The 57671-nt window shown below is 60.0% G+C and carries 44 protein-coding genes (2 of these 44 only partly in view); 20 read left to right on the top strand and 24 right to left on the bottom strand.

The features are described from left to right. Together NQ559_RS12345 and NQ559_RS12340 are read right to left on the bottom strand one after the other, a co-directional pair. Positions 1-214, bottom strand: partial view of a sigma-54 interaction domain-containing protein gene (locus tag NQ559_RS12345; RefSeq protein WP_018696930.1) — the beginning only. 995 nt of this gene lie to the left of the window's left edge; the window shows 214 of its 1209 coding nt (coding positions 1-214); its start codon is at positions 212-214; its stop codon lies off the left edge, out of view. Next, positions 215-925, bottom strand: a complete 711-nt coding sequence (locus tag NQ559_RS12340; RefSeq protein ID WP_018696931.1) for a hypothetical protein — start codon at positions 923-925, stop codon at positions 215-217. 223 nt (positions 926-1148) lie between these two features. On the opposite strand from NQ559_RS12340, the gene NQ559_RS12335 reads away from it, so the two are divergent. The 3 genes from NQ559_RS12335 (at position 1149) to rbp (ending at position 4097) form a co-directional block, all read left to right on the top strand. Continuing rightward, positions 1149-2543, top strand: coding sequence for a type III PLP-dependent enzyme domain-containing protein (locus tag NQ559_RS12335; protein ID WP_018696932.1), 1395 nt, complete (start codon positions 1149-1151; stop codon positions 2541-2543). Between the two features lie 767 nt (positions 2544-3310). Next, entirely contained in the window at positions 3311-3757 is a 447-nt protein-coding gene (locus NQ559_RS12330; RefSeq protein ID WP_018696933.1) for a cold-shock protein, read from the top strand. Positions 3758-3773: 16 nt separating this feature from the next. Continuing rightward, a complete protein-coding gene (gene rbp, locus NQ559_RS12325) occupies positions 3774-4097 on the top strand; it encodes an RNA-binding regulator (RefSeq protein ID WP_018696934.1) in 324 nt (107 codons plus the stop codon). A gap of 320 nt (positions 4098-4417) precedes the next feature. Here the strand turns inward: rbp and susR are convergent, their stop codons facing one another. Both susR and NQ559_RS12315 read right to left on the bottom strand, forming a co-directional pair. Beyond that, positions 4418-6058, bottom strand: coding sequence for a SusR family glycan utilization regulator (susR, locus tag NQ559_RS12320; RefSeq protein ID WP_018696935.1), 1641 nt, complete (start codon positions 6056-6058; stop codon positions 4418-4420). Between the two features lie 190 nt (positions 6059-6248). Then, positions 6249-7844 carry an ABC-F family ATP-binding cassette domain-containing protein gene (locus NQ559_RS12315; RefSeq protein WP_018696936.1) on the bottom strand — a complete coding sequence of 532 codons (1596 nt, stop codon included), beginning with the start codon at positions 7842-7844 and terminating at the stop codon, positions 6249-6251. Positions 7845-8226: 382 nt separating this feature from the next. Here NQ559_RS12315 and NQ559_RS12310 point away from each other — a divergent pair, with 382 nt between their 5' ends. Continuing rightward, on the top strand, positions 8227-9816 hold the full coding sequence (locus NQ559_RS12310; RefSeq protein WP_018696937.1) for an acyloxyacyl hydrolase: 1590 nt from the start codon (positions 8227-8229) through the stop codon (positions 9814-9816). An 86-nt stretch (positions 9817-9902) separates the two neighbouring features. On the opposite strand, the gene NQ559_RS12305 is transcribed toward NQ559_RS12310, so the two are convergent. The 3 genes from NQ559_RS12305 to bsh all read right to left on the bottom strand — a co-directional run bounded on the left by NQ559_RS12305 (position 9903) and on the right by bsh (position 11993). Beyond that, complete coding sequence (locus tag NQ559_RS12305) at positions 9903-10391, bottom strand: glycosyltransferase (protein WP_018696938.1); 489 nt, start codon at positions 10389-10391, stop codon at positions 9903-9905. An 11-nt stretch (positions 10392-10402) separates the two neighbouring features. Next, a complete protein-coding gene (locus tag NQ559_RS12300; RefSeq protein ID WP_018696939.1) occupies positions 10403-10771 on the bottom strand; it encodes a glycosyltransferase in 369 nt (122 codons plus the stop codon). A 172-nt stretch (positions 10772-10943) separates the two neighbouring features. Further along, entirely contained in the window at positions 10944-11993 is a 1050-nt protein-coding gene (bsh, locus tag NQ559_RS12295; protein ID WP_026318583.1) for a bile salt hydrolase, read from the bottom strand. A 199-nt stretch (positions 11994-12192) separates the two neighbouring features. Here bsh and NQ559_RS12290 point away from each other — a divergent pair, with 199 nt between their 5' ends. From NQ559_RS12290 to NQ559_RS12280, 3 genes are all read left to right on the top strand, one after another. Next, on the top strand, positions 12193-12966 hold the full coding sequence (locus tag NQ559_RS12290; RefSeq protein ID WP_018696941.1) for an endonuclease/exonuclease/phosphatase family protein: 774 nt from the start codon (positions 12193-12195) through the stop codon (positions 12964-12966). A 115-nt stretch (positions 12967-13081) separates the two neighbouring features. Beyond that, the gene (gene yihA, locus NQ559_RS12285) at positions 13082-13675 is read left to right on the top strand and encodes a ribosome biogenesis GTP-binding protein YihA/YsxC (RefSeq protein ID WP_018696942.1); all 594 of its coding nucleotides are present in this window, start codon (positions 13082-13084) and stop codon (positions 13673-13675) included. 85 nt (positions 13676-13760) lie between these two features. Next, entirely contained in the window at positions 13761-14702 is a 942-nt protein-coding gene (locus tag NQ559_RS12280) for a ribose-phosphate diphosphokinase (protein WP_018696943.1), read from the top strand. Positions 14703-14789: 87 nt separating this feature from the next. Here NQ559_RS12280 and NQ559_RS12275 read toward each other — a convergent pair whose 3' ends face one another. Further along, positions 14790-16313 (bottom strand): leucine-rich repeat protein, encoded by a 1524-nt coding sequence (locus tag NQ559_RS12275; RefSeq protein ID WP_083923887.1) that lies wholly within the window; start codon positions 16311-16313, stop codon positions 14790-14792. A gap of 148 nt (positions 16314-16461) precedes the next feature. Between NQ559_RS12275 and NQ559_RS12270 the strand changes: the two genes are divergently transcribed. Together NQ559_RS12270 and tatA are read left to right on the top strand one after the other, a co-directional pair. Further along, positions 16462-18201, top strand: a complete 1740-nt coding sequence (locus tag NQ559_RS12270; protein ID WP_018696945.1) for a MalT transcriptional regulator family protein — start codon at positions 16462-16464, stop codon at positions 18199-18201. A gap of 149 nt (positions 18202-18350) precedes the next feature. Then, positions 18351-18551: a twin-arginine translocase TatA/TatE family subunit gene (gene tatA / locus NQ559_RS12265; RefSeq protein WP_018696946.1), complete on the top strand. Its 201-nt coding sequence runs from the start codon at positions 18351-18353 to the stop codon at positions 18549-18551. Between the two features lie 235 nt (positions 18552-18786). Here tatA and NQ559_RS12260 read toward each other — a convergent pair whose 3' ends face one another. The 9 genes from NQ559_RS12260 to NQ559_RS12220 all read right to left on the bottom strand — a co-directional run bounded on the left by NQ559_RS12260 (position 18787) and on the right by NQ559_RS12220 (position 29492). Next, entirely contained in the window at positions 18787-19041 is a 255-nt protein-coding gene (locus NQ559_RS12260) for a hypothetical protein (RefSeq protein ID WP_018696947.1), read from the bottom strand. A gap of 54 nt (positions 19042-19095) precedes the next feature. Continuing rightward, a complete protein-coding gene (locus tag NQ559_RS12255; protein WP_018696948.1) occupies positions 19096-19911 on the bottom strand; it encodes an SDR family oxidoreductase in 816 nt (271 codons plus the stop codon). Position 19912: 1 nt separating this feature from the next. Continuing rightward, a complete protein-coding gene (locus NQ559_RS12250) occupies positions 19913-20698 on the bottom strand; it encodes an MBL fold metallo-hydrolase (protein WP_018696949.1) in 786 nt (261 codons plus the stop codon). Positions 20699-20987: 289 nt separating this feature from the next. Beyond that, a complete protein-coding gene (locus NQ559_RS12245) occupies positions 20988-21281 on the bottom strand; it encodes a PG0541 family transporter-associated protein (RefSeq protein ID WP_018696950.1) in 294 nt (97 codons plus the stop codon). A gap of 67 nt (positions 21282-21348) precedes the next feature. Then, complete coding sequence (locus NQ559_RS12240) at positions 21349-24489, bottom strand: efflux RND transporter permease subunit (protein ID WP_018696951.1); 3141 nt, start codon at positions 24487-24489, stop codon at positions 21349-21351. A 15-nt stretch (positions 24490-24504) separates the two neighbouring features. Beyond that, entirely contained in the window at positions 24505-25518 is a 1014-nt protein-coding gene (locus tag NQ559_RS12235; protein WP_026318584.1) for an efflux RND transporter periplasmic adaptor subunit, read from the bottom strand. Positions 25519-25546: 28 nt separating this feature from the next. Next, positions 25547-26875: a TolC family protein gene (locus tag NQ559_RS12230; RefSeq protein WP_018696953.1), complete on the bottom strand. Its 1329-nt coding sequence runs from the start codon at positions 26873-26875 to the stop codon at positions 25547-25549. Between the two features lie 2 nt (positions 26876-26877). Next, a complete protein-coding gene (locus NQ559_RS12225; RefSeq protein ID WP_018696954.1) occupies positions 26878-27528 on the bottom strand; it encodes a TetR/AcrR family transcriptional regulator in 651 nt (216 codons plus the stop codon). A gap of 407 nt (positions 27529-27935) precedes the next feature. After that, a complete protein-coding gene (locus NQ559_RS12220) occupies positions 27936-29492 on the bottom strand; it encodes a peptide MFS transporter (protein ID WP_018696955.1) in 1557 nt (518 codons plus the stop codon). Positions 29493-29596: 104 nt separating this feature from the next. On the opposite strand from NQ559_RS12220, the gene NQ559_RS12215 reads away from it, so the two are divergent. Further along, positions 29597-31630, top strand: coding sequence for an alpha-amylase family glycosyl hydrolase (locus NQ559_RS12215; protein WP_018696956.1), 2034 nt, complete (start codon positions 29597-29599; stop codon positions 31628-31630). A 352-nt stretch (positions 31631-31982) separates the two neighbouring features. Here the strand turns inward: NQ559_RS12215 and NQ559_RS12210 are convergent, their stop codons facing one another. Genes NQ559_RS12210 through NQ559_RS12180 form a run of 7 tightly spaced genes read right to left on the bottom strand, consistent with a single transcriptional unit; the run spans position 31983 to position 41242 of the window. After that, positions 31983-33008 (bottom strand): Gfo/Idh/MocA family protein, encoded by a 1026-nt coding sequence (locus tag NQ559_RS12210; RefSeq protein ID WP_026318585.1) that lies wholly within the window; start codon positions 33006-33008, stop codon positions 31983-31985. Between the two features lie 4 nt (positions 33009-33012). Then, positions 33013-34320: an amidohydrolase gene (locus NQ559_RS12205; RefSeq protein ID WP_018696958.1), complete on the bottom strand. Its 1308-nt coding sequence runs from the start codon at positions 34318-34320 to the stop codon at positions 33013-33015. A gap of 1 nt (position 34321) precedes the next feature. Beyond that, positions 34322-34807, bottom strand: a complete 486-nt coding sequence (locus NQ559_RS12200) for a DUF1573 domain-containing protein (RefSeq protein ID WP_018696959.1) — start codon at positions 34805-34807, stop codon at positions 34322-34324. Between the two features lie 20 nt (positions 34808-34827). After that, the gene (locus NQ559_RS12195; protein WP_018696960.1) at positions 34828-35517 is read right to left on the bottom strand and encodes a TonB family protein; all 690 of its coding nucleotides are present in this window, start codon (positions 35515-35517) and stop codon (positions 34828-34830) included. A gap of 6 nt (positions 35518-35523) precedes the next feature. After that, positions 35524-35931 carry an ExbD/TolR family protein gene (locus NQ559_RS12190; RefSeq protein WP_018696961.1) on the bottom strand — a complete coding sequence of 136 codons (408 nt, stop codon included), beginning with the start codon at positions 35929-35931 and terminating at the stop codon, positions 35524-35526. A gap of 6 nt (positions 35932-35937) precedes the next feature. Then, the gene (locus NQ559_RS12185) at positions 35938-36612 is read right to left on the bottom strand and encodes a MotA/TolQ/ExbB proton channel family protein (RefSeq protein WP_018696962.1); all 675 of its coding nucleotides are present in this window, start codon (positions 36610-36612) and stop codon (positions 35938-35940) included. A 49-nt stretch (positions 36613-36661) separates the two neighbouring features. Then, complete coding sequence (locus tag NQ559_RS12180; protein ID WP_033395334.1) at positions 36662-41242, bottom strand: translocation/assembly module TamB domain-containing protein; 4581 nt, start codon at positions 41240-41242, stop codon at positions 36662-36664. A 59-nt stretch (positions 41243-41301) separates the two neighbouring features. On the opposite strand from NQ559_RS12180, the gene tsaD reads away from it, so the two are divergent. The 10 genes from tsaD to NQ559_RS12130 all read left to right on the top strand — a co-directional run. Further along, positions 41302-42324 (top strand): tRNA (adenosine(37)-N6)-threonylcarbamoyltransferase complex transferase subunit TsaD, encoded by a 1023-nt coding sequence (gene tsaD / locus NQ559_RS12175; RefSeq protein WP_018696964.1) that lies wholly within the window; start codon positions 41302-41304, stop codon positions 42322-42324. Positions 42325-42334: 10 nt separating this feature from the next. Then, a complete protein-coding gene (locus NQ559_RS12170) occupies positions 42335-43057 on the top strand; it encodes a M15 family metallopeptidase (protein ID WP_018696965.1) in 723 nt (240 codons plus the stop codon). Between the two features lie 376 nt (positions 43058-43433). Next, entirely contained in the window at positions 43434-44333 is a 900-nt protein-coding gene (locus NQ559_RS12165) for a dihydrodipicolinate synthase family protein (protein WP_018696966.1), read from the top strand. A 26-nt stretch (positions 44334-44359) separates the two neighbouring features. Then, positions 44360-46912 carry a sodium:solute symporter family protein gene (locus NQ559_RS12160; RefSeq protein ID WP_018696967.1) on the top strand — a complete coding sequence of 851 codons (2553 nt, stop codon included), beginning with the start codon at positions 44360-44362 and terminating at the stop codon, positions 46910-46912. A 123-nt stretch (positions 46913-47035) separates the two neighbouring features. Further along, positions 47036-50254, top strand: coding sequence for a SusC/RagA family TonB-linked outer membrane protein (locus tag NQ559_RS12155; protein ID WP_018696968.1), 3219 nt, complete (start codon positions 47036-47038; stop codon positions 50252-50254). Between the two features lie 22 nt (positions 50255-50276). Beyond that, positions 50277-51746, top strand: a complete 1470-nt coding sequence (locus tag NQ559_RS12150; RefSeq protein WP_026318587.1) for a RagB/SusD family nutrient uptake outer membrane protein — start codon at positions 50277-50279, stop codon at positions 51744-51746. Positions 51747-51759: 13 nt separating this feature from the next. Then, positions 51760-53043 (top strand): sialidase family protein, encoded by a 1284-nt coding sequence (locus NQ559_RS12145; protein WP_018696970.1) that lies wholly within the window; start codon positions 51760-51762, stop codon positions 53041-53043. Positions 53044-53055: 12 nt separating this feature from the next. Further along, positions 53056-55296, top strand: a complete 2241-nt coding sequence (locus NQ559_RS12140; RefSeq protein ID WP_018696971.1) for a fimbrial protein — start codon at positions 53056-53058, stop codon at positions 55294-55296. 73 nt (positions 55297-55369) lie between these two features. Further along, positions 55370-56926: a calcineurin-like phosphoesterase C-terminal domain-containing protein gene (locus tag NQ559_RS12135; RefSeq protein WP_018696972.1), complete on the top strand. Its 1557-nt coding sequence runs from the start codon at positions 55370-55372 to the stop codon at positions 56924-56926. Between the two features lie 71 nt (positions 56927-56997). Continuing rightward, positions 56998-57671 carry the 5' portion of a FadR/GntR family transcriptional regulator gene (locus NQ559_RS12130; RefSeq protein WP_018696973.1) on the top strand. The gene runs 43 nt beyond the window's last position, so 674 of the gene's 717 nt are visible here — the first part of the coding sequence; the start codon lies at positions 56998-57000; the stop codon falls past the right edge of the window.

Below are 57671 nucleotides of genomic sequence, written 5' to 3'. Positions count from 1 at the left end.
CCGCGCAGTTGACGGCTATATATTTATTGTGTTTGCGCGCCGAATAGGCGTGGATGACCTGCGGAAAGAACTCCTTGCCCACGCCGCTCTCGCCCGTGACAAGGACGGTCAGGTCGGTGGGGGCCACACGCACGGCGACCTCCAGCGCCCGGTCTAAAAGTTCCGAAGTGCCGATGATGCCGAAGCGCTGCTTGACTGTGGTGATGTCCGTCATTTATTCCGTAATGGGTTGTTCGGGCGTTGCCGCGCCCGTGTCCGTTGCGGGCTGCGGGTCGGCGGGTTGTTCGAGGTACTGCATCTCGGCCTCCTTGTCGTTCGCTTCACGCAGATAGCCGAAGGCGATGGCGGCGACGGCGATGGCGGCAGCGATGACGGCGACCCAGATGAAGCGGTCGGCGCGGCGCCGGCGCGGCGGCCGGTCGACATAGGAATAGGCGGCGGTAGTCTTCGGCGGCTTGCCGTAGCGCAGGCCCCGCACCGAAGGGTCGGGGTTCATTTTGGCCGAGGGCGACACGCGCGGCTCGGAATAGGGCAGCTTCGGGGGCTTCTGCCCCACAGGGGCGGTCTGCGTCCCGGCCGGAACCGCGGCAGTATCGGACGCTGCAGGTTGCGCAGGCCGCGGCTCGTAGGCGAAGGCGATCGTCCCGTTGGGGCCGGGGTGCAACACCCCGAAACCATCGAGCCGGAACTCCTGCCCGTGCTGGGCGGCATGGCGCACCTCGAAGACGAAGCGGTCGATCTCGCCCGCAGCCTCCAGTTCGCCGACGCCCGCCTCTCGCAGCAGGCCGCGCAGCACACCGTCGTCTCGTTTGAGCAACTCCGAAAAAACAATGCTTACGCCCGGCTCCTTGACGATGAACGTCCCGAGCTGGGGCACGACGAGCCGCTTGTGCGACCCGAGATATTGCGATATGGTCTGAACCAACACGATTGAAATCCACTTTTGAAATCCGGTTCAAAAATACCCTTTTCCGATGAAAAAAGCAAAATTCGGCACGGATTTTCAAAATAATCGGGCAAACTATTGGTTATACGAAAAATATTCGTTTGATTTGCATCCCGAAATTTCAAAAAATCCGGGCGAGCTACTTTGGCCGAAAATTACGGATGTAGCGAAGACGGATTGCCGAAACTTACACGAACCAGCCATGAAAGACAAGTACATCGACCTCATCGAACAGACGTTCGACTTCCCGCAGGATGAGTTCTCGGTCGAAGACAACGAGTTGAATTTCCATGACATCCCGCTCATGGAACTGATCAAACAGTACGGTACGCCGCTCAAGATAACGTACCTGCCGAAGATCTCGCAACAGATCAACCGCGCCAAGCGCATGTTCAACGTGGCGATGGCGAAGGTCGACTACAAAGGCTCGTACAACTATTGTTACTGCACCAAGTCGAGCCATTTCTCGTTCGTACTGGAGGAGGCCATGAAGAACGACGTCCACCTGGAAACGTCGTCGGCATACGACATACATATAATCAATGCGCTCTACGACGGCGGCATCATCGACAAAGACCGTTACATCATCTGCAACGGGTTCAAGCGCCCGCAGTACGTGGAGAACATCGCCCAGCTGGTGAACGACGGCTTCGTCAACACGATCCCCGTGCTGGACAACAAGGAGGAGCTCGACCTGTTCGAGGACGCCTTCACCAAGAAATGCAAGGTCGGCATCCGCATCGCCTGCGAGGAGGAACCCAAGTTCGAGTTCTACACCTCGCGGCTGGGTATCCGCTACAACGACATCATCGACTTCTACAAGGCCAAGCTCAAGAACAGCAAGAAGTTCCAGCTCAAGATGCTGCATTTCTTCATCAACACGGGCATCAAGGACACGGCCTACTACTGGAACGAGTTGTCGAAGTGCATGAACGTCTACTGCGAACTCAAAGCCATCTGCCCCGAGTTGGACAGCCTCAACATCGGCGGCGGGTTCCCCATCAAGAACTCGCTCAACTTCGAGTACGACTACGAATACCTGACCGAGGAGATCATCGCCCAGATCAAGAACATCTGCCACCGCAACGACACGGAGGAACCCAACATCTTCACCGAGTTCGGGTCGTTCACCGTAGGCGAAAGCGGCGCGGCGCTCTACTCGATCGTCAACCAGAAACAGCAGAACGACCGCGAGAACTGGTACATGATCGACTCGTCGTTCATCACTACCCTGCCCGACACGTGGGGCATCAACCAGCGTTACATCATGCTGGCGGTGAACAACTGGGACCGCGAATACCAGCGCGTGCTGCTCGGGGGGCTGACCTGCGACAGCGAGGATTTCTACAACGCCGAATCGCACACCAACGCCATCTTCCTGCCCAAGCTCGAACCCGGCAACACGCAATACATCGGGTTCTTCCACACGGGTGCCTACCAGGAGTCGCTGGGCGGTTTCGGCGGCATCCAGCACTGCCTGATCCCGGCACCGAAGCACATCATCATCGACCGCGACAAGAGCGACAACGAATATTATACGAGGCTCTTCGCCAAGGAGCAATCCTACCGCTCGATGCTGAGGATACTCGGCTACTAAGGCCCCGGGAGCCCGGGCCGGAGTGCCGGCACTTCTTGTTGCCGGCACTCCGGCCAAGTGCGTTCCCGCCCATCGCCGGGAACGAGACGGCAGCAGGGAAGCGACGCCCGCCGCGGGGCGCCGAAGTGTAACCGCATAAAAGCGGCGGCGGGAGAAATCACCGCGCGGCAGCACTGCGACAAGGCAAGGATTGCGGCAGAAAAAGCGGCGGCCGGGAAGGAGCGGCGCAGAAGCGGGATTGCGGCGAATACAGCATAACGGCAAACCAGACACATAGGAGTGACGGGGTTGCCTTTTTTATGCCGGGACGTGGGGATCGGCCGCCGGCAGGAGGCCCCGGAGGGGGTTGAAATAGATTCCCGAGGCATGTCAATGCATTAATCCGCAAAAAAAATAGGAATAATCGAATAATTTGATTACCTTTGTCGGCATAAACAAGGGTTTATATTGAATTCTTCTTTCGTGCGTATTTGTTTCCGCGGTACTTTGGCGGACTGTCCCATCTCAGAATAGATCTCATTATCAGCTTCTTTGTTCATAAACGGCCTCTTGCAGGCGACAGGCATCGGAGGTGATGCAAAAGAAAATGATGGTGAATATTTTTACAGACAAGCACGAAATCCATGTCCCATAATTCCGTACACCGGGGAAAGGCCGCCGAATCTGGCACCTTTTCTGCTTTGAACACGGGTATCGGGCAGCGGAAATACGACAAAACCGACGGATACAGTCCCGCGACAGGGGCGATAGCCGCATAACAACATAGAATGGCAAAACGAATAACGACAGGTAAAAGAGACCGGGAAAAGCTCAAGGAGCAAAAACGACAGGAAAAGCAAAAACGCAAGGACGAACGCAAAAGCGGCGGTACGAGTTCTTTCGAGGATATGATAGCCTATGTGGACGAGAACGGCATACTGCACACCACGCCCCAGGATGTCAAACCCAAGACGGAGATAGACGTCTCGCAGATCGAGATTTCGACACCCAAACAGGAGGAAATGGAAATACTGCCCTCCACAGGGCGCGTCGAGTATTTCACCGCCTCGAAAGGCTACGGCTTCATAAAGGATGCCGACAGCGGCGAAAAATACTTTTTCCACATCTCTTCCGCACCTGACACCATTGCCGAAGGAGACAAAGTCACATTTGAAATTGAACGCGGGACGCGCGGATTGGCCGCAGTACGTATATCAATCATAAACAAACAATAATTAAAAAACAAGAACGATGAACATTTATGTTTCACACCTGAGCTGGGGTACGAAAGGCGACAGCTTGCAGAACCTTTTCTCACAGTACGGCGAGGTATCCTCGGCTAACGTAATCACCGACCGCGAAACGGGCCGCTCGCGTGGCTTCGGCTTCGTAGAGATGCCCAACGATGCCGAAGGCCAGGCTGCGATCGACGCGCTCGACGGCACCGACTTCGAAGGCAAGACCATCGGGGTCAATGTCGCAAAACCGAAGGCCGACAGGCCTGCCGGCGGTTACGGCGGCGGCAACCGTGGCGGCGGCTACGGCGGCGGCTACGGCGGCAACAGGAGATACTGATTTTCCACGAGGAATATATCACCCCTGCTTCATGCGATTGAGGCAGGGGTCTCTTTTTGCCCGGTCTGTCAGGGCTACGGGGAGCTCCCCGGAGGGTGCAGCGTATCGGAAAGGGGCAGGCGGACGCCGGGGCATCGGAAGAAAGGGGGAAACTGCAGGCCGCACCGGCCGGGGCTGCCAAGCCGGGGCACACGGGGATCACACCAGGATTTCACCCGAATCACGGCGAGTCTGAAAGCGGGACACGCACCGGATTGGGAATAAACAGGGACGGAACAATTTTCCGGACAAGCAACTAACAAACGACGACTTGCATATGGCTATGCATTGTCGGTCGGCAAACAGGATGGAAACGCATCGAGCGAAAGGGAACCGAGTTTGCGAACCGTTTCCTCGAAATTGTCGCCGCCGTTGAGCGCGGCTTTCTTGATTTTGCTCTTGTAATTATAGATCGTCTGCGGCGAACAGCGCAGGAAATCGGCGATCTGGTTCACGTCGGAAACCCCGAGCCGGATCAGCGCAAAGATGCGCAGCTCGGTGTTGAGGCGCCCTTCTTCGGGCGTATAGCGGCTCCGGGGGTTGAGCAGGGCGTTGAATTTCTCCACGAAATTGGGATAGAGGTTCAGGAAGGCCCTGTCGAAATTGCGGCACAGCTCCTCTTCCTCCCTGCCGGGGGCCTGCAACGAAAGGTCATGCAGACGGTCGAATTGTTTATTCCTGATCTTCAGGTTTATATCGCGGCGGTATTTGTCCAGTTTGTTGATATAGATGGCGCACTGGTTCATGAAATAACCCAGGTAACGCTCCTTGACCAGGTTCGCTTCGTCGAGGTTGCGGTTCAGGCTGATGAGCTCCTGCGTAAGCGCCGCCAGCTCCCGCCGGGCACGCGAAATGACCTTCGTCTGGCGGAAATAGAAAAACAGCGCGATGGCCAGGGCCAGCACCAGCAGGCTCGACATGGTGGAATAGAAGCGCAGGTTGTGCCGCTGCTTGTCGAGTTTATAGAGGTAGCTGCTCTCGATGATCGGATAGAGGCGCGCGATCACGGTGTTCTTGAAACGGGAATTGTAGAAATTGGCATCGTTCAGCGCATAGGAGATATAGGAGTATGCCCGGTCGATGTCGCCCTTTTCGAACAGGCGCGTGGCCAGCGCGAGCAGCGCCTCGTTCTCTTTCACCGCAAGGCGTATGTCCATCGTGGCGGCCAGGATCAGGTAGCGTTCCTCCATCGCGCTGTCGCCCGCCTGCCCGTAGGCTTTGGCCAGGCACATCGCCCCCATGGCATAGGGATGGGTCTGGGGATCGCGCGAACGGAATATGCCCTCGAAGATTTCGAGCGCCCCGTCCGGCTGCCCCTGCTCCATGAGCTGGAAAGCCCGCTCGGTCTGCCAGTCCGTGGAACCGGCGGGCAGCAGCGACAACAGCGAATCGCGGCAGCGGCCGATCTCCCCCTTATATTCGTCCGACAGCTGGCTGTCGTTGGTGTATTTTATCAGGTTCTCGTAATAGCGGATCGAGTTCCAGTAATAGCGGCATTTCTGGTCGGCAGGCAGCCGCCCGTAGTCGATAGACCGGAAAATGTCGTTGGCCTGCAGGAAAAGCCCCGAAAGAGAGTAGAGGAACGCCAGCCGCAGCCTGCTCTCGGAGAGATGATCCGGGTTGCCGAGGCTGCGGGCGATCCGGATATTCTGCAGGACGTAATATTCGGCCGAGTCGCACAGGAAGGATTCGTAGTTGTCGATGATCTCACAGTTGATCCGGTAGATGTCCTCCGTACTCCGGGCACCGGTCTTGCGCAGCCGCAGCTCCTCGATGCGCGCCTTTTTATAGCCGGTATAGACTTCGCTGCTGTCGATCGCCGCATTGAGCGTCCGCAGCAAGTCGCCCGGCATAGCGTCACCGCCCCGGGCAGCAGCCGAACAAACCAACAGGGAAAGGAGTATGAGGGAGAATCGTTTCATTCGTCAAAAATTTCTCGTCCGAAAGTCCGGAGGAAGGCCGCCCGAGGTTGGTGTTCAGGCAGGCAACCCGCCTTCCCGGGAATTTACATGCACAAGTATACGAAATCCGGCCGGATTTTGCAATTTTTCGCCCGTTTTTTCCACGGCGCAGGCCATAATCCGGGGGAAAACCGGCCGACCGGAAAAGCACCTATTCCGGCGGAGGCAGAGCCACCGTCCGCGCGATGCCGACCTCGCGGGCGAAATGCCGGTCGTGGGTGACGACGAGCAGCGTTCCCCGATACCCTGCAATGGCGCGGGCAAGGATGCCGAGGCTCCCGAGGTCGAGGTTGTTGGTCGGTTCGTCGAGGACAAGCAGGTCGGGAACCGAGTTCGAAATCATCAGGCAGCACAGGCAGAGCCGCATCCGCTCGCCGCCGCTCAGCGTGTCGCAACGCTTGTCCCACATGGCCTCGGGGAACAGGGCCCTGTGGAGCCGCATCTTCAGCCCGTGTTCGGGCAGGCCGCCGGAGTTATGGCACTGCGCCAGTTCCAGCACGCTCCGCGGGGTGGCCGCCATGCCGTATTCCTGGTCGAGCCACACATGGGAAAACGCCGTGCGCACGACCTGCCCCGAGGAGGGTTGCAACTCCCCCGCCAATAACCGGACAAGGGTCGTCTTGCCCGAGCCGTTGTCCCCCGCGAGCAGGATGCGCTCGCCGCTGCGCACCTCCAGGTCGATGGGTACCCGCCACAGCGGATGCCCGGGGGTATGTTCGACGTTCACGCCGCGGGCCGAGACCAGCAGTTTGCCGTCGTGCAGCCGCGCATCGTTGAAATCGATCTTCAGTTCGCAGGCCTCGCGCCGGCGCCGGCGCAGTTCGCCGAGCCGCTGCCGGGCGTCGTCGACCAGCCCCGCATGTTTGTCCCCGAGGCGGCTGTCCGTCCGCTCGCCGCTGTCCTTGAAAGTCTTGCGAAGGATGCGCGGGAGCCCGTCCTTGTGCCGTTCGCCCGCCCGCATACGTTTCTCCTGCCGCTCGCGGATTTCCCGCGCCTTCCTGCGCGCCAGCTGCAGGGCGGCCTCCGCGGAGGCGACCTGCCGTTCCAGCGCGGCTTCCTCGGCCTGGCGCTGCTCCCGGCAGAAAGCGAAATTGCCGCCATAGACCTTCAGCCCCTGCGGGGTAAGCTCGCAGGTGGTGCCGACCAGGTCGAGCAGCTCGGCGTCGTGGCTGACCACGAGTATGGTCGCACGGCTGCCGCAAACAAAATCGCAGAGCTTCCGCCGCCCCGAAGCGTCGAGGTGGTTGGTCGGCTCGTCGAGCAGGATGACCGCGGGCGCGTGGACGGCGACCCCGGCAAGCAGCAAGCGGGTTTTCTCGCCGCCGCTCAGCGTATCGACCGGGGAATCCAGCCCCACGTGCGGCAGCCCCCACCCGTCAAGCGCCGCACGGCAGCGGGCTTCGACCTCCCAGTCGTCGGCGAGGATGTCGTAGCAGGCCGCATCGGTACTGCCCGCACAGATGGCACGCAGCGCCCCGACCTTTCCGTCCACCCCGAGGGCCCGGGCGACGGAAATCCCCGCGATGCCGGCCTGCTGGGGCACGTAATAGGGCCGCGAAGGACATACGATGCTGCCCGACGAGGGCGCAAGCTCGCCGGCGATAAGTTTCAGGAGCGTCGACTTGCCCGTACCGTTGTCGCCGACGAGCGACACCTTCGCGCCCGCAGCGACCGACAGGTCGAGCCCTTCGAACAGAAATTGCTGATTGCGATAGCGGTAGGAAACACCGCTAAGGATAATACCCATATGGATTAAAACGATTAATGGCGGCCTTCGGGAAAGGCCTGTTAAACCTGAGACCTGATGTTTTTCACACGGTGTCGGTTTAATGGAACCGACCTCATTAATCGTTCATTCTCATCGGAGCGGATATTGATTTCGGACAAAGGTAGGTACAATTCCGGGAATATCCAAAAAACAGCGATTTGCAGGGCGGGACAACGGGACGAAAAGCCCGGAACAGCAAATTCAGCAGGGCGGGGACAACCGGACGGAGAAACCAAAACCGACGAAACCGGAAAGCGGAAACGACGAAACAGAATACCTGCGGGGTATTTTTTCGGATCAACGCTTTGCACTCGCGTAAAAATTCGTAACTTGTGCGGTCAAAATACCGCGATTGGAGAGAATGCGACATATCATACGGAGGACGGCAGGGCTCTTTGCGGGGTGCCTGCTCTTCTTGTCGGCGGAGGCGACCGCCGCGGAGCCCGTACCCGCCCGGGCGGACGGCGCCCCGCGGCAAAACGCACCGGCGCACCGGGATGCCGCGAGCGCCGGGGATGTCGGAAACGCCGAGCGCGCAAAACGCACAAAGGATGCCGCGAGCGCCGGGAACGCCGGGGACGGCACGTCCCGCAGCATGGAGCCGGATACGACGGGCATGGCGCGCAGGGCTGCGGCCGACACCGTGTCCCGGGGAGCGGCACGCCGCCGCGCATCCGCCTACCGGACGGGCTACGATACGGGCTACCGTAACGGCTATGCCGCCGGATACCGGGCCGCCCTGGATCAGACGAAGAAACAAGCCTCAGCCACTACCCCGCTATTGTCCTCCTTCTCCGCGGACACGACCGGCCGCAGGCGGAGGCTCGTCCACAGCATCGGCGCGGAATTCCGCCCGGAGTACATTCCCCCGACGAACATCTTTCTGGCAGGGGCCAACATGGCGGGCGAACCGATCCAGCGCTCGCTGGCCGCCCACCTGCGTTATTCGTTCCGTTTCCGCCCCGGGTCGCGCCCCGACTGTATCTACGGCGGCGTATACCAGGGGATCGGGGTCTCCTATTACAGCTTCGGCAACCGCGGGGAGCTGGGCAACCCGGTTGCCGTCTACCTCTTCCAGGGCGCGCGCATCGCACGCATCAGCCCGCTGGTATCGTTCAACTACGAGTGGAATTTCGGCCTGTCGTTCGGATGGAAACCCTACGACACGAACTACAACCGCGCCAACATCATGATGGGGTCGAGGGTCAACGCCTACCTCAACGTCGATTTCTACCTCAACTGGCTGCTCACGCAGCGGTTGGAACTCACCACGGGCCTTTCGATGACCCACTTTTCGAACGGCAACACCAAATTCCCCAACGCGGGACTCAACTCGATCGGCATGAAACTCGGGCTCGTATACAGTTTCGGAAGGGTCGACAACCCGCTCTCGCGGCCACGGGCACGGCTGCTCGCAACACCCTTTCCCCGCCATCTGAGCTACGACCTCGTGCTGTTCGGCTCGTGGCGCCGCAAGGGCGTGGCGGTCGGCGACAAGCAATATGCCGCACCCGATGCCTACGGCGTGGCGGGGTTCAACTTCGCGGCGATGTATAATTTCGGGTACAAGTTCCGCACGGGTCTGTCGGTGGACGGCGTGTACGACGGCAGCGCCAACGTCTACACCGAAGACTACATCGTAGGCTACGACGGGGGCGATCCCGGATACCAGTTCCACACCCCCTCGTTCGACAAACAGATCGCACTGGGAATTTCGGGACGCGCGGAGTTCGTGATGCCCTATTTCACGGTCGGCTTCGGACTGGGTTTCAACGTACTGCACAAGGGAGGAGACCTCAAGTCGTTTTACCAGATGCTGACGCTCAAGGTAGGTGTCACACACAATACGTTCGTGCATGTGGGGTACTGCCTCAAGGATTTCCAGACCCCGAACTACCTGATGCTGGGCGTCGGGTTCCGTTTCAACAACAAATACCCGAGGCTGCGGTAAGGCTGCGGTGCCATAGCGCGTCGAATACAGGGCGATGCCTCCGGTGGTTTGCGGAAGCATCGCCGCTTTTTCAGGCCGGGAAAGGGTTATTTCGACCACTTGCGGCGCAAACGCCGTACCGCCGTGGCAAAAAAGCGTGCCGGAACCACGAGCAGCGTGGCCGCCCACTGCCGGGCGCAGGACAGGCGGAATCCGCCCAAACCGAAATCGGCGAACGACCGGCCATATAGCAGGGGAATATACCAGACTTTGATGTTGATGCGAAAATCATTGCTGACGTTGTCCTCGTGGACGATTTCGAGCCATTTTCCGCGGGCGGTGGAGAGATAGATGGTCGGCAATTGCCGGATGGCCTTGGTATGGCGGTAGGAAATGATGGTTTCGGCATGCGCATCGAACGGCTCGGCGAGGGTCAGGAAGTGATTGTTCGTATAGCGCATTTTGAGCGCGAAGCGGCGGTCGGTGAAATACTGGTAACCGTACAGCAGGCTGTAAATCCGTTTGCCGGGAGCGGGACGCAGCTCGCGTTGCAGCAGTTCGACGACATCGGACGAAAAGGCGTCGTCGTTATCCAAGTTAGTGGTGATCAGCAGCTTCGGGGGGGGGATTTTCTTCCCTTCCGGTCGCACGACACGTACGCTGCAATCGTCGTGCGGAGATTTTCCGTCAGGTTGGCCGCCTGTGCGGCCGTATAATAGACGGCTTCGAACTGCGGGCACCGGGCCTTATAGCCTTCGATACGGCGGCGGCAGGACTCGGGCGTCGCGGCATCGAAAAGACAGAGCCAGGTGAAATTCCCGCTCGTCTGCGCTGCCACGGACGGCAGGCAGTAACGCTCGAAGACCTCGAACCGGTGTTCGAGCCACCGATCCGTACGGGTGGGCAGGTCGTGTTTATCCTGCGCATAAAGGTTCAGGTTGAACCGGGTAATGATAAAATGAGAGTAATTTTCCATTGCGGAGATTTATATCGCCGCAAAGATAGGAAAAATTCCATACGGATTTCACGCCGCCCGTCCTAATGTCATGACGCGGATCCCGGCCTCGGCGAAAAGGAGAAATACGGGCAAGCGCCGGGCTCGGATGAAGAACCGGCGCTTGCCGTATATAATTCCACCAATCCGGTAATTACACCCCGAACAGGAAGACGAACGGCTTGTCGCTCCTGCGGAATTCGGCCGTGGCATCGCCCGTGAAGGTTCGGCCGCCGACGAGTTTCAGGACACGTTCGGGCGTTCCCTGGCCGAAGTCGATCTTCGAAAGGTCGACCCAGAAGGTTTCCATCGCCAGCGTAGGCTCGAAATAGTAGACCCGGTTCTTCTGGTCGCAGACCGTGCGCCAGCGCGTCGACGCGATATGGGGCTTATCGGGGGTCGAGATGCCGTAGGGCACCGAGACGTTGCGCATTACGGACATCACGGCCGGCACGGCGACTTTCGGATCGGCGCTTTTGACGACGGCGTTGATATAGAACGACGCACGCACGAAGCGGTCGGGGGCGCGGTTGGTGCCGGGAAGCATCGTCAGCCCGCCGATCTGCTGCCAGTAATCGAGGATTGCGAGCTGCTGGTCGTAGAACGGCGAATTGGTCATCACCTGGTACTCACGGCCGTGGTGCACCGACAGGCGGCCGTCGACATACTCGAAGATGGCGCTGTCGCCCGAGGCGTCGGAGATGGCCAGGTGCAGGCGCGACTTGACACCGTTCGGGAGGTCGGGGGCGTCGATGCGGAACTTCTCCTTCGAAAGCTCCGCAACGGCTTCGTCGACCGTAGCGAAATTATCCAGCACATACTGCGTCCAGATGCTCAGTCCCATGACCGGGCGCGTATCGCCCGGGCGTTCGTAGACGGATTCGGGCAGGAACAGCAGGTTGGCGACCAGCCCGGCCTCGTTCATGCCGTCGGTGATGCCGATGTCGTAGCCGGCAGCCGACAGGGTGCCGTATTTCGAGGTCCAGAACACCGTGTTGTCTATGTTCGCCCCGCGCCGCGCCGTACCGCGCGGAAAGATGTAAAGGTTGGTGAGCGGATCCTCGCGCCAGTCCATGGTACGCCCGGTGACGGTCATACCCTCGGGGCCGAGGTAAACGGCCCGCGTGCAGGCCGGGGATTCGGTGGGAAGAAAGGCCAGCGCCGCAGCGCCGAGCACGATAGGAAGTCGAGTTTTCATAAGCATGATAAGTTAAATATATCGGTCGCTGCAAATCGGATGCTAAAAGGTACGAAAAATTCACCGTTAAACCAAACCGAAAGGAATTTACGAGGCCCGGCACAGGGCGCCTGTCACGGAACCGCATGACACACAGCCGGTCATAGTCGGATTTATTTGGCTTTCAACAGCGGTTGTATTACCTTTGCGGAAAACCCCATCCGGCATGAAACAACCCCTACGCACCCTCGTGCTGGCCGTCTGCTGCGGCCTGGCTGCCGCCTGCACACAGCGGCCCGAACGTCTCAAACTGATGTCCTATAACATCCGCAACGGCATCGGCATCGACAACATACAGGACATCGGCCGCATCGCCCGGGTCATCCTGCGCGAAGCGCCCGACCTGGTGGCGTTGCAGGAACTGGACAGCGCCACGCTGCGTGTGGACGGGCGTTACATCCCCGGTGAACTGGGCCGGATGACGGGTATGCACGCCACGTTCGGCCGCGCCATCGGCTTCGCGGGCGGAAGCTACGGCGTCGGGTTGCTGTCGCGCACCGAGCCGCTCGCCGTACGCAGCATCCCGCTCCCGGGGCGCGAGGAGGCCCGGGTACTGCTCATGGCGGAATTCCCGGACTACACGGTATGCGTCACCCACCTTTCGCTCACGCCCGAAGACCGGCACGCATCGCTGCCCCTGATCCTGCAGGCCACCGATACATGCCGCAAACCGGTGCTGCTGGCCGGGGATTTCAACACAGGAGATGCCGCGGCGGTGCTCGCGGGGCTGGGCGGCGGCTTCCGGATACTTTCCGACACCACGCGGATGACGTTCCCGTCCGACAACCCGGCCGTGCGCATCGACTACATCCTCGGCCGCGGGCTGCCCACGTCGGCCACGGTCACGGAAAGCGCCGTAGACCATACGGCCACGGCATCGGATCACTGTCCGCTGTGGGTGACGCTCGTCTGGAAACGGGGTAAGCAGCCGGGGAAATAACGGGCAGCCGCGGAGAAGGCAAACGAACCGGAAGGCGACAGGACGGAGTGCAGCGGGCGCTATCCCCCGTGCCGTATCCGGAAATATTGCTATCTTTGCACAAAATTCCAACACCATGCAGATCCACAAAGCCGAATTCAGGTGCAGCTCGGAGCGCATCTCGCAAGTTCCGAAGGATTCGCTGAAGGACATCGCCTTCATCGGGCGCAGCAACGTCGGCAAGTCGTCGCTCATCAACATGCTGACCGGCCGGCAGGGGCTGGCAAAGGTCTCGGGGACACCCGGCAAGACGCGGCTCATCAACCACTTCCTGATCGACAATGCGTGGTACCTGGTCGACCTGCCGGGCTACGGCTATGCCCGTACGTCGAAGGCCATGCGCAGCGATTTCGCCAAGATCATCACCGACTACGTGCTCAAATGCGAGAAGATGCACTTCCTGTTCGTGCTGGTGGACATCCGGCTCGAACCCCAGAAGATCGACCTGCGCTTCATCGAGATGCTGGGCATGAACGGCATTCCGTTCGGCATCGTCTTCACCAAGGCCGACAAGCTCTCCAGGACGCAGTGCGCCAAGAGCGTGGAGCGTTACAAGGCCACGCTGGGCGAGCAATGGGAGGAACTGCCGCCGATGTTCGTCTCGTCGGGCGAACGCGGTACGGGACGCGAGGAGATCCTCGGCTTCATCGGCGAATGCCTCGATGTTTAACCGATTGTTGAAAAAAGGTTGCCCGCAGGGCTCGTTTTTCCGACGGCTTATGCTATCTTTGCACCATCAAAAATCCTCGTAACCTATGGCTATCCACAAAATCAAAATTTTCTCGGGTCGCGGATCGGAATACCTTGCCGAAAAAATCGCGGCGAGTTTCGGTACGACGCTCGGACAATCGGAAGTACTGCGTTTCAGCGACGGCGAGTTCCAGCCCTGCTTCAACGAGTCCATCCGCGGGTGTACGGTATTCATCATCCAGTCGACGTTCCCGCCTTCGGATAACCTGATGGAGCTGTTGATGATGATCGACGCCGCGCGCCGCGCTTCGGCCTACAAGGTCGTGGCCGTAATCCCCTACTTCGGCTGGGCACGACAGGATCGGAAAGACCGGCCCCGGGTGCCGATCGGCGCGAAACTGGTAGCCAACCTGCTGATGGCCGCAGGCGTAGACCGCGTGATGACGATGGACTTGCATGCCGACCAGATACAGGGTTTCTTCGACGTACCGGTCGATGCGCTCTATGCCAGCGGCATCTTCATCCCCTATATCAAAAGCCTCAACATCGAAGAGCTGTCGATCGCGGCGCCCGACATGGGCGGCGCCAAGCGTGCCAACACCTATGCCAAGCTGCTCGGCACGCCGATCATCATTTCGCATAAGGAACGTGCCAAGGCCAACGTCGTGGGCACGATGACCGCCATCGGCGAGGTCGAGGGCCGCAATATCCTGATCGTGGACGACATGATCGACACGGCAGGCACGATCTGCATGGCCGCCGACATGCTCATGTCACGCGGGGCGAAGAGCGTTCGCGCCGCCATCACCCATCCCGTGCTGTCGGGCCCAGCCTACGAGCGCATCAACGACAGCGCGCTGCAGGAGGTGATCGTGACGGACACCATTCCGCTCAACCCCGACAAAGACCTGCACAAGTTCACGGTGCTGTCGGTGGCGGACATGTTCGCCGACGTCATCGAGCGCGTGCACAACTACAAGGAGATTTCGTCGATATTCTTCAAATAAGGCGATCAGCCCATTACAAGAAGAGCCCCGGAGCGATGCTCCGGGGCTCTTTTCTGGCTGTGCAGGCGCCACCGTCCGTCCGCCATGCTATTTCACCCACTTGGGATAATCGGCAGCTATCTTCTCATAATCGGCCAGCCCGGTGCACGCCCTGAAAGTCCCGTTGGTGCTGGACGAGGGAGCCTTTTCGAAGGCATCGGGGTATTTGGAGCGCTCGTAGAGATGCACCTTCGTCCCGTCGACCAGCGTATAGGGCGATTCGCCCTGCCAGGCCGAACATGCCCGGAAAGTCTGGGTGAACGCCGTGGCCTTGCGGCAGTTGTCGAACAGGGAGACGGGTACGGACTCGATGCCCGTACAATCGGCAAAGGTGAAGTTGAACTTCACGGCATTGGGATGTTTGTCGAAAAGCCCTTCGGGAATGCTCTTCAGGGCGACACAATCCATAAAGACGCTCTGGAACACCTCCACCTGCGTACAGTCGTCGAACAACCCTGCCGGAATAGCCCCGAGGGCTTCGCAGCCCGAGAAACACTGCATGAAGGTCGTGGCAGCAGAACACCCCGCAAACAGGTCGGCAGGGATTGTCCGCAACGACTCGCAGGCAGTGAACAGGTACCCCAGATCGGTCACCTTGGAGCAGGCGGCAAAGAGCCTCCCGGGAACCGACTCCAGCCCGCGGCAGTAGGCAAAGATGCTGCTGAGCTTTTCGACACCCGTGCAATCGTCGAGCAAATGCTCGGGGATGCTCTTCAGCGCATCGCAATCGTTGAAACAGGAACTCAGGTCGGTCAGTTCCGTACATCCGGCGAACAGGTCGGCGGGAATCTCCCGCAGGGCATCGCAGCTGTCGAAAGCCTTGGAAAAGGTCGTCACACGCGCGAACGGAGCCTCGGGCCCGGGAGAGGGTATCGATTCGAGCGCAGCACATCTGTAAAAAGCATACTGCATTTTTTCGAGGCCCGTGGCACCCCAGGCTTCGACGGCTTTCAGCCGCAACGCCTGGTCATCGGTCAATTTTATCGAAGAGAGCGAAGGCACCGTACCGCTAACCGATACGCGGTAAGTCCCGGCCGCGGCATACTCGTGGGAAGGATGCCCGATCCCGAGACCGTCGATCTTGGCATCAATACTTTCCACAGCCCCGTCGCCCCAGTCGATCGTGCAGGACACCTGACCATGCAGCGGGATCGCCGCCACCGTCGCGGGAGCCTCGACCTCGAGGCGTAAAATCAGCGCCCCGTTTCCCTGCGACACATCCAGTGATGCCTCCACGTTCTCTGCACCCGTTATACGCAGTTTCCCGCTACGCAGGGAGCCTCTCCGGTTGTCGTCGGCAGCCAGGGTCACCTTCCCCTCGCCAGGCGTCACAGCCAGCCAGTCGGGGGTCTCCGCAACCGCCCACTCGCCGCCTTCGGCCACGACGGCCACATCGACCGTCTTGCCACCCGAAGGGAACTCGACGGACGGGACGCCGAACGCCAGGCTCGTCGCAAGGGTCGGGACTTCGGGTTCAGGACCGGGATCGGGCGGAACCGTCCCCCCGGTCTTGTCGTCACTGCATCCCCACACTGCCAAGCACAAGGCAAGGCCAAAAATAATTCTTTTCATCGCTTCGTCGTTTTAAAGGTTAATACTATCCGGCAGCCGGGTCGGGAAGCGTCCCGGGTGCTTCGGCAAGGTATCGAGAAAACGATTCCTGCACAAAAAACTGCGGTGGACAAATAGTAGACATCGGCAATTTTGTTATTTTTACGCCATGAAAAAATGTTTCCTCTTCGCAGTTATCCTGCTGGCGGCCGGCTGTTTCGCCCCAGACCCGGCACTCCAAAAGGAATGGGCACCGGCCGACCGCACGTACGATTCGCTCGCGCGGCAACTCGAATCGTCGCCGGACGCCCGGAACGGCGGGGAGTTGCTGGCAAAATTGCGTACTCGGCGCGACCAACTGCCGGACAACCCGGTACTCGGGTGGCGCACCCGCTACTGGGAAGCCCGCGCACTCGTGCCGCAGGGCCGATGGGACGAGGCCCTGGAACTGCTCCGCGATGCAGAGCGGCAGGTCGACCCGGCACGCTATCCGTATGACAGGATCCGCATCGTGGGATTGCAAAGCCAGATACGCCTGATGCGCGGAGAGTATCCGGACAGTTACCGGGGATATTGCGAAACGGACGAATACTACCGCAGGACAGGTGACACGCTCCGGTTGGCCAGCACATGCGTCAACATGGGTGTAATCATGCAGGAGCTCGAAGACTGGCAGCGTGCGCTCGACTACTTCAAGGCGGCCGACAGCCTGTTCACCCTCTCGGGAACCGACACATATTACGTCAAAAACCGGCTGAATTTCGCCAATGTACTTTACCGCCAGGGCGAACGGAAGAGAGCCGTCGGAATACTCGACACACTGCTGCGCACACCGGAATGCCTCGCGGACACCTCATTTCGGATCAATGTCCTGCTTTCGTACTGCTCTTATGCCGAAGGCGACGAACGGGGCGGGGAAGCCGCCGAAGCCTACCGGCTGGCAAGGCTCTCGGACGACCGGAAACTCATCGCCAAAAGCGCCGTCGCGCTGGCGATCGAGCGATTGCAGCGGGACAGCGCCGCAGAAGCGCTCCCGCTCCTGCGGCAGGCACTCGACTATGTCGAAGCTTCGGACGATGCGGAATTCCTGCTCCCCTCGCTCGAAAACACCGCCCACGCACTCTATGCCACGGGGCAGGCCGACAGCGCTTACCGCACGTTGAGCCGGTTTTCAGCGGCTCGCGACTCGCTCGGTGCAGACAGGCGGCTGGCCGAAGTGCGGCTGATGGAAAACCGCGCAGCCATCGAGCAATACGAGACCCGGCTCACCTACCTGCACGAACGGGCGACATGGCAGCTGCGGCTGACTCTGCTCATCGTCATCACGGTGGTCTGCATCGCCGCCTTCATCTGCTATGCCTTCCGGGCGCGCCGCGACAGGGAGCGACTGCTCAACCAGCTGCACGAAGCGGAGAACAAGGAACTCAACACGCGCCTCGCGCACGAGAGGCTGCGCAGCGAACAGTACCGCCGCGAAGTGGATCTGCGCAACCGGGAGCTGGCCGACCGCGTGATGGCAATCAACAGTTACAACCGCGTGCTCGAAGAGTTGCGGCAGAAGATCGAACAAGAACAGCACGAAGGGCACCTCCCGGCGCAAATCGGCATCCGACTGCAACAAAGCATACGCAGACACCAGACCCATCCGGACGAGGAGAATGCCTTTTTCCGGATCCACTTCGAGGCGATCTACCCCGGCTTTCTGGAGCGGCTCAGGAAGGCGCATCCCGATCTTACGGAGCACGAGCTGCGTTTCTGTGCCTATCTGCGCATGGGCATGGAAAACAAAACGATCGCCCATATCCGTTCCGTACAGCCCGACAGCATTAAGAAGCTCCGGTTCCGGATCCGCAAAAAGCTGGCTGTCGACCCGGCGTGCTCACTCGAGGATTTCCTCTATTCGGTATAGGTATCCGCAGCCAAGTCCGCTTTTTTTCGCCCGGGAAAGCGGGGTTTCGGAAATTCTTAGTACATTTGTCCGCAGGCAGGCCCCGTGTCCGGGAATACGGCAGAGGAAGCCCGGACGGAAAACGCACACACCAAAGACCCGAATATACCATGACATTATCCATCATCCCCCTGTTCCTCGGCCCGACCGAGCTCATACTTATCCTGTTGGTCGTATTGCTCCTGTTCGGCGGCAGGAAGATCCCCGAACTGATGCGCGGCCTGGGACGCGGCGTCAAGGAGTTCAAGGACTCCTCGAAGGAAGACGGCAAGGACGGCAATAAGGACGGCGGGGCGAAGAAAAAGGAATAATCTGCAGCAGGCCCCGGGCGCACCGGAAGGGCGAGGGCCGGAAGGCAGGAGAAGCGCTAATGGAAGCGGAACTGCAAATGAGAAAGCGGAACCGGAAATGAGAAGCGGAACCGGAAAGGCGGGAACGATGAACCCACAGCAAAAAAGAGGCGCCCATATTTTTTGAACAATGAACCGACGACAAAAAAGGAGGCGCCCCATCAGTTGAGCGCCTCCTTTTATTTTACCATTTATTTCACCACGATTTTTTACCCCGCGCCACACGGTGGCCGTTGATGACCAGCATGACCGGCGCAACGAAATAAAAAAGCCACCACCATCTCCAGCTGTCGCCTCCCCAAAAGACGACGACCAGCACGACGGACATGAGAGCCAAACCGCCATACCCCGCTTTAAGTTGCCAGCGGGCGTTTTCCAACGCGGCCTGACGGCGTATCTCGACGCAGACGCGCCTGACCTCTTCTTCGGAATGTTTTTCTTCCCGTACCATAGTTCCCTTGGTTCAAACCGCTCCCCGGGGCTCGCCCCGCCGGATGCGGCGACGTTATTTCAGCGGCGAATCGGGCTCCCGGGACATCACCAGGTAGAACATGCGGTCGAGGAAGCCGGGGGCGAACTTCTTGACAAAATGCGTGGCACGCCCCTCGTTTTCCATCAGGCAGAGGCGCTTGCGCTTCAGGATGCCGCGGGCGACAATGCGGGCGACCTCTTCGGGGGTCATCATCTTCGCCTCGTCACGCGGGGTTTCGCCCTGCTGCGTGCCGTCGGCCGTGAGGGCCGAGAAGCGGACGTTGGATGCCGTGAAACCCGGGCAGGCTACCATCACATGCAACCCTTTTCGGAGGTTTTCGATGCGCAGCGTTTCGAGGAACCCCGTCATGGCGAACTTCGAGGCCGAATAGCCCGTGCGTCCCGGCAACCCGTGCAGCCCGGCGACAGACGAGATACCGACAATCGAACCGTGCGACTGCTGGAGATACGGCAGGGCGAATTTGCAACAGTTGACCGTACCCCAGAAATTGACGTCCATCAGGCGGTGGAGCACCTCCAGGTCGACGTCGTCGAAAATGGCGCGCATCGAAAGCCCGGCGTTGCAAACCAGCACGTCGATACCCCCGAACTCACGCACGGCCGTGTCGATGAGCCGGCGGCACTCGCCGACATCGGTCACATCGACGCCGCAATAGGCGGCCTGCCCGCCCCGGGAACGGATGTCGCCCGCGATAAGCTGTAATTTCTGCACACTGCGCGCACCCAGCACCACGCGGGCGCCCTGTGCGGCGAACTCGCGTGCCATCGCCTCGCCGATACCCGACGAAGCACCCGTCACGATGACGACCTTATTTTTAAAATCTTTCATATCAATCGTTTATTTCAATCTGCAACGTATCGTAGGCCATGTGTACGCCGCGGGGGAGCGTCGGCTCCGTCACGGCATGCAGGCCGATGTCGTGGGACATGTGCGTGAGGTAGGCCTCGCGCGGGGCAACGCGGGCGATGAGCGCAAGGGCTTCGGCCACGTTGAAATGGGAATAATGCTCCGTAAAGCGGAGCGCGTTGACGACGAGCACCTCCACGCCCCGGAGTTTTTCGACCTCGGCATCCCCGATGGTCTTGAAATCGGTCAGGTAGGCCAGCCTGCCGATACGGTAGCCCGTAACGGCGAAACGGTCGGAATGGTGTCCCGATACGGGAACGACTTCCAGTCCCCCGACCCGGAACGGCCGGGTGACGTCGATCTCATGCAACTCGATTTCGGGCACACCGCGGTATTTATCCTGCGCGAAGGCATAGTCGAAGTCCTTGCGCACGACGCCGAGGGTATGGGGTGCGGCGTAGATGTCGACCTTGTGCACCAGCGGCGGGTAATCGACAAAGTTGAAAGCCCGCACGTCGTCCAGCCCGCCGATATGATCTTTGTGTTCGTGCGTGAGGAGGATGGCGTCGAGGTGGCGGATGCCCGTACGGAGCATTTGGCAGCGGAAATCGGGGCCGGCGTCGATGACCATACGCACGCCGCACGCCTCGACCATGGCCGAAGTGCGCAGGCGGTTGTCGCGCTTGTCGGCCGAGGTGCAGACCTTGCAGCGGCACCCGATGACAGGGACGCCCTGCGAGGTGCCCGTTCCCAGAAAGGTGAGTTTCATGCAGGCAAAGATAGTAAAAATAGGACGACTGCGTACGGGCACACCGAAGAATCTGCCGCAGTGCACCGGCTCGGCCGCTGCAAAGTCCGGGGCTGTCGCCAGGGCAAACACCCCCAAGCCGCAGGCTGCCTGCAAAACCGGAGAAGACAACTGGGGAAGGCTCCCGGAACGTTCCGGCAAGTACCGGAAAGGCCCGGCACACCCGCCCGGCGTACCCGGAAACACCGGGAAACCCGGCCCCTTACCCCGGAGCCCGGGAAAATCCCGGCACACCGCAGCTCCGGGAAACTCAGTAGGTCTGCTCGATATTCCAGACGAAGGCGCGCGAGCCCTGCATCTTGGTGGCGGCGTCCATCTCCCGGAAAGCCTCCATCAGCGGCGCGACCTTTTCGTCGTCGACGATGGCCATGAGCGAAGCGTTCATCGACGGCCAGGCATGCGTGCCGTAATGGGGTTCGCCGTCGAACGACCCGCGACCCTCGGTCAGCGCCCAGCGCGTGAAGCCGCGGACGCCCTGCTCGTCGAGGATGGCGTTCACACGGTCGGTGAGCGCCTGGTTGTATGATAAGAATACTGCTTTCATAACGGTATTGGGGTTTTATGTCCCGCCTGCCCGGTACGGTAACAACCGGACAGGCGGGATAAACGGTTTAATGCCTGCTGGCCTGGTGTTCGGCGGCCAGGCGGGCAAGTTTCTCCTTCTCCTTGCGCTGCGAGCGGTTGACGAATACCGAGTAGAGCGCCGGGATGATGAACAGCGTCAGCAGGGTCGAGAAGGTAAGTCCGCCGATCACGGCGATACCCATCGGCTGCCACGTCTCCGACCCGACACCCGTGCCGATCGCCAGCGGCAGCATACCCAGAATGGTCGTGAACGAAGTCATGAGCACAGGGCGCAGACGGCTCTTTCCGCCGGCGATCACGGCATCGAAGACACCCGAGCCGCGCTCGACCAGCAGGTTCATGTAGTCGACCATCACGATACCGTTCTTGGTCACGATGCCCACCAGCATGATGGCGCCGATCAGGGCAATGAGCGACATCGGCGTGGAGGTCATCCACAAAGCCAGGAAAACGCCCGTGGCGGCGAACGGGATGGTGAACATGATGATGAACGGGAAGAGCAGCGATTCGAACTGCGTGGCCATCACGATGTAGACCAAAATGACAATCAGGATGAACAGCACGCCCAGATCGCTGAAGGCGTCGCCCTGGTCTTCGACCGTACCGCCGATTTCGAGGTCGACGCCGTCGGGCACGGGATACCCGGCGATGAGTTGATCGACCTCGGCCACCACGTCGCCCAGGGCGACGCCGGCTCCGAGCGACGACTTGACCGTGATCACACGCTGGCGGTTCTCGCGCTCGATCATCGGCGCGGCATACTCCTCCTGCACGCGGCCGACCTCCTTGAGTTTCACGGGGCGCCCCTGCCCGTTGTAAAGCGTGATGTTCTCCACGTCCCCGAGCGACATGCGGAACGGTTCGGCATAGCGCACCACGATGTCATATTCGTCGCCGTCCTCGCGGTATTTCGAGGCCACGAGGCCGTCGATGCGGTTGCGCACGGCCTGCGACGCCGTAGCGCTGTTCATGCCGTAATAGGCAAGGCGGTCACGGTCGAAGACCACGTTGAGTTCGGGACGCAGGTCGTCGCGCGAAAGCTGCACGTCTCGCGTACCCTCCAGGCCGCCCAGCTTTTCCTTCAGGTCGTTGGCAACGGCGTTGGTCACGTCCATGTCGTAGCCGAAAACCTTGATGTCGACCGTCGCCGAACCGCTCATGCTGCCGTTATCGCCGCCGGGCATCACCGAATATTCCCGCACCTCGGGGATGCGATCCAGTTCCTTGCGCAGCAGGTCGGAGATAACGTAGATCGACCGCTCGCGCTTGTCGGAGGTGGGCAGGCTGAGGTTGTAATTGATGATGTGCGAACCGGTGGTCTGCATCGCAGCGAACGCGTCGTCCGACGAGTTGGCGCCCGACGAGGCCGACACGAGCGTCACCTCGGGATAGTTCTTGTAGATGATGCTGTCGATCTGGCGGGCGATCCGCGCGGTGTAGTCCACCGAAAGGTTCTGCTCCAGTTTGACCGTGGCCGAGATCCAGCCGTTATCCGAAGGCGGGAAGAATTCGGTCGGCACCTGCGTGACGAGCCCCAGCGAAACCAGGAAAAGCCCCATCATCGAGAAGATCGTGATACGGCGGTGGCGCACCACCCAGTTCAGCGAGCGGGCATAGGCGTCGTCGAGCCATGCGAGTGCCCGGTCGATGGGTTTGTATATGACACCCAGCCCCTTGTAATCGTGCACGCCGCCCTCGAGTTTCAAGAGGTAGGCGGACATCATCGGGGTCAGCGAAATGGCTGCCGTAGTCGAAACGCAGACCACGATGGTCACGATCCAGCCCAGCTCGCGGAAGAGGATACCCGCCATGCCCGGCACCATTGTCAGCGGCAGGAACACGGCAACGACCACGAGCGTGGTGGCAATGACCGACAGCCACACCTCGTTGGTGGCGTAGATGGCGGCCTCCTTGGGATTCGAACCTCGCTCGATGTGCGTCGTGATGTTCTCCAGCACCACGATGGCATCGTCGACGACCATACCGATGGCGATCGAGAGCGACGAGAGCGAGATGATATTGAGCGTCGAGCCCGTGGCGAAGAGGTAGATGAACGAACAGATCAGCGACACGGGGATCGTCATACAGATGATGAGCGTCGCCCTCCACCGCCCGAGGAAGGCCATCACCACCAGCACCACGAAGATAAAGGCGTACATGATCGTTTCCGAGAGCGACCCGATGGCATTGGTGATTTCCTGCGACCCCTCGAAGATCGTCTCCATCTTCACGTCGCGCGGAAGGCTCGCCTGGATGTCGGGCAGGCGCTTCTGAATCTCATGGACGATGTCCACGGTGTTGGCACCCGACTGCTTCTGGATCATCACGCGCACGCTCCGCTGCCCGTTGGCGCGTTCGTCCATCGTGGCCTTTTCGAGCGTATCGCGGATCTCGGCCACGTCGGAGAGCATCACCGTGCGTCCCCCGGCATTGGAAACCACGACCTTGCGCATCTCGTCGCTCAGCTTGAATTCGCCGTCGGCCTTGATGTTGAACGTATTGTTGCCGATGTCGATCGTACCGCTTGGGATGTTGACGTTCTCGGCGGCGATGATCTGCCCCAGCTGCTCGACGGTCAGGTTGTAGGCTTCGAGCTTGGCCGGGTCGACATTGACCTGCACCTCGCGCTCGGGGGCGCCCATGACCGTCACGGCACCCACGCCGTCGACACGGTTCAGGACGTTGACGAATTTATCGTCGAGGATCTTCTTCAGGGCCGGGTAGCTCTCGTCGGCCGTCACGGCAAGCATGATCACGGGGATCATCGAGGTCGAAAACTTGAAGATCGTAGGATAATCGATGTCGTCGGGCAACTGCGACTGGCTGCGGCTCACCACGTCGCGGATCTCGTTGGCGCCCTCGGTCAAGTCGGATCCGTATTCGAATTCGACAATGATCATCGACACGTTGTCCTGCGACTTGGAGGTCAGTTTCTTGAGGTTGCTCACCGTATTGAGGTTATCCTCCAGGATACGCGTGATGTTGGTCTCGATATCCGCAGCGTTGGCACCGGGATAGAAGGTGATGACCGATATCTGGGGGATTTCGATTTCGGGGTACTGGTCTACCGCAAGGTTCATCAGCGAGAAGAGCCCGAAGACCATCACGCCGACGAACATGAGCACCGTGGAGACCGGTTTCCGAACCGCGCTTTCGTATATTTTCATATGTTTCGGGGCGTTTTATTCCTGTTTGATTTCCACTTTGGCACCGTCGTAGAGTTTCGAAAGGGCCGTGACGGCCACGGCTTCGTCCGCCCCTACGCCCGAAAGAATGTCCACGCGGTCGCCGACCTGGCGTCCGACATCGACACGGCGGCGACGGGCAACGCTATCGCCCTCGATGACATACACGAAGCGCTCGGCAGTGCCGACCTGCTTCTGGACGGCCACGTCGGGCACCATGACGCCCTCCTTCTGCCCCATGTTGAAGATCGTGCGGGCGTACATACCCGGGCGCAGCGTGCGCCGGGCATTGGGCACCTTCACCTCGACCTTGAACGTACGGGTCGTGGGGTCGAGCGCCGGATAGATCAGCGAGACGGTACCCGTAAAGGTCTGGTCGGGAAAGATGTCCACCTTCAGCTCAACGGGCATCCCGACCTTCACGTTGGGGAAATACTGCTCGGAAATATTGGCGATGACCTTCAGCGGGTCGATCTGCATGATGTGCAGGATGGGCTGCGCCGAGAAGAGGTCGCCCGACTCGTAGTTGCGCGCCGTGACCACGCCTGTGATGGGCGAACGCACCTCGATGTTCTTCTTGAGGTTGGCGACCACCTCGCGCTGCACGTCCAGCTGCGCCTTGGCCTGCTGGATCTGCTGCGCCGAGATACCGCCGGCCTCATAGACGGGCAGCAGGCGGTTGTAATCGTCCTCGACGGTCTTCAGCTGCACGAGCTGCTGGGTGTACTGCGTCGGATCGAGCGTCACGATGAGCTGCCCCTCGCGCACGGGGTCGCCCACTTCGACCAGGATGCGGTCGATGTGCACGCCCGAAGCCGCCGGAGTGATGTCGTTCTCCCTGAAGGGCTCGATCTCCGAAGTGAACTCCTCGGTAAGCTGCACGGTGGCGAACTCCGCCGTTTCGGTTTTAGTCAGCACACGGTTGTCCTGCTGCACGTCGCCTGCCCCGTTTTTGCCTTTGCAGCCGGCGAGGGCAGCCGCGGCAAACAATATAACTGCTGTTTTCTTCATATGCTATCTTTGTTTTTCAATTTCCACGCTATTTTTCCTTGCCGACGATGCGGTCGTACTCGGCCTTGGCCGTCAGGTAATCGAAGATCGCCTGCGAGTAGTTGAGCTGCGCCTGCGTCTGCGCCAGCTGGGCGCTGTTGAGCTCGAGGATCGTACCCGCCCCCGCACGGTAACGGGTGTCGGAGATCGAGTAGGCCTTGCGCGCCTGCTCGACGGTGAGTTCCTGGGCGTACATCGTCTCGCGCGCCGTCAGCAGGTCGTTCAGCGCCGAGCGAACCTGCACGTCGACCTGCTGCCGGGCGTATGTCCGCTGGAGGCCGATCTGCGAAATCTGGTTCTTGATCTCGCGCGAGCGGTTCATCTTCGTCAGCCCCGAAAAGAGCGGCACGGAGACGCGGATGCCGGCGGAAAGCGGGTTCTGCCAGAAATAGCCGTCCTTGATCGTCGTCATTTCCATCGTCGCCTGGTCGAACGACACCGAGCCCATGTTGTTCCCGGTGAGGGTGAAGTTGCCGAACGCCCCGATGGTCGGCAGGCGGCTCGCATTCTCGGCCTTGAGCTGGAGGCGGAGCAGATCCTCCTGCAGTTCGAGCGTGCGCAGGTCGGAGTTGTCCGAAGTGTCGGTCGTAAGCCCCTCGGTTCCGGCGAGCACCTTGTCGCGCATGGCGTCCAGCTCGCCTTCGACCTCGATTTCGACCTGCTCGGGGATCGAAAGATACATCTTGAGCATCAGTTTGGCGATGCGGATCGAGTTCTCGGTCTGGAGGATCGAGGGTTTCAGGTTGCTGAGCTGCACCTGCGCCGTCAACAGGTCGTACTCCGACGTGAGCCCGTTCTCATATTGCACGGACGTGTCGTCGACCGTACGCTGGACGGTGGCCTGCGACTCGCGGAGCACGTCGAGCGACTGCTCGGCGAGCAGGATGTTGTAGAAGGCCTTTTTGACTTCGGCCGTCAGCGTGATGCGCGACGAACGCGCCGCTTCGACGGCCGTGGCCATCTGCTTGTCGTTCATCTTCATCATGCGGTAAACCTGCGGCGCGAAGAGCGGCACCGAAGCATCCACGGCCCCGCTGAGCGTCGTATAGGGGTCGTTGCCCAGCGAGAAGCCCTTGGACATCTGCTGTACGATGAAGCTGTGGTTGACCTGCCCGGTCACCGACACCTGCGGCAGCAGGCCGCCCCATGTCTGGCGTTTCACATAGTCGTAGCGCTGCACCTCCATCTCGGCGACCTTGATGGTGGGATTCTCGCTCAGCGCCAGGTCGAGGGCCTGGTCGAGCGTGAGGCGCATCTGCGCCACGGCAGCGAACGTACCCGTTGCCGCGAGGCACAATGTCAGAATCAGTTTTTTCATAGTCATCTATCCAAATTCAATTTATTTCCCGTTTTCGACAGTTTGTACCGCTTCAGGTTGTCGTCGATCAGCTGCAGGCCCTTGGCAGTCGAAATGCCGCGGAAAAAATTGCTGATGATCTGCACGAACGCCTCGCGTTCGGACATCCCGTCGGGCAGCATCAACTCGCGGCGCGTCACGATGGCCGAAGCCGTATAGTAAAGCACCGAAATGGAGAGGTCGATGTTGAAATTATTGACGAACAGCCCGGCCTCGATGCCCTGTTCGAGCATCGAACGCAGGCTCGTGCGGTTTTTCACCATCCCCTCGCGCATCAGCTTGTCGTGCACGGCGGGATAAAACTTCCGGAGGTTGTCCATCATGCGGCGCGAAACCTCGGCGTTGTCCATCACTTCGCCCAGCACCATGAACATGGCTTCGAGAACGTCGTGCGCGTCGGCCGTGAGTTCGTTCCACCGCTGGCGGTTACGTTCGGAATAGCGTTCCATGGCCAGGTAGAGCAGGCCTTCCTTATCGCCGAACATCTCGTAGAGCGTCCGCTTCGACACCCCGAGCTGCTGCGCGATGTCGTCCATTCGTACCGACTTGATACCCTGCGAAACGAACATCTGCATGGCTTGGTCGATAATGCGTCCTTTCTGAGGAGGGGTCATAGCATTCAAATATTTCGGATCCGGTGGCAAATATAGAAAGAAAACCCATGAAACCAAAAAAGTTTTCTGTTTTCTGTCGTTTCATCAGCAAATAACACACCGAACGGCGAACAATGTAGTAAATCCGAACAATATGGGAGGTATCCCCCGTCCGTTCAGGCCGGTAGGGATCGTATCCGGGGAGACGCCGGGCAAACTGCCGCAACGCATGCCGGTTCGGCGGGGGCTCGCATCAGCGCAGCACGGGCGAAGGAACACGACTGCCGGAGCCTGCATGCCAGCCCACGGGCGCGGCAGGGACGCATGCCATCGAGACACGCACCGGGGGATACGCCCCACGCACCGTCTACGAAAAAAAAGCCGCTGCGGTTTGTCCGCAGCGGCCATAGGGAGAACATGACACGGGGTTATTTCGTCACCCGTTCGAGCCAGCGCACCATCGAGAGCATGACGAGCATCGACATGCCGCAGGCTGCGACGAAGACGCACCACGTAGCCCACATCGGGGTGTGCATGTAAAGCCATCCGCCGACGAACAGCAACGCATTGCCCACGGCCGTAGCGGCCAGCCAGAAGCCCTGCATAAGGCCCTGCATGTGCGGGGGCGCCACCTTCGATACGAATGCCAGTCCGAGGGGCGAGATGAAGAGCTCGGCGACGGTAAGGATGAAATAGAGGCCCACCATGACCCACGGGGTCACCAGGATCGACTGCACCTGGTCGGCCTTCATGCCTGCGAGGGCGGCCTTGTCGGGCAGTGCGAACGAGAAGAACATCAGGAAGAGGTAGGCCGTGGCGGCGATACCCATACCGATGGCGATCTTCATCGGGGTCGAAACCTCGATGTTGCGTTTGCGCAGCCAACCGAAGAACCACATGATCAGCGGCGTGAGGGTCACGACGAAGAAGGGGTTGACGCTCTGGAAAATCTCGGCGCCCTTGATGGTCGTGAAGCCCAGGTTGATGTTGATGACGTCGAGGTTGACGTAGTCACGTGCGAAATAGGTCAGCGAATAACCGTTCTGGTGGAACGAAACCCAGAAGAAGATCACGACGCCGAACACGGCGAACAGTGCGTAGATGCGCTGGCGGATCTCCTGCGCCGACATGGTGATCTCCTCGGCCGAAGCCTTGGCACCGCCGGCCGCGGCTTTCTTCGACGGGTCGGGGAAGCGCTGCTTGTTGGACAGGTAGATGACCAGCGACACGAGCATCATCACGATGGCCGCGATGAACGCATAGTGGAAACCGCGGTTGAAGACATCGAGGTAGCCGTTGCAGAAATCGTGCAGGCCGGCAGCCGACACGGGCGTGCCGTCGAGGTAGGCCGAATTGGCGTACGACGTGAGGTTGGCAAGCCCCTCGCCGGCCATGTGCTCGCCCTTGGCAAGGTATTCGTGGCACAGCTCGGGCAGCTTGGCGTTATAGTCGAAATTGTTGACCTTGAGCCACCAGTTGCGCACGCCGATGGCGACGAACGGCGCGAAGAAGCCCCCGATGTTGATGAACATATAGAAAATCTGGAAACCCGACTCACGCTTGGCGCTGAACTCCTTGTTGTCGTACATCTGCCCCACGAGCGCCTGGAGATTGCCCTTGAAAAGGCCGTTGCCGAAGGCTATCACCAGCAGGCCGACGCACGTCAGCGTCAGGTAGAGCGGCAGGCTGGACACGGGCGTCGGCGTGGGGATGGCAATGATCAGGTAGCCCAGCGACATCACCACGAGCCCCCACATGATGGTTCCCTTGTAGTTGCGGGTTTTGTCGGCAATGATACCGCCGACGAGCGCCAACAGGTAAATCGAAGCGTAGAATCCCGAATAGATATACCCCGCGGTCGTTTCGTTCAGGCCGAACTTGGCGGAGATGAACAAGGTCAGGATAGCCATCATGATGTAGAAACCGAAACGCTCGCCCATATTGGCAAGGGCCGCCGCGATCAGTCCTTTGGGTTGTCCTTTCATAAGTTGATTTTGGTTTTAGTAATTTTTTTTAATAAGGTGCTGTTTTTTAGTCTTGGACAAAGATAGAAAAAAAATTCATATATTTGTATAAAAGGAAAACCACTATGGAAAAAACGACCCGCAGGCTCCCGATCGTAGAACGCGACGAGTGGCTGCTCCCCGCCGAGCAGGAGCTCAACCGCCGCTACGAACGGTATACGGACAAAATAAACGCGATCGAGCAGGCGGCAGGCTCGATCGTCGACTACGCCAACGGCTACCGTTACTTCGGCTGGCAGCGGGACGAGCTGCTCGACGGATGGTGGCTGCGCGAATGGCTGCCGGGCGCGCACGACGTCTACGTCTTCGGGGATTTCAACAACTGGCAGCGTACCGAGATACGTATGCAGCGCGACGCGCACGGCGTATGGAGCGCCTTCTTCCCGGAGGCGATGTACCGCGACCGGCTCCGCCACGGGTCGCTCTACAAGCTCCACGTCCACGGCGACAACGGCTGGAAAGACCGCATCCCGGCCTATGCCACGCGCGTGGTACAGGACGAAGCGACGAAGAATTACACGGCTCAGTTCTGGGCGCCGGAGCCGTTCGACTGGCAGGGCGACGCGTTCGACGCCTCGAAGAACGGCAGCCTGCTGATCTACGAGGCCCATGTGGGCATGGCGCAGGAAAAGGAGGGCGTGGGCACCTACCGCGAATTCACGGAGAAAATACTACCTATAATAAAAAAGGACGGCTACAACGCCGTGCAGCTCATGGCCATCGCCGAGCACCCCTATTACGGGTCGTTCGGTTACCACGTGTCGAGTTTCTTCGCACCCGCATCGCGCTGCGGCACGCCCGAGGAGCTGAAAGAGCTGGTGCGCCGCGCCCACGAGCTGGGGCTGGCGGTCATCATGGATCTGGTGCATGCCCACTATGTCCGCAACCTCAACGAAGGCATCGACGAACTGGACGGCACCGACCATCTGTACTCGCTGCCCGGCAAGGCCGGCTACCAGCCCTACTGGGACTCGAAGCTCTTCGACTACGGCAAGGACGAGGTACAGCATTTCCTGCTGTCGAACGTCAAGTACTGGCTCGACGAGTTCCATTTCGACGGCTACCGCTTCGACGGCGTAACGTCGATGATCTACCACCACCACGGCTATGTCGACTTCGACTGCCGCGAACGCTTCTTCGACGAGGGGGTCAACCGCGACGCGCTGACCTACCTGACGCTCGCCAACCGCCTGGTGCACGACTTCCGGCCGGCGGCCGTGACCATCGCCGAGGACGTGAGCGGAATGCCGGGCATGTGCATCCCCATCGCCGACGGCGGCATCGGGTTCGACTACCGGCTGGGGATGGCGATCCCCGACTTCTGGATCAAGGAGCTGAAGGAGGTGCCCGACGAGGAGTGGAACATATGGGAAATGTGGGACGTCATGACCAACCGCCTGCCCGAAGTGAAAACCGTGGCCTATGCCGAATCGCACGACCAGGCGCTGGTGGGCGACAAGACGCTGGCATTCCGGCTGATGGACAAGGAGATGTATTTCCACATGGACAAGGCGTCGGAGAATATCGTGATCGACCGCGGCATGGCGCTGCACAAGATGATCCGCCTGATGACCATCTCGACGGGCGGGCAGGCCTACCTCAACTTCATGGGCAACGAGTTCGGACACCCCGAGTGGATCGACTTCCCGCGCGAAGGCAACGGCTGGAGCTATGCCCACGCCCGGCGGCAATGGTCGCTGGCGAAGAACGGGTTCCTGCGCTACTCGTGGCTGGGGGATTTCGACAAGGCGATGATAAAGCTGGTGAAGCGTTACAAGGTACTCGCGGACGGTTATGCCTGGAACCTCGCGATGGACGAGTGCAACAAGACGATGGTTTTCTCGCACGGCAACCTGCTGTTCGTGTTCAACTGGCACCCCACGGCCTCGATCCCCGACTACGAACTGCCCGTGCAGGCGCCGGGCAAGTATGTGCCCGTGCTCTCGACCGACGAAAAGCGCTTCGGAGGGCAACAGCGGCAGGCGATGGACGCCGAGCATTTCTCGTTCCCGGCACGCGACGGCGACAACACCGAACGGCCCCATATCCGCATCTACAACACCTCGCGCACGGCGACGGTTTACCTGCGGAAGAAATAGCGGCGGGTGCGTCCTCCGCACCGACGAAAACCAGCCGGAGACAACAAACAGCAGGCCTGTCCCATGCGGGGACAGGCCTGCTGTTTTATCCTCGGGCAGGGACGACCCTCACCGGCCGGAAAGGGCAGGCACCCGGTCTCACAACCGCGGTTGCCGGCAAAGAGGCGGGCTTTCGGGCCGCGACGCTCCCGGCCTGAGGCAGTTTGTCGGCCGCAAAAGGCGGGCTGCGGGCAGGGCTGCAACGCTTGTCGGTCGCAAATGGCGGGCTTGGGACGCGCAACGGCGTTGGTCGGCCGGGAAAGGAGGCCGCCGGACGGGGAGAAAGGTTCCCGGACGGACAAGCGCTACACCTCTACGGCAACCTGTCGGCGGGATAGGACACGCCCAGCTGGCGGCGCACCTGGTCGATGATCTCCATCGTCACGAGGGAGTTTTCGTGGCTGTTGACGGCGGATTCTATCCGTCCCTGTTCGATGAGGTCGATGAACTCCGCGACCTCATAATAATAGGTATCCTTCTCCAGGGGGAGCCCGACGCTGTGGCGGACGGGGGCGTCGCCCCGCCCCGAAGCGGCCGCCGGGCGCGGAAGGTACGCCACGTCGCGGATGGTGTGGATGGCGTCCAGCAACAGGTTGCCCTCCTCGCCCTCGATCTCGGTCGGAAGCGACGAATTGGCGATCTTGGAGTAGAGCACCGTGGCATTCATCCCCTCGTAGCGGAAATTGACGACGCCCTGCCCGTCGGCACCCGAAGAGAGGACGATGCCCTGCGCTTCGACCCCCAGCGGACGCCCGAACAGCGCGACCATCGGATAGACGGTATAGACCCCGATGTCCATCATGGCGCCGTTCGACAGTTCGGGGTTAAAGGCGTTGAGCACGATCCCCTGCCGGAACTTGTCGTAGCGCGAGGAGTACTGGCAGAAGCTGGCGAAATAGCGGCGGATCGTCCCGAGCCGGGGCAGGTACTCCTGCACGACGCGGAAATTGGGGTTGAGCGTCGAGATCATGGCCTCCATGAGCGTGACGCCGCATTCGCGGGCGACAGCGACCATCTGCCGCGCCTCGCGGGCATTGGAGGCCAGGGGCTTCTCGCACAGCACGTGCTTGCCGTGGCGCATGCAGAGGATGCTCTGCGACGCGTGCAGGAAATTGGGCGTGGCGATGTAAACGGCGTCGACGAGCGGGCTTGCCGCCATCTGCCCGAGCGAGGTGAAGGTATGCGGGATGCCGTGCTTCGCAGCGAAGGCGTCGGCCCTCTCCTGCGAACGCGAACAGATCGCCACGGCCTCGAAGCGCGCGTCCTGCCGCGCCCCGGCCAGCACCCAGTCGGCGATGAACCCGGTGCCGACCATGCCGAATCGAATTTTCCCCGGCATTCCCTTATCTCCCGGTTATGCGTTCCACGGCCGCGGCGACGTCGGCGTACAGCTTCGGCAGGTCGACACCGGCCACACGGCGGTTTTCGACCACGATGCGGCCGTCGACCACCACCGTGTCGACATCCGACGCCTTGCCGCAATAGACCAGGTTCGAGACCAGGTCGTGGATCGGCTGCAAGTGGGGTTTCTGCAGGTCGACGACGATCAGGTCGGCCAGCGCCCCGGGGCGGATGACGCCCAGCTCACCCTCCGCATAGCCCATGGCGCGGGCGCCGTTGACCGTAGCCAGTTTCAGCGCCTCGTAGGCCGGGAGCGCCACGGGATCGCCCGTGGCGGATTTTTGCAGGAAGGCCGCCGTGCGCAGCTCCTCGAACATGTCGAGGTCGTTGTTCGAGCAGGTGCCGTCGGTGCCGATGGTCACCAGCGCACCCGCGGCCCGCATCTTCTCGACAGGAGCCACGCCGCTCGAAATCTTCATGTTGCTCTGCGGGTTGTGCGACACGGCCACCCCCCGCTGGGCCAGCGTGCGGATGTCGCTGTCGGTGACATGGATGCAGTGTGCGCCGATGGTCTTGTCGTCGAGCATACCCAGCGCATCGAGGTGCTCGACGGGTGTCGCGGCGTATTTTTCGCGCACGATACGCACCTCGTCCCGCGTCTCGGCGATATGGGTCATGAAATGCAGCCCCCATTTGCGGGCCAGCTCCTTGCCGCGCCGCAGGTTTTCGGGCGACACGGTATAGGGCGAATGGGGTGCGAGGGCAATCTGTATGCGGTCGCAGTCAGCAGCCAGCGCAACGGCCTTCTCCGCCTCGGGCAGCACCTCGTCGACATTGTTGTCGAAATAGTTGCATCCCAGCATCGCGCGGATGCCCAGCCGCCGGGCGACCTCCACGCAGCGGTTCTCGTGGTAATACATATCCACGAACGAGGTGACGCCGCCCAGGAGCATCTCGACGATGCCGAGCGTCATGCCCAGCGCCACGTCGTCGGCCGTCTGGCGCGCCTCGAAAGGCCATATATAGTCGTTGAGCCACTCCATCAGGGCGATGTCGTCGGCATAGCTGCGTTGCAGCGTCATGGCCGCATGGCAATGCGTATTCACAAGGCCCGGCATCAGGAGCCGGCCCGTGCAGTCGATGACCCGCACGCCGGGACTGCAGGTGCGGAACGCGTCGGCTTCGGAGCCGGACGCAGTGACGAGCGCGATGCGGTTGCCCGCGACGCCCACAGCCCCCGTGAAGGTTCTGGGTTCGTCCCCGGCCGCCGTCATCGGCAGGATCGTTGCGTTGGTAAACAGGATGTCCATATTATTTGTATTTCACTTTCACTTTGTCGGTCTTTATCTTGCGCGGCGGGGTGTCGATCGAATTGCCCTGCACGGTGATGACATCGCGTCCGTCCACGGAGTTCGAATAGACCTGGATCACCTTGTTGAACACGCCCGGTTCGCTCTTGTGGGGTTCGTAGGTGATGCGGATCACGCCCTGTCCGCCGGGCGGTACGGGACGTTTGGGGAACGACGCCTTGAGGCACGAGCACGACGTGATGACGCGCGTCACCACGAGCGGCGCCGTGCCGTCGTTGGTAAAGGTAAATTCCCGCACCAGGTCGCCGCCCTTGCGGGGTACGTCGCCGAAATCGTGGCCGGCGACCTCCATGCGAAGGTGCGCCCCCCGCGCCTTCGCGTCCTGCTGCGCCCCGGCCGTTTCCGGGGCCGGGTTTTGCGCCGCCGCCCCGGCATGTCCCGCCGTGAAGGCCAGGCACCCGAGGATTGTCAGTAATAAGGTTCGCATGTATACGCTCGTTTCAAAAATTACTCCATACGGAAAACATAAGTGATCGTCCCGCCCTGCAGCGTGGCGCGGCTCTCCGTAAAGCGGGCCTTCAGCGCCGCGCTCTTCGCCGCCTCGACAAGCTCGGCGGCATCGGTCGTCGAGCCTTTCGGTTCGTAGGAAGCGCCCGTCACCTTGCCCTTGGCGTCCACCGTAACGCGGATGACGACTTTCCCGCTCTTCGAACCGGGATACGAAGGTTTGGGCAGGTTGCCCACAAGGCCGCGTCCCTGGAGCCCCTGGTCGAGCTGGTCGAGCCCGTCGGGGTTCAGCCCCGGGCCGTCGCCGCTCGCCTTGTCCTCGCCCTGGGGCGCGCGGGGGTTGCCCGCATTGTCGGGTTCGTCGGCCCCGCCCTTGTTCATCTTGAACAGCGCTTTGGGGTTGGGCGTCTGCGTCGTCTCGTCCTTGCCCGCCACCTGCGCGGTCTGTTCCACGGGGGCGGCCTTGTCATGCACGCGGGGCTCGGTAGCCGCCTTCACGGGCGGCTTGGGGCGCTCGGGGGCAGGCGGTTCGGTGAAATCGACCAGGATCGTATCGCCGGGTTTGTCGTGGATCTTCCGGAAATCGAACGAGACCAATGCGAACGAAGCGGCGATCAGCAGCACATAGGCTGCCGCCGCGATCGCCGCCCACCTGCGGGGCGACTTGCCGTTCGGGTCGTAATAGTACATAGGCCTTTATTCCGGCGATGTCGCCGCAATGAGTTTATATCCGTTGTTCTTGGCGACGTTCATCACCTTGATGATCTCGTCCCATGCCACCGTCTTATCGGCATGCAGCGATACGGTGGGCTCCTTCTGCCCGTCGAGGCGCGATTTGAGCGCCCGTTCCACGCCCTCGACCGACCCCACGTCCTGCAATTCGACATAGTAGCGGTACTTGCCGTGCCCCGTATCCTGGATCGACACCGTGGTCACCGCCTTGTCCTTGAGCATGTTCGAGCTCTTGGGAAGCATCAGCTTCAGGGCATTGGGGTTGATCAGCGTCGTAGCGATCAGCAGGAACAGCAGCAGCAGGAACATCAGGTCGGTCATCGACGATGCCGAGAAGGATTTATCGACTTTCGATCCGTGTTTGATTGCCATAGCGCGTTATTTTTGAACGGGTTGATTCAGGATGTCCATGAAGGCGATCGAGTTGGCCTCCATCTGGAAGACCAGCTTCTCGATGCGTGCCACGAGGTAGTTGTAGCCGAAATAGGCCGGGATGCCGACGATAAGACCGCCGACCGTGGTGACCATCGCCACGTACATGCCGCTGGCCAGCAGGCTCAGGTCGACCGTGCCGCCCGCAGCCGCCATATCCATGAAGGTCTGCACCATACCGAGCACCGTACCGAGGAAACCGATCATCGGGGCGCCGCCGGCGATCGTCGCCAGGAAGGGAAGGCCGTTTTCGAGCTTCGAGACTTCGAGGTTGGCGACGTTCTCGATGGCGGTCTGCACGTCGCTCATCGGGCGGCCGATGCGCTCGATGCCCTTCTCGATCATGCGGGCGATTGGCGTGTCGGTCTTCTTGCACAGGTTCACGGCCGTATGGATCTTGCCGTCGGAAATGTAGTCGCGGATGCGGTTCATGAAATTCATGTCCAGCACCGACGCCTTGCGGATGGCCATGAAGCGTTCGACGAAGATGAAGATCGTCACGCCGCCCAGCGCCAGCAGCGGCCACATCAGCCAGCCGCCCATCGAAAACAGTTTCCAAAGTCCCATGCGGGTTTCTTCACTGGTGGCCACCGCCTCGGCAGCCTGCAAAAATGTCATCATAGTTTAAAGAAAAATTGTTATTGTTTGATTCGAGTTCTTTTTCTGCCGTTCAGTTGTTTTCGTCCTTCTTATCCATAACGGGCCGCAGGGCCGAAAGCGTATCCGCCGGCTGCCGCAGCCGCTCCTTTTCCTCGCGGGCGGCCTGCCGCCGGGCTTCGCGCCGCGCCTTGCGTTTCTTGTTGGTGAAGCGCTCCCTGATACGCCGCCGCAGATCCCGGAAATTATTGAAATCCTCCTTGAAATAGATACCGATGCCGGTCTCCTGCAGACCCTGGTTCTCGTCGAAACGGTCGATGGTCTGCGTGAAGGCCTTGGCCTTGAGCGTCCCGGCACGGTCGATCAGGTAGGTGATGTACGCCTCGCCCATGAAGTTGGACATCGAACTGTTCACAGCCTGCTTGTTGTCGATCAGGTAGTTGCCCTCGACCTCGACGAACAGGCGGTTGTTGATCAGGCTCTTCGAAAGGCCGAAGTCCACTTCGTCGCTGGTCAGTTCCGACTTGGGACGGTAGCGGATGACGATGTTGTAGTCGTCATTCGAGAGTAGGTTGCTCACCATGTTCGACACGAATTCCAGCCCCGTGGCGGCCGAGACCGAGGTGCCGATGTTCGACGACGACGAACTGTTCTCGCCCATGAAGCTGTTGAACAGCAGGAGGTAGGCGAACTGCGTATCGACCGTCTCGGGCGTGGTGAGGGCATTGGCGATCACGGTCTGCGTCTCGGGGTCGGTGCCGGGGACATGCACGTCGAAAGTGACGGCCGGGTTGGAAAGCCGCTCGCCGAGGTGGATGACGCACTCCACGGGCACCGAACGGTCGGCCGTGAGGTTGTCGGACGTACCCTGCAACAGGGGCTGCAACGACGCCTTGAGCTTATAGATGGCGTTAATGTTGAGCATGGCGTCCATCGGCGAGCCCGTCCACTGGATCGTGGAGCCGTTCTCGATGACGAACCTCTTGTTGATGATGTTCTGCAGCGAGAAGAGGAAGCTCCCTTCGGTGATGGTATAGTCGCCGTACATCTCGAAGACGTTGGAACGGGGGTTGATCTGCAGGTTGAGCGTACCGTCGCCGCGCGCCCGGAGCGTGTTGCCCGAGACGGTGAGTTCGACCTCGACGCCCGGCCGCACGTTCAGCGCCAGCGAGATATCCATCTGGCTGCCGGCGTCGGACTTCTGCTGCCGCTTGCGTTCGAACATCATCTTCTTGCGGGCGAGGTTGTCGACCGTATCGACCCTGGCCGGTTCCCTGAAGGTCACGAAGTCGGCGCTCGATATATTGGACTTGCTGGACAGCGGCATGAAGAACGACGAACGGTCGTCGGTCGTGGCGGCGATATCCATCTTTACGAGCCCCTTGTCGCCCGAAATACGGGCGGAGCCCGTGGCGTAGACACGGCCGTAGAAAGAGTCGTTGTCCTGCGGGGTGGTGTTGAGCACCATCATCTGCCGGGGTGCGACGCGTACATCGTAGGCGATGTTCGAGAGGTGTTGCAGGCTCAGGTCGATGTCGAAGCGCCCCTCGTTGCCCTCGGGGTCGAATATCGGGACGTTCGAAGCCCGGAAGCGGTTGCCCTTGACGCTCAGCACCGCCCGGGGCATGGTGTAGGGCACCTGTGTGAAATCGACGCACGTCGACAGCCCCGTGACGCGGATTTCGCCCGTGAGGTCGGCCTCGCGGCGCTGCCCCTGGAGCACCAGGTCGGCGGAGGCGTGCCCCCGGGTATCGGAAATGACGCCCGTGAGGATCGGGTCGAGCAGCCCCATGTCGAGGCTGTCGACGTCCAGGCGGGCATAGTAGCGCACCTGCGACGGGGCGTAGAAGCCCCGCACCAGCGTATCGCGCTTATGGCGGTCGGTGACGGTAACGCCCGCACGGTTGCGCAGGAAATCCCAACGCGAGGTGAGGCGCAGCGGCGGTGCGGGTATGTCGTTGACCTGAAGGCTGTCGAGCAGGATGTCGGCCGTGATCTCGCCCGCATGGAGCGCTGATTTCATCGTCGCGGAGCCGTTGGTGCGCCCCTCGAAGACGTAGCCCATGCGTTCGATGACCTGCGTGAAGGGCGCGAGGTCGAAATTGCGCAGGCGCAGCGTCACCGAATCCTCGCGGCTGCGCGAAGCGATACCGTCCAGCAGAAGTTCCTGCTCGCGGTTCATCACGAAGAACTTGTCGATCACGACCTGCGCCGTGTCGATTTGTATCTTGTGGGCGAAAATCTGCCAGGTCTTCGAGCCGCGGGTGATGTGCGACGGCAGGATGCGCAGGTCGACGACGCGGCCGTTGGGCCCGTGCTCGTCGACTACGTCGGCCCGGACGCCCACCAGTCCGGATACCTTGCGCAGCGTATCGTTGAACCCTGCCGAAAGCTGCACGCGCCCCTGCTTGGCACCGCCCGTGAGCGAAAGCCCCGGCAGGTGGAGCATACCCGCATAGAGGTCTTCGGCCGAAGCATAGACCGTGAGCGAATCGCCCCGGTTCGAAGCGTTGACGTTGAGCCGCGTGGCCAGCATACGTTTGCGTTCGATATATTCCGAAGTCGCCTTGAGCGAAAGCTGGTCGCTCGCGGGGTTGAAAAGCAATTGCAGCGACGAGCCGTCGGCGACCTGCAGGCCGGGTGAGATGGCATCTGCGATCGGGTCGATATGGCGGACGTCGACCGAGAGGAGCGAATAGTCGTTGGCGACGGCCACCCCCGATGCGCGGGGCACCGACTCCTCGTCGCCGTGTCGCAACAGGGGGAGGTATTTCCAGGCACTCGCACGCAGGTAACGGAAGACCTCGCGGTAGCTGGTCTTGCTGCGGAACGTGGCGTCGGCGAAGTCCGAGCGCAGTTCGACCAGCTTGCTCCGGGCCGAGTTCTCGCCCGTGACGGTCATGCTCTTCGACGTGAGCTGCTTGTCGTTATAGCGGTAGAGGACGTCGGTGACCTGGATGCGGCCGTTCAGGTCGTCGAGCGAGCGGCCGCCGGCCTTGGCGACGATATGCGCCGAGAGTTCCGAGACCGAGTCGCGGCGGTTGACATGCAGCCGGGCCAGGTCGGCACGGCGCAGATCCATCGTAAAGTCGTAACGGGGCACCGAGTCGTTGAAGTCGACCATGCCGAGGAAATCGAAATCGAGGTTGGGGTCGCGTGCCGTGATACGGCCGTCGAACTCGCGGTTGCGAAGCCGCCCGTCGAGGCGCAGCGAATCGTAGACATAGCCGTTGAAGCCCAGCTGCGTGACGTTGCCCACGACATTGGCGTCGGTGAAACCACGCCCGACGACGCCGTCGACGAAGGCCGTGAGCGTGGCGTTGCCCAGCAGGTCGCGGCGGCCGAGCAGTTCGCCCAGCCTGAGGTTGCGTGCGGCCACGTCGCCCTTGACGCTGCTGCGCCCGCCGCGCAAGGGGCTCAGCTGCAGGTTGCAGTCGATGCCGCCCACGTCGGTCTTGGCACCCACCCGCATGTCGAACGAGGAGAGCAGCCCGCGGAAACGGGCGCTGACGTCGATGTCGCCCGAATTCCCGAGGATCGCGACCAGCTTGTCGGAGAGCGCACGGCCGCCGATGCCGGCCGCCAGGGCGTCGATGGATTCGGCCGTGGAGGTCAGGCGCGGAATCGTCAGGTCGAAATGCGTCGTGCGGATGTCGGGCAGCCCCCTGACCGCGGCATCGGCCGTGAACCACGTTCCCTCACCCACCTGCAGGCTCCTGACCTTGCCCGTGAAATCGGAGACGACGCCCGCGACCTCGATGTCGATATTGCTGAAAACGGTATGCCACCCGCGGAGCCGCGGGGCGAAATAGGCGATGTCGTCCGTGGAGACGGTGCTGTTGCGCAGTCTGCCGTCGAGGCGCACCTCGCCCAGGAAATCCTTGTAGCCGGCCCACGAATCGCCGACGAGCGAAATGTAGGGGATGTCGACGTTCGAACGGGGCGTGACGACAGAGGTATCCTCGAAACCCAGCGCACCGTTGGTCAGGTAGAAACGCCCCGAGAAATGGTCGAGCACGAAGCCGCTGCGCTCACGTGCCGACATGGCCTCGATGGTGGTATAGATCGACTGCCCGTCGATGGTGAAGTCGCTGACGTGCGCCGTGATGCCGTAGAGGTGCATATGGCCGAAGTCGATGCCGAATTCGGGATCGCGCCTCGTGAGCCGCTCCAGACAGAGATCCATGCCTTCGATGGAAGCCTTGCGCAGCGACAGGCGGAAATTTCCCTTCCTGGGCTTGTCGGGGTCGCTGATGCGGTTGACGATTTGCTTGATGTTCATCTCCCCCTCGGGGGTCTCGCGCAGGTAGAGCTTCGCCCCGCTGATCTCGCCGCGGCTGAACACCACTCCGCCGCCGAAAATGCCCAGCCCCGTGATGTAAGCGTCTATCTTGCCGACGTAGAGCAGCGTGTCGCGCTGGTAATCCTCGACGTAGAAGCCCTTGACCTTGACCTTGCTGAAAAGCCCGATGTCCACGCGGTCGATGCTCACGGTGGTCTCGAGCGTCTTAGACACGATGCGCACGGCTTTCTGTACCACGTAATTCTGCACGGCGGGGATATCGAGCAGCAACGAGAGCACCATGGGCAGAATTATCAGCAACAAAACCGCTACCGAGAACACCTTTCCCAATATTTTTATACCTTTGCGCATTGATAGGTCGTTATAACCTGCAAATTTAACTAAAATAGTTAAAAAAAACGAATAACCGGATGGATATTACAATTCTCGGCATCGAATCCTCGTGCGACGATACGTCGGCTGCCGTGATCCGCAACAACCTGCTGCTGTCGAACGTGATCGCCTCCCAGGCCGTGCACATAAAATACGGCGGCGTGATCCCCGAACTGGCTTCGCGGGCACACCAGCAGAACATCATCCCGGTGGTCGACACGGCACTCCGAGAGGCCGGGCTTACCGTCGCGGAGATAGACGCCATCGCCTTCACGCGCGGCCCCGGGCTGCTGGGTTCGCTGCTCGTCGGGGTATCGTTCGCCAAAGGGCTCTCGGTGGCGCACGACATCCCGATGGTCGAGGTCAACCACCTGCAGGGGCATATCCTCTCGCACTTCATCGACCTGCCCGACCGCGAATTGCCCCATCCCGGCTTCCCGTTCCTCTGCCTGCTGGTCAGCGGCGGGCATACGCAGATCGTACGCGTGGATTCGCCGCTCGATATGGAGATCATCGGCACGACGATCGACGACGCCGCAGGCGAAGCGTTCGACAAATGCGCCAAAGTCATGGGCCTGCCCTACCCCGGCGGCCCGGTGATCGACCGTCTGGCAAAGGAGGGCAACCCCAAAGCGTTCCGCCTGGCGCATCCTCATGTCGACGGCTACGACTACTCGTTCTCGGGGCTCAAGACCTCGTTCCTCTATATGCTGCGCGACGCCGTGGCCGACGACCCCGATTTCATCGAGCGCAACAAGGCCGACCTCTGCGCATCGCTCCAGGGCACGATCGTGGAGATACTGCTCGACAAACTGGTGCGGGCGTCGAAGGACACGGGCATACGCGACATCGCCATCGCCGGGGGCGTATCGGCCAACTCGGGACTGCGCAACGGCATCGTCGAGCAGGGCCGCAGGCGCGGCTGGCGCACGTTCCTGCCGGAATTCAAGTTCACGACCGACAACGCCGCAATGATCGCCATGGCAGGCTATTTCCACTACCAGCACGGCGATTTCTCGTCGCTCGACGTTTCGCCCGTGGCACGGCTCGAAGAACTGTAACCCGGCCGGGATGATGAAACGGCTCGCAGCATTCATGCTGCTGCTGGCAGAAATCGGCGGCGCATACGCCGGAAACGGCGATGCGGAGCGGCTCCGCGCATGGCATGCCGGGGAAAAGGTCGCGGAAGAAGCGGTGGCGGAATACGGCATCGACCGCTGCTTCGCCAGTTCGGAGATCGACGACGCGCTCTTCGCGCGTATGTACGGCAAATCCTACAAGGCGGACTGCACCGTCCCCCGCTCGGAGCTCCGCTACCTGCGGGTGCTGCACCGCAACCTCGCAGGCGAAACCCTGCTGGGCGAACTGGTCTGCAACGAAGCGATCTGCGGCGACCTGCTCGATATCTTCCGGGTGCTTTACGACGCCTCCTACCCCATCGAACGCATGGTGCTGATCGACGAATACGACGCGCAGGACGGCCCTTCGATGCGGGCCAACAACTCTTCGGCATTCAACTTCCGGTTCGTCGCAGGAACCGGGGTGCTCTCCAGCCACAGCCGGGGCATGGCCGTCGACATCAACCCGCTCTACAACCCCTATGTCAAAACGAACGGCGGCCGCACGGTCGTCGACCCCGCGGAAGCAGCCCCTTATGCCGACCGGACACGGGATTTCCCTTACAAGATCGCCGAGGACGACCCCTGCTGCCGGGAGTTCCTGCGCCACGGATTCACCTGGGGCGGCCACTGGAAAAGCCTGAAGGACTACCAGCATTTCGAGAAAAGGAGATAGCCAGCCGGAATCCTCCGCATCGCACGGAAAGCCCGTCCACGGTCATTTCGGGGCAGCAACGACTCGCGAGGCGGCAGCGCCTTTCGGGATATGAATAAGGATTCGCGGCTGCCGTTGCGGACTTTTCGACAAATACCATGCGGAATTCCATACCTTTCCCGCCAGCCCCGGCATTTTACCGGCCGCTCCGTCGGGAAAGGCGAGCGCCTGCGACAGTATACCGCCTGACGAAAAAAATCCCAACTACGTAGGCTTCTTCCAAAAAAAATGAAAAAAACAGTGAACTTTTTTGGATTTTCATTTTATCTCCCTATATTTGTCATACAAATAGGATTATTCAGTCTTATTATTAAAAAAACTTATAAACACCCATACCATGATCAAGCTCTCCGGACTCACGCCTGCCGTATTCACACCTTTCGACAAAACCGGCGCAATCAACCTCGCGCAAATCCAACCCTATGCCGACAAACTCGTTACCGATGGTGCCGACGGCGTTTTCGTCTGCGGCTCGACAGGCGAATGCACTTCAATGACCATTGCCGAGCGCAAAAGCGTTCTCGAAGCATGGGTTAACGCCACCTCGGGCAGGATGCGAGTCATTGCGCACGTCGGCGGCACGTGCCAGGCCGATTGCATCGAACTCGCACGCCATGCCGCCGGCCTGGGAGTAGACGCGGTCGGTGCCATTGCTCCGTTCTATTTCAAACCCGCATCGGTCGGGGAACTCGTGGCGTTCTACAAACCGATCGCCGCGGCCATCGCCCCGATCCCGTTCTACTCCTACCACATGCCCTCGGTAACAGGCATAAACCTGCCGATGAAGGAATTTCTCGAAAAAGGCTCGCGCGAAATCCCCAACTTGAACGGTATCAAATTCACCTCTAACAACTTCATGGAGATGCTCGAGTGCATCCGTCTCGAAGACGGGCGTTTCGACATCCTTAACGGTTTCGACGAGATGCTACTCTGCGGCATGGCCGTGGGGGCCCGGGGAGGCGTGGGCAGCACCTATAACTATTCGCTGCCGACCTACCGGAACCTCTACGATGCTTTCCTCGCAGGCGACATCGAACGCGCCCGTAGCTTTCAACAGGAATCGGCGGACATCGTACACATCATCATCCGCCACGGCGGGGGCGTCCGCGGCGGGAAAGCCATTATGAACCACCTGGGAATCGACTGCGGCGACTGCCGGCTGCCCTTCGCGCCCTACACCGAGTCCGAGATGCGCCAGCTAAGCGAAGAACTCGACCGGATCGGCTTTGCAAAATAACAACACCCGCCAACCCAAACCGACCCATGAAAAACCTGACTCTAAACATTTTACTTATATTCTGGGCAGCAGTTTCGACAGCCGGTGTTCCCACCACACAACTGACGGAAACCGATGCCATCCGCTGGAACTCCTCGCTTACCCTGCCGCAAATCGACGGGAAGCCCAACATCGGAATAGCCGGTGTCTTCTCGGGCCGCATCGACGGAAAGCTGCTGATCGCGGGCGGGGCCAATTTTCCCGACCGCACACCCGCTGCGAACGGCGAGAAAAAATACCACCGGGATTTATATATATACGACACTTCCCAAGGCTGGCAAATCATACCTGATGCCCTGCCCGCACCGCGGGCCTACGGTGTTTCGGTCACGCTGCCCGAAGGCGTGCTCTGCATCGGCGGCTGCAACGCCGAGGAATGCACGAACCAGGTATTGCTGCTGACGCTCGACGGTAACCAGCCACGCTTAACGCCCTGGCCTCCGCTGCCGCGCCCCCTGGCCAACGCCGCAGGGGCCCTGGTCGGACATCATATCTACGTAGCCGGTGGAATCGAGCAGGTGAAGGGAGCCGCTGCGACCCGCAATTTCTTCATGCTCGATCTCCAAGACCTCGAACGCGGGTGGCGTGAGATGCCGCCATGGCCCGGGCCGGCCCGGGCATTCGCCGTAGCGGCCCCGCAAAGCGACGGGTTCGACAATTGTTTCTACCTCTTCAGCGGCCGCGATTTTTCAGGCGATACAGCCTGGGACGTCCACCATGACGGCTACTGCTACAATCCGCGGCTCGGTACCTGGATACCACTCGAAGGAGAGTTCCCGGTCATGGCCGGGACAGCGGCGCCATTCGGCACCAACCACATCCTGCTGATCGGCGGCCGCAACGGGAACAATTCCGACGACCAGTTGCTAAGGCTCTACCATACGATCACAGGAACGCTTACAGAGACCCCGGTACCCGAAGGGATCGTCCTTCCGGTCACAACGAATGTCCTCCCCGACAACGACGGGATAATGGTCACAAGCGGTGAAGTACGCCCGGGCGTCCGCACCCCCGTCCTATTGCGGGGAACACTCGAAAGTACCATCCACCGCCTGACGGGGCTCGATATCGGCGTTATCACCCTCTATTTCCTTTCGCTGGCCCTCATCGGCTGGTACTTTTCGAAAAACCAGAAGACTTCCGACGACTATTTCAAGGGAGGGGGACGCATCCCGTGGTTCATCGTCGGACTGAGCATCTTCGGCACGGCGCTGAGCGCCATCACTTTCATGGCCATCCCGGCCAAGGCCTATGCCACGGACTGGAGCTACCTGCTCTTCAACTCGGGCATCGTGCTGGCGGTACCCGTCATCGTGCTGCTGTTTATCCCCTTCTACCGCAGGCTGAATGTCACCACCGCCTATGAATACCTCGAAGCACGGTTCAATCCCCTCGTGCGCGTCCTGTGCAGCATTGCCTTCATCCTCTTCCAGATCGGGCGCATGGGCGTCGTACTGTTACTGCCGTCGATCGCACTCAATGTCGTCACGGGATTCGACATCTTCCTCTGCATAACCTTGATGGGTGTCCTGAGTCTCGCCTACACGCTCATGGGCGGCATCGAGGCCGTAGCATGGACCGAGGCTTTACAGGTCGTCGTGCTTCTGGGCGCAGCCGTCACGGTGCTGGTCATCGTCTGTCTTCAGCTTCCCGAGGATATCGGAACCATCGTCGCATCGGCTTCCGAAGCCGGGAAGTTCGACTTCGGCTCGACGGCCTTCGACCTGCGCCAGCCAACGATGTGGACGGTGCTGATCGCAACCTTCTTTACCAATATCACCATTTACGGAACCGACCAGACCATCGTTCAACGCTACCTGACGACCGCCACCGAGCGCGAAGCGCGCAAAGGCGTCTACGTCAACGCCGCACTGACCATCCCGGCCACCATCCTCTTCTTTCTGGTAGGCACGGCGCTGTGGGCTTTCTACCGCCACTATCCAACGGAGCTGAGCATGGCTGTCCGCGACAGCGATGCCATCCTGCCGTGGTATATCAGCACTCAACTGCCGTCGGGCGTACTGGGATTGATTATCGCCGGCCTTTTCGCCGCTGCCATGTCGACGCTCAGTAGCAGCATGAACTCCGCCGCCACGGCTTTCGTCACGGATATCTACCGCAAACTCCGCCCTGCCACGCACGACGGCCGCGCACTGCTGCGTACGGCACGCCTCTCTACCCTCGTACTTGGGCTCGTCGGCGTAGGCTTCGCATTGATGATGGCCTCGTGGGAGATCAAATCGCTATGGGACGAATTTTCAAAGATCCTCGGCATATTGCTCGGCGGCTTGGGCGGCTTGTTCCTGCTGGGCCTCACGACACGACGCGCCAATACGTTTGGCGCCCTGTGCGGCATCGCAGCCAGCATTGTCGTACAGATACTCGTATCCCGCAGCGGGTATGTCAATTTACTGCTCTATTCCACCACCGGATTCCTTTCGTGCTTCATTGTCGGTTATATCGCAAGTCTTTGCGTGCCCCGCAGCAACCGAGACACCGATTCACTGACCATCTACGGAAAACGAAAAACCCGTGCGTAACCCGATTTCAACAGCTTCTTCACGAACCTGTCATCGTGAGAAAATTCCTACCGGATATATTTGTCTTATAAAACAAATAAATAACAACCAACCCTATATCATGAAATCTAAAATTTCCGCCAAATGAAAAACTCTACAACAAAGAGGCGTTTCGACTCCGGATATGGAGGATGGAGCGTCGCATCGAGATGCCTTCTCTGTCTGGCGTTTCTGCTCGCCGGAACGAGCGTTTGGGCTCAGACTCACCGCCTGACAGGCCGGGTTACGGACGACAAGGATCAGGCCGTCGTCGGAGCCTCGGTCATCGTCAAAGGCACGACCCAGGGTATCACCACGGACTCGGACGGCAACTTCACGCTCGACCTGCCGAACGGCGATGCCACGTTGGTCGTATCGTTCATCGGCTACCGGACGCAGGAGGTTCCCGTCATCCGCTCGCAGAGTCGCGTCAACGTGGAGCTGGCTCCCGAATCAATCGCCGTAGATGAGGTCGTAGTGGTCGGCTACGGCGAGCAGTCTCGGCGGTCGGTAACCTCCTCGATCGCCAAACTCGACGGTGAGGCATTGCAAAACATTCCGATTTCGACCGTCGGCGAAGGCCTGAAAGGCAAGATCGCCGGTCTGAAAGTCACGCAGACCAATTTCTCGCCCGGCGGCGGATTCTCCTACCAGATCCGCGGCGGTTCGTCGATCAACGGCTCGAACTCCCCGCTGGTGCTCGTCGACGGTGTCGAACGCGACTTCTCAGCCATCAACCCCAACGACATCGCCTCGATCGACGTACTGAAAGACGCGGCCTCGTCGGCAATCTACGGCGCGAAGGCCTCGAACGGAATCATCCTCGTAACCACCAAGCGCGGCGGTTATAACAAGGCTCCCCGCATCACATTCGAAGCCAACTGGGCGTGGCAAGACACCGAGACCGAGATCGAATTCCTGAACGCCCGCGAATACATCGAAGTCGTCCGCACGGCGGTCGCCGAATACCTAAGCATCCCCTCGCGCGCATCCGATGCCCTGAGCTACCTGAACGGAGCGCACTCGGCAGGTGTCGGCAACAAACCCAACAGCATCTTTTCGACCCGCTATTACGATCCAGAAACCGATGTGCTGCCCGCCGGGTACAAAACCATGCCCGATCCGATCAACCCTTCGAAAACGATCATGTACCGGGATACCGACTGGCAAGACCTGCTCTATAACGGCGCATGGTGGCAGAACTATTACCTAGGAATCGACGGCGGCGGCGAACGGGTGCGCTACTCGGCCAGCCTGGGATATACCGACGACGAAGGCGTGGCCCTCTCGACGGGTTACGACCGTGTAAACTTCAAGAGCAACCTCGACGCCAAGATCACCAAGCGGCTGACGGCCAGCTTCGGCGTGGATTTCGCCCGCACCAACACCGAGGCCTATGCCAACCAGCGCAACACCATATCCCGCGCCCTGGCCAACCCGCCGACGATGAACGCCTACTACGAGGATGGATCGCCGGTCGAGGGTTACAACTCCTCGTCGCAAACCCCGCTCTTCTACAACAAGTATTACGACAGGAGCAACCAAAAAAACTACCTGTCGCTCATCGGAGGCCTGAAATGGGAAATCATCGACGGCCTGACGGCCAACGTGCAGGGGTCGTTCTTCCGCACCGACTCGAAAACCAAGCAGTTCATCAAAGCCAATGTCTTCGACGCCACGCGGAAATCGTCGTGGAGTCAGACCATGACCGAACGGCAGAAACTCGAGGCTTACGTCTCTTACAAAAAAACGTTCGCCGAGGATCACAATTTCTCGATCATGGGTGGTTATTCCTACCAGAAACGCGATTACGAAACGGTCAAGATGGCCGGTTCGGGCGGCACTTCGGACAAAGTCACCACCATCAACGGCTCCTCGGTCTTCGAACCCGACGATATCTCCTCGTCGGAGCAGGCCGAATGCCAGATCGGTTTCTTCGGACGCCTCAACTACGACTACAAAGGCAAATACCTCCTGACGGCCACCTTCCGTGAGGACGGCTCGTCGAAATTCGCCAAGGACGACCGCTGGGGCTTCTTCCCGGGCATTTCGGGCGGCTGGGTGCTGACCGAAGAGCCCTGGCTCAACGACATCCGCCATCTGAATTTCCTCAAGCTGCGCGCCAGCTACGGCTCCACCGGAAACAACGCCTCGGTGGGTATCTACGACGCCTACGGTTCCTATGGCGCCAGCTATATGTATAACGGGAACTCGGGCATCAAGCCCTCGGAGATGCCCAACGAGAAACTGCAGTGGGAAACATCGAACCAGCTCGACATAGGTATCGAAGCCGGCCTGTTCAAGAACCGCATCTACGTGAGCGCCGATTTCTTCGACAAACGCACGCGCAACCTGCTTTACGAACAGAATCTGCCCAACACAACAGGCTTCTCGAAGTTCTGGACCAACCTCGGGAAAGTCCGCTTCTGGGGCTACGAATTGGAACTGACCACCCGCAACATCGTGAAAAAGAATTTCAGCTGGGAGTCGAAGCTCGTACTGAGCTACCAGCAGAACAAAGTACTCAAACTGCCCGACAACGGGATCGCCAAAAACCGCACGGGCGGCATCGCCCTGGGCGACGGCACTTTCTTCGGCGGCATCGCCGAAGGCGAGCCCCTCAACCGTTTCTACGGCTATGTGGCCACGGGTATCATCGAGACCGAAGAGCAGGCTGCCAATGCCAACTACGATGCCCTGTCGCGTCTGCCCCAGAAAGGCGCCAAACGCGTCGGAGACTATGAATGGGCAGACCGGAACGGCGACGGACAGATCACTACGGCCGACCAGTTCTGCCTGGGCGTCACCGTCCCGCCTTTCACCGGAGGCTTGCAGAACTCATTCCGGCTCAAAAACTGGACCCTGTCGCTCTATCTGGACTGGGCCACGGGACACTCGATCTTCGACGAATCCTATTCGCGCTATTTCTACGGCACCTTCACCAACAACTACGCGTTGGCCAAGGATGTGCTGAAAGCGTGGAAAAAGCCCGGCGACAAAACCAAATACGCCAAGTTCTACGCCAACGACTCGAACTGGGGCAACGACAACTACAATCGCCGCGCCACCAATACGTTCACGTACAAGGGCGACTACCTCTGCCTGCGCGAGATTACGCTTCAATACTCGCTGCCGTCGAAGCTCTTTACGAAGGTAGGCCTGAAAGGGGTGACGCTGACCGTATCGGGCAACAACCTCTATTATTTCACCGAAGTCAAGGGTATTTCGCCCGAGGCGGGATCGTCGACCACCTATGACGGCGACGTATTCTACAACTATCCCCCGATCCGGCGCTTCTCGTTCGGCGTACGTCTGATCTTTTAATTAACTTATTGTAAGAACCGTCATGAAAAACAGACTCATAAAACTCGTGCTGCTCGTAGCGGCCTCAGCGGGTTCCGCTTCGTGCCTGGGCGACATGGACATCATCCAGAAAAGCAAAATCACGACTTCTAACATGTGGATCGACGAAGGCGATGCCAAGGGCGCCCTCTACGGCATGTACCATCAGTTCCGCGCAACGTTCCAGACAGCCATGATCTACTGGGGCGATTACCGTGCAGGAACCTTCACCAACGGAGCCGGCGGCTCGGGGTCGGCGGACAAGATGTTCAACAACGCACTCGACAGCAGCGAAACCAAAGGCACCAACTGGGGTTCGAGCTACACGACCATCAACAATGCCAACCTCATCCTGCGCCATGTGCCGGAAATCCCGTTCTCGGACGAAAACCTGAAGAACCTCATTCTGGCCAATGCCCATTTCGTGCGCGCCTACACCTATTACAACATCGCCCGCGTATGGGGCGACGCACCGCTGCTCCTGGAGGGTTTCGAGTCGAGCGACAGCGATCTGCAGCCTGCGCGCAGCAACGCGGCACTGATCTACGGGCAGGTAGCCCGCGACATCGAGGATGCGCTCCGCCTGATGCCGGCATCGGCTGCCGACTGTACCATCGCCACGCGCAGTGCCGTCCAAATGCTCAAAGCCGACTACAACCTCTGGCTCTATCAGACCCGCGAAGGCGGCGACGAGGCCCTCACGGCCGCCGACGAAGCCCTCACCGAGGTGTTCAAGGATTCGCGGCTCGATTTGGTCGGCTCCTATGCCGACATCTTCGACATCACGAAAAAGAACAATGCAGAAATTATCCTCACGCTCCACTTCGGACAGGGAGAGTACGAAGGCGGCTACGCCAGCACCTATCTCATTCCGCAAACCCGTTTCCATTCGGCCAGCGAACATATCGAAACGCATGTCAAGCTGATGACCTCCGACGACCAGCGCTTCATTTTCTCGCCGAGCCTCGTTGAACTTCTCTACAAGGACGAACGCGACACCCGCACTCCGGTCAGTTACGGAGACTGGACCGACGAAGAGGAAGGTTACCGCTATACATGGGTCAACAAGTTCGCCGGCAAATGGGCCGACAACAAGCGCTACTTCATCTCCGACTTGCCGCTCTACCGCTACGCCGAAGCATTGCTCTTCAAGGCGGAGATAGAGAACGAACGGGGCAACACCCCGGCGGCGCTCACGTACCTCAACCGTGTCGCCAAGAGGGCTTATGGGATCGACAATTATTACGCCTCCTCGGATTACCACAGTTTCAAGGAGTCGCTGATGACCGAATACCTGAAGGAATTTGCCGGCGAAGGCAAGAGCTGGTGGAACTACATCCGCCTGGGCTATGCCTTTACGAAGATCGAATCGCTCCGCGGCCGCCAGAACGAGACCAACATCCTGCTGTGGCCCATCACTACTGCCTGCATGAACGAAAACCCGAATATCCGTCAAACGGTAGGTTACAACTAAAAAACACGCTACGATGAAAACCAAAATACTGAAACTTCTGCTTCCCGTGCTGGCGATGGCGGCCGCCGCATGCGGCGACTCCTTCGAGTTCGGCTCGCCGACCCACGATCTCGATGAAGGGATCGACCTTACAGCCGGGACGACACAGGTACTGTGGAAAAACAAGGGGGCCGTCTATCCCACCAAACGCATACACAACTTCCGCATCCCGGGACTGGTGCGTACCCCGCACAAACTGATCGCCTTCTGCGAGGCGCGCGAAGAGACCGGCTCCACAAACAAAGACGGAGGCGACATCGACCTGGTCTACCGGGTTTCGACCGACGACGGACAGACTTGGGGCCCCTCGCAGGTTCTGTTCGACGACGAGGACAACACCTGCGGAAATGCCTGTGCGGTCTATACCGAAAGCGGGCGTCTGGTGATACTCTGCTGCTGGCAGCGCACCGGAACTACCGAAGCTAAATTCAAAAGCAACTATTTCTCATTCGAAGAGTCACAAAGATACGCTTGTCATGTGGTCTGCTTTTATTCCGACGACGAAGGCGAAACCTGGGCGGGCCCGTTCAAGTGGTTCACCGAAAACCGCAATTCGGATCCCGGCCGCTACCTGTGGACAAGTTTCTTTAAAACAGGCCCCGGACACGCCATTCAGCTGAAGACCGGCCAGCACAAAGGACGCATTCTCGTCGGCTGCGACCATAAGTACCAGATTTTCGACGGAGTGGCCGTGAATGCCAATTCGGAGGATGAGAATTATTATGGTTCGCACGTCGCCTACTCCGACGACAACGGCGAGACCTGGCACATGCTCGAACTCAACGAAGAACTGCATTACGGCAACGAATGCGTGCCGGTCGAGTTGTCCGACGGCCGTATCTATCTCGACATGCGCGGCACGGGAGCTTATAAGAACCAGCGGGGCTGGAGCGTCAGCGGGGACGGCGGCATCACCTGGAGCAGATACGCCTCCAATCCGCTGCGTACGGATCCGGGCTGCCAGGGCTCGATCGTAAACTACAATACCAGCGGAGTACCCTCGTCCGTCATCTTGGCCAGCAGCAACAACAGCACGGCTCGTGAGCATCTCTCGATCCGCGCCAGCCTGGACGACTGCGCCACATGGAAAACGGATGTTTACCAGATCACCGACGGCAAATCCGGTTATTCGGATATGGTCGTATTCGACGACGGCAGCGTCGGCGTACTCTATGAAAACGGGACATCGGTCTACCGCGAACAGATCTCGTTCCGCAAGATCCCTGCCGCTACGATTGCAAAATATATCAACGAATAAACCCTCCGAGTCATGAAAAAACGAACCATAAGCTTCCTTTGCGGGCTCCTCGTCGCAGCATGCTCACCCGAACTGTACGACGAGAACAGCGTGTTGGAAAACAACCGGCAACAGGCCGAAATGAGCGTCGAGGTGCAGGTCAGCGGTACGATGGTCTCAACCCGCACGGTCGCCTCGGACGACGAAAGGGCCGTCACGAGCTACGACATCTATATTTTCGACGTTACGGCCAATGCCCTGCAATACTACAAGCAGGGAATCGTCCCCATGGAACCCGAAAAAATCGCCGGGACACACAACTACCGCATCGGCAACGAGCAGATCGTACTTCCGACCTCCGGACAGAAGCATGTCTTCGTGCTGGGCAATGCCGGCAGCAGCGTCACGCTTCCGCCACTCGTCACGCTCGACGAAGCGACCGAAAGTACTCCGGCCACGGCGCTCGACGACTTCCGCAACGGTGTCGTCGTGACCCCCCAGGGTGCCAAGACCCCGGCAGCCCCCTTCGTCATGGCCGGCACGACCTTCATCGCCAGCGCCGGCAATGCCCATGTGCCGGTATGCCTGGCCCGTACCGTCACCAAGATATCGCTTCGCAACATGCACCCCGGGCAGATCGTCCTCTCGGATGTCTCCGTCTCGGGAGCCTCGGCGAGCGTCTATCCTTTTGTCAAGACCATTTCGGTCGACCTGCCGACCGTCGACTATCCCGCAGCAGCCGACCTCATCCCCGGCGAGGAGGCCGGAGCTTTCTACCTGCTGCCGGCAACAGCCAACCAAACGGCCGTCACGGTGAAAGGCACCCTCTCGGGAACCGATTTTACATGCAAAACCACGCTTGCCAGCACCCTTTACGCCGACTACGACTACAAACTGACGCTCCGTAACCGGGACGGGGAGGTGACGGCCGTGCTGTCGCCCGATTTCAGCGGTGCGGCCGAAGTGGATGCCATCCAGATCACGGGCGAATGGCTTTCGGACAAGAATACCGTGACGCTGCCCTTTACGCCCGAGCCGAACTACGGGTTCACGATAGGCTACATTCTCAACGTCGACGGCTCGGCCGAGGTCGAAAAAGGATCGGAGGATTGGTACGACGCCGTCATCGTCAAGGAGGGGACAATCCGTATCCGCACGCTCAAAGAGAATCTCGGAGAAGACCGGACAGCCTCTTTCGCCGTCAATGCCGGGGGTGCTACCTGCAACGTCAAGGTCATCCAGCAGGGTCTCGCAGGCGTCAAGACGATCAAATTCGGCAACCTGGAGTGGATGGATCGTTCGATCGGCGCCACGCTCAGGGCCTCGCAGGCCTTTGCCAACGACGTACGCAGCTTCGGGTACCTCTACCAGTGGGGCCGCACGGTACCGTTCCCCGCAACAGGCGACGTAGAGACCGTATCGGAGCAGATGACCCCCTCGGAGGCTCTTGCCAGCCCGGCATTCATCGCCTATACGGGCGAAACGCAGGATTGGAACTCGCAGGGCGTCGAAGGCTCCTTCGACCAATATTGGGAATCCGTCACGAAGAATCCCTGCCCTGAGGGCTGGCGACTGCCGACCTATGAAGAGATGGCCGACGTCATGCTCTATCGCAACAACGCCCTGGTTTTCGCAAACGGCCAGCAAAAAGCAGCCGAAGTGCTTCCGAACGGAGTGACGCATTCCTATGTAGGTTTCGGATCGGGAGCCATCGCCACAGATACGGAAACCATGTTCCACTCCGGCATCAAACACAAGGGTACGGCCGACGCCTGGTATGTCCGCTACCTGTGGATCAACAAAGGCGGTACGCAAACCACAACGCCGCCCTCCTACTCCAAGACCCATGAGAAGGACACGCAGAACCACATGACCGGCGGCGAGAACATCCTGCGCATCGACCGGCTCAAAGCCGACGCTTCGGCCGACTTCCCCAAAGCAGCAGATGCCCGGAATTTCTGGCCAGAGCATGAAACCGACCCGGCAGTAGAGACGCTGGTCTTCCCCTGCGGCGGACGCCGCGACGCTACCGGCACCGTCGTGGAGTCGAACAACGCCGCGTTCTACTGGTCGCGCTCGATGTTCACGGGCGGGGACAACCAATATTCGAAGACGGCCACGACCTATGCTTCGGGACTGCTCTATTTCCGTCCGGCAGGTCGTTACATGTTCCTGTATGCCCCGGCTATCGGTACGGCCCAAGTCCATGCCGACACCGAAGATCTCGGCTATCGTAACCAGGCTATGCAGATCCGTTGCGTGAAAGACAAATAAAACGACCCGGATCAGTCGGGGGAGGGTGCCCCAGGTACCTTTCCCCGGCTCTTTCCGTTCACAGAAAATAAAAATGAAAAAACTGCTCTTATTCACCGCACTCTGCGCCGCTTGGTGTGCGCAGGCGCAGAAGCCCAACATCGTGGGCCGGGTTACCTGTAAAGGGAAACCCGTCGCCGGGGTCGTTGTTTCAGACGGCGAACAGGTCGTACGGACAAACTCCGACGGACATTACGAAATGCACTCCTCGAAACCCTGCGGATATGTATTCATGTCCATCCCCGGGGGTTACGAAACAGCCACCGACGGTCTGATTCCGCGTTTTTTCGGTTACACGACCCACTGCGACCTCGATGTGGTCGATTTCCAACTCGAAAAACGCCCTAACGACAACTTCACGCTCTTCATTTCGACGGACACACACCTCCGGGGCGACCCCGAGGAGCTCGACCTGCCGCAGTTCCGCAAATGGTACCTGCCCGACATCTCACGAGAGATCGAGCATACCAAAGGCCCGGTCTACTCGCTCCACCTGGGTGACATGACCACCGACATCATGTGGCACAAAAACGACTTCGCGCTGCGTAAATACCTCGATGTGATGAAAACCTACCCCTCGCCGATCTTCCACATCCCGGGCAACCATGACAACGAGCGGTTCGTCGACCCGGCAGTCCCCGATGCGCAATGGGACAGCATCGCACAGCGCCCTTACCGGCAGATCATCGGCCCGAACTACTACTCGTTCAACCTCGGGAAGGTGCATTTCGTCATGCTCGACAATATCATCGTGCGCAAAGGGGCGCTCAAAAACGGCAGGCGCCCGTCCCGCAACGACTACCAACTCGACGAGCGCCAGCTCCGCTGGCTGGGCCGCGACCTGGAAACCGTCGACAGCAGCACTCCGCTCGTCGTCTGCATGCACGTACCTGTCGCCGACTGGACAGGCATGGGTAGTGACGGCACCCCTGAATTCGCGGCCAAAGAGGGCCAACGGGTCATGTACGACCAGATCATGCCGCTACTGGCACGGTTCGACGACGTGCGCTTCCTGACAGGCCACAACCACCGGTTCATCAACATCCCGCTGACCGACCGCATTTTCCAGCACACGCTCGTTTCGGCATCGGCCGTGTCGTGGAAGATCAACGGCCCCGAAAGCCGGCTGGTGAGCGAAGACGGTTCCCCCGGCGGTTATCTGATCCTGCGTTACCGCGGCAACAGGGCCAGCTGGCAATTCAAGCCCAACGGCTACCGGGCCGACTGCAACCAGTTCCGCGTCTACGACCTGAACCGGGTACCCGAGGAGTTCGGAGGACAGCCGGGCAGCAACCGTTGTCTGATCAACGTCTACAACTGGGACAGCCAATGGACGGTGCAGGTGCGCGAAAAAGGCCGCGACCTGAAAGTCGAGCAGGTTTGGGCAAAAGACCCGCTTTACATCCTGATCCGCCGGGATGCGCTGCCCACACGTCCCACGGCTTTCCGCGCCGTCGCCAATCCGCACATGTTCTCGGTCGAAGCCTCGGCCCCGGACACGCCGCTCGAAGTGGTCATCACGGATCGTTTCGGCCGCAAATACCATCAAACGGTCGAACGCCCAAAAAAATTCGATTGGCAGACGGAATGACACACCTGATTTGTCCGAATAATTTGACATAACAAAAAAATAATTCGTATCTTTACAAAAAATTACCACAGATGGAGGTTCTGAAACTGGACAACCGCAATACCACGCTCGTCGACAGTGTCGAAGAGAGTCTGATCCGCTTCTTCAAGGAGAAGGGCCTGCGCCCCGGCAGCAGCATTCCCAACGAGATAGAACTGGCCGCATCGCTGGGTGTCGGGCGTCCGGTTCTGCGCGAAGCACTGAGCCGTTTCAAGATGACCGGCATGATCGTCTCCCGCACCAAGAAAGGCATGATCCTGGGAGAACCTTCGCTGCTCGGCGGCATGAAGCGCTGCATAAATCCGCTGTTGATGAACGAGGCGACGCTACGCGACATACTCGAATTCCGCATAGCGCTCGAAATCGGTATCAGCAACAACATTTTCAGCAACCTCACCCCGCAGGACATCGAAGAGCTGGAACAGATCGTCGAGATGAGCCAGGTGATCGGCAACAACAAATACGCCCCCATCAGCGAGCACCGCTTCCATACGAAACTCTATGAAATCACGGGCAACCGCATCATCTCAGAATTTCAGGATATCATCTACCCGGTACTGGATTTCGTAAAGGAGAAATACCGCGACTTCTTCGAACCCATCGAGCAGGAACTTATCCAGAACTGCGAGCTGGTCACCCACCGCCATCTGCTGGAATACATCAAACGCGGCGATCTCGAAGGTTACAAACATGCCATCGTCGAGCA

It is taken from the genome of Alistipes onderdonkii, assembly GCF_025145285.1.
GTDB lineage: Bacteria > Bacteroidota > Bacteroidia > Bacteroidales > Rikenellaceae > Alistipes > Alistipes onderdonkii.
Note: the sequence above shows the minus strand (reverse complement) of the source record. Positions and strands in the feature narration are given on the sequence as shown.

Coding starts and splice junctions, on each gene's coding strand:
- NQ559_RS12335 (WP_018696932.1), top strand. CDS start 1,149: ATGAAAGACAAGTACATCGACCTCATCGAACAGACGTTCGACTTCCCG.
- NQ559_RS12330 (WP_018696933.1), top strand. CDS start 3,311: ATGGCAAAACGAATAACGACAGGTAAAAGAGACCGGGAAAAGCTCAAG.
- rbp (WP_018696934.1), top strand. CDS start 3,774: ATGAACATTTATGTTTCACACCTGAGCTGGGGTACGAAAGGCGACAGC.
- susR (WP_018696935.1), bottom strand. CDS start 6,058: ATGAAACGATTCTCCCTCATACTCCTTTCCCTGTTGGTTTGTTCGGCT.
- NQ559_RS12315 (WP_018696936.1), bottom strand. CDS start 7,844: ATGGGTATTATCCTTAGCGGTGTTTCCTACCGCTATCGCAATCAGCAA.
- NQ559_RS12310 (WP_018696937.1), top strand. CDS start 8,227: ATGCGACATATCATACGGAGGACGGCAGGGCTCTTTGCGGGGTGCCTG.
- NQ559_RS12300 (WP_018696939.1), bottom strand. CDS start 10,771: ATGGAAAATTACTCTCATTTTATCATTACCCGGTTCAACCTGAACCTT.
- bsh (WP_026318583.1), bottom strand. CDS start 11,993: ATGCTTATGAAAACTCGACTTCCTATCGTGCTCGGCGCTGCGGCGCTG.
- NQ559_RS12290 (WP_018696941.1), top strand. CDS start 12,193: ATGAAACAACCCCTACGCACCCTCGTGCTGGCCGTCTGCTGCGGCCTG.
- yihA (WP_018696942.1), top strand. CDS start 13,082: ATGCAGATCCACAAAGCCGAATTCAGGTGCAGCTCGGAGCGCATCTCG.
- NQ559_RS12280 (WP_018696943.1), top strand. CDS start 13,761: ATGGCTATCCACAAAATCAAAATTTTCTCGGGTCGCGGATCGGAATAC.
- NQ559_RS12275 (WP_083923887.1), bottom strand. CDS start 16,313: ATGAAAAGAATTATTTTTGGCCTTGCCTTGTGCTTGGCAGTGTGGGGA.
- NQ559_RS12270 (WP_018696945.1), top strand. CDS start 16,462: ATGAAAAAATGTTTCCTCTTCGCAGTTATCCTGCTGGCGGCCGGCTGT.
- tatA (WP_018696946.1), top strand. CDS start 18,351: ATGACATTATCCATCATCCCCCTGTTCCTCGGCCCGACCGAGCTCATA.
- NQ559_RS12260 (WP_018696947.1), bottom strand. CDS start 19,041: ATGGTACGGGAAGAAAAACATTCCGAAGAAGAGGTCAGGCGCGTCTGC.
- NQ559_RS12255 (WP_018696948.1), bottom strand. CDS start 19,911: ATGAAAGATTTTAAAAATAAGGTCGTCATCGTGACGGGTGCTTCGTCG.
- NQ559_RS12250 (WP_018696949.1), bottom strand. CDS start 20,698: ATGAAACTCACCTTTCTGGGAACGGGCACCTCGCAGGGCGTCCCTGTC.
- NQ559_RS12245 (WP_018696950.1), bottom strand. CDS start 21,281: ATGAAAGCAGTATTCTTATCATACAACCAGGCGCTCACCGACCGTGTG.
- NQ559_RS12240 (WP_018696951.1), bottom strand. CDS start 24,489: ATGAAAATATACGAAAGCGCGGTTCGGAAACCGGTCTCCACGGTGCTC.
- NQ559_RS12235 (WP_026318584.1), bottom strand. CDS start 25,518: ATGAAGAAAACAGCAGTTATATTGTTTGCCGCGGCTGCCCTCGCCGGC.
- NQ559_RS12230 (WP_018696953.1), bottom strand. CDS start 26,875: ATGAAAAAACTGATTCTGACATTGTGCCTCGCGGCAACGGGTACGTTC.
- NQ559_RS12225 (WP_018696954.1), bottom strand. CDS start 27,528: ATGACCCCTCCTCAGAAAGGACGCATTATCGACCAAGCCATGCAGATG.
- NQ559_RS12220 (WP_018696955.1), bottom strand. CDS start 29,492: ATGAAAGGACAACCCAAAGGACTGATCGCGGCGGCCCTTGCCAATATG.
- NQ559_RS12215 (WP_018696956.1), top strand. CDS start 29,597: ATGGAAAAAACGACCCGCAGGCTCCCGATCGTAGAACGCGACGAGTGG.
- NQ559_RS12210 (WP_026318585.1), bottom strand. CDS start 33,008: ATGCCGGGGAAAATTCGATTCGGCATGGTCGGCACCGGGTTCATCGCC.
- NQ559_RS12205 (WP_018696958.1), bottom strand. CDS start 34,320: ATGGACATCCTGTTTACCAACGCAACGATCCTGCCGATGACGGCGGCC.
- NQ559_RS12200 (WP_018696959.1), bottom strand. CDS start 34,807: ATGCGAACCTTATTACTGACAATCCTCGGGTGCCTGGCCTTCACGGCG.
- NQ559_RS12195 (WP_018696960.1), bottom strand. CDS start 35,517: ATGTACTATTACGACCCGAACGGCAAGTCGCCCCGCAGGTGGGCGGCG.
- NQ559_RS12190 (WP_018696961.1), bottom strand. CDS start 35,931: ATGGCAATCAAACACGGATCGAAAGTCGATAAATCCTTCTCGGCATCG.
- NQ559_RS12185 (WP_018696962.1), bottom strand. CDS start 36,612: ATGATGACATTTTTGCAGGCTGCCGAGGCGGTGGCCACCAGTGAAGAA.
- NQ559_RS12180 (WP_033395334.1), bottom strand. CDS start 41,242: ATGCGCAAAGGTATAAAAATATTGGGAAAGGTGTTCTCGGTAGCGGTT.
- tsaD (WP_018696964.1), top strand. CDS start 41,302: ATGGATATTACAATTCTCGGCATCGAATCCTCGTGCGACGATACGTCG.
- NQ559_RS12170 (WP_018696965.1), top strand. CDS start 42,335: ATGATGAAACGGCTCGCAGCATTCATGCTGCTGCTGGCAGAAATCGGC.
- NQ559_RS12165 (WP_018696966.1), top strand. CDS start 43,434: ATGATCAAGCTCTCCGGACTCACGCCTGCCGTATTCACACCTTTCGAC.
- NQ559_RS12160 (WP_018696967.1), top strand. CDS start 44,360: ATGAAAAACCTGACTCTAAACATTTTACTTATATTCTGGGCAGCAGTT.
- NQ559_RS12155 (WP_018696968.1), top strand. CDS start 47,036: ATGAAAAACTCTACAACAAAGAGGCGTTTCGACTCCGGATATGGAGGA.
- NQ559_RS12150 (WP_026318587.1), top strand. CDS start 50,277: ATGAAAAACAGACTCATAAAACTCGTGCTGCTCGTAGCGGCCTCAGCG.
- NQ559_RS12145 (WP_018696970.1), top strand. CDS start 51,760: ATGAAAACCAAAATACTGAAACTTCTGCTTCCCGTGCTGGCGATGGCG.
- NQ559_RS12140 (WP_018696971.1), top strand. CDS start 53,056: ATGAAAAAACGAACCATAAGCTTCCTTTGCGGGCTCCTCGTCGCAGCA.
- NQ559_RS12135 (WP_018696972.1), top strand. CDS start 55,370: ATGAAAAAACTGCTCTTATTCACCGCACTCTGCGCCGCTTGGTGTGCG.